The 57,671-nt window shown below is 72.9% G+C and carries 45 protein-coding genes, 1 tRNA gene, 2 rRNA genes and 1 pseudogene (2 of these 49 running past the window's edge); 12 read left to right on the top strand and 37 right to left on the bottom strand.

What is annotated here, in order from left to right; translation table 11 throughout:
• The 3 genes from OG556_RS25370 to OG556_RS25360 all read right to left on the bottom strand — a co-directional run.
• Positions 1-94 carry the start of an N-6 DNA methylase gene (locus OG556_RS25370; RefSeq protein WP_371519636.1) on the bottom strand. The gene continues 3,158 nt to the left of window position 1, outside the view, so the window shows 94 of its 3,252 coding nt (coding positions 1-94); it begins with the start codon at positions 92-94; its stop codon lies off the left edge, out of view.
• Positions 95-351: 257 nt separating this feature from the next.
• Positions 352-735 carry a hypothetical protein gene (locus OG556_RS25365; RefSeq protein ID WP_371519633.1) on the bottom strand — a complete coding sequence of 128 codons (384 nt, stop codon included), beginning with the start codon at positions 733-735 and terminating at the stop codon, positions 352-354.
• A gap of 195 nt (positions 736-930) precedes the next feature.
• Positions 931-1,341, bottom strand: coding sequence for a hypothetical protein (locus tag OG556_RS25360; RefSeq protein WP_371519631.1), 411 nt, complete (start codon positions 1,339-1,341; stop codon positions 931-933).
• A 155-nt stretch (positions 1,342-1,496) separates the two neighbouring features.
• Between OG556_RS25360 and OG556_RS25355 the strand changes: the two genes are divergently transcribed.
• Positions 1,497-2,633 carry a hypothetical protein gene (locus OG556_RS25355; protein ID WP_371519628.1) on the top strand — a complete coding sequence of 379 codons (1,137 nt, stop codon included), beginning with the start codon at positions 1,497-1,499 and terminating at the stop codon, positions 2,631-2,633.
• 678 nt (positions 2,634-3,311) lie between these two features.
• Positions 3,312-4,691, top strand: coding sequence for a tyrosine recombinase XerC (gene xerC / locus OG556_RS25350; RefSeq protein ID WP_371522885.1), 1,380 nt, complete (start codon positions 3,312-3,314; stop codon positions 4,689-4,691).
• Between the two features lie 26 nt (positions 4,692-4,717).
• Here xerC and OG556_RS25345 read toward each other — a convergent pair.
• The 6 genes from OG556_RS25345 to OG556_RS25320 form a co-directional block, all read right to left on the bottom strand.
• A tRNA-Pro gene (locus OG556_RS25345) sits at positions 4,718-4,794 on the bottom strand.
• Between the two features lie 156 nt (positions 4,795-4,950).
• On the bottom strand, positions 4,951-6,348 hold the full coding sequence (locus OG556_RS25340) for an MFS transporter (protein WP_371519626.1): 1,398 nt from the start codon (positions 6,346-6,348) through the stop codon (positions 4,951-4,953).
• 62 nt (positions 6,349-6,410) lie between these two features.
• Positions 6,411-7,202: a DUF1684 domain-containing protein gene (locus tag OG556_RS25335; RefSeq protein WP_371519623.1), complete on the bottom strand. Its 792-nt coding sequence runs from the start codon at positions 7,200-7,202 to the stop codon at positions 6,411-6,413.
• 181 nt (positions 7,203-7,383) lie between these two features.
• Positions 7,384-8,250, bottom strand: a complete 867-nt coding sequence (locus OG556_RS25330; RefSeq protein ID WP_371519620.1) for an acyl-CoA thioesterase — start codon at positions 8,248-8,250, stop codon at positions 7,384-7,386.
• Positions 8,251-8,471: 221 nt separating this feature from the next.
• Positions 8,472-9,116, bottom strand: a complete 645-nt coding sequence (locus OG556_RS25325; protein ID WP_371522883.1) for an alpha-ketoglutarate-dependent dioxygenase AlkB — start codon at positions 9,114-9,116, stop codon at positions 8,472-8,474.
• Positions 9,117-9,240: 124 nt separating this feature from the next.
• Complete coding sequence (locus tag OG556_RS25320) at positions 9,241-9,657, bottom strand: transglycosylase family protein (protein WP_371519617.1); 417 nt, start codon at positions 9,655-9,657, stop codon at positions 9,241-9,243.
• A 101-nt stretch (positions 9,658-9,758) separates the two neighbouring features.
• Here OG556_RS25320 and OG556_RS25315 point away from each other — a divergent pair, with 101 nt between their 5' ends.
• Positions 9,759-10,643 carry an IS982 family transposase gene (locus tag OG556_RS25315; protein WP_331744010.1) on the top strand — a complete coding sequence of 295 codons (885 nt, stop codon included), beginning with the start codon at positions 9,759-9,761 and terminating at the stop codon, positions 10,641-10,643.
• Positions 10,644-10,955: 312 nt separating this feature from the next.
• On the opposite strand, the gene OG556_RS25310 is transcribed toward OG556_RS25315, so the two are convergent.
• A complete protein-coding gene (locus OG556_RS25310; protein ID WP_371519614.1) occupies positions 10,956-11,777 on the bottom strand; it encodes a transglycosylase family protein in 822 nt (273 codons plus the stop codon).
• 597 nt (positions 11,778-12,374) lie between these two features.
• Here OG556_RS25310 and OG556_RS25305 point away from each other — a divergent pair.
• Both OG556_RS25305 and OG556_RS25300 read left to right on the top strand, forming a co-directional pair.
• Entirely contained in the window at positions 12,375-13,229 is an 855-nt protein-coding gene (locus tag OG556_RS25305) for a hypothetical protein (protein ID WP_371519611.1), read from the top strand.
• Between the two features lie 259 nt (positions 13,230-13,488).
• Positions 13,489-14,232 (top strand): hypothetical protein, encoded by a 744-nt coding sequence (locus tag OG556_RS25300; protein ID WP_371519608.1) that lies wholly within the window; start codon positions 13,489-13,491, stop codon positions 14,230-14,232.
• Between the two features lie 160 nt (positions 14,233-14,392).
• Here OG556_RS25300 and der read toward each other — a convergent pair whose 3' ends face one another.
• From der to OG556_RS25280, 4 genes are all read right to left on the bottom strand, one after another.
• Positions 14,393-15,847, bottom strand: coding sequence for a ribosome biogenesis GTPase Der (gene der / locus OG556_RS25295; protein ID WP_371519606.1), 1,455 nt, complete (start codon positions 15,845-15,847; stop codon positions 14,393-14,395).
• 186 nt (positions 15,848-16,033) lie between these two features.
• Entirely contained in the window at positions 16,034-16,747 is a 714-nt protein-coding gene (gene cmk / locus OG556_RS25290; RefSeq protein WP_371519603.1) for a (d)CMP kinase, read from the bottom strand.
• Between the two features lie 166 nt (positions 16,748-16,913).
• On the bottom strand, positions 16,914-18,032 hold the full coding sequence (locus tag OG556_RS25285; RefSeq protein ID WP_371519601.1) for a DUF4419 domain-containing protein: 1,119 nt from the start codon (positions 18,030-18,032) through the stop codon (positions 16,914-16,916).
• An 89-nt stretch (positions 18,033-18,121) separates the two neighbouring features.
• Positions 18,122-19,207, bottom strand: a complete 1,086-nt coding sequence (locus tag OG556_RS25280) for a prephenate dehydrogenase (protein ID WP_371519598.1) — start codon at positions 19,205-19,207, stop codon at positions 18,122-18,124.
• A 381-nt stretch (positions 19,208-19,588) separates the two neighbouring features.
• Here OG556_RS25280 and OG556_RS25275 point away from each other — a divergent pair, with 381 nt between their 5' ends.
• The 3 genes from OG556_RS25275 to OG556_RS25265 all read left to right on the top strand — a co-directional run bounded on the left by OG556_RS25275 (position 19,589) and on the right by OG556_RS25265 (position 23,999).
• The gene (locus OG556_RS25275) at positions 19,589-22,006 is read left to right on the top strand and encodes a DUF4139 domain-containing protein (RefSeq protein WP_371519595.1); all 2,418 of its coding nucleotides are present in this window, start codon (positions 19,589-19,591) and stop codon (positions 22,004-22,006) included.
• A 3-nt stretch (positions 22,007-22,009) separates the two neighbouring features.
• The gene (locus OG556_RS25270) at positions 22,010-23,557 is read left to right on the top strand and encodes a mucoidy inhibitor MuiA family protein (RefSeq protein WP_371519592.1); all 1,548 of its coding nucleotides are present in this window, start codon (positions 22,010-22,012) and stop codon (positions 23,555-23,557) included.
• A 79-nt stretch (positions 23,558-23,636) separates the two neighbouring features.
• A complete protein-coding gene (locus OG556_RS25265; protein WP_371519589.1) occupies positions 23,637-23,999 on the top strand; it encodes a DUF952 domain-containing protein in 363 nt (120 codons plus the stop codon).
• 46 nt (positions 24,000-24,045) lie between these two features.
• On the opposite strand, the gene OG556_RS25260 is transcribed toward OG556_RS25265, so the two are convergent.
• From OG556_RS25260 to OG556_RS25215, 10 genes are all read right to left on the bottom strand, one after another.
• A complete protein-coding gene (locus OG556_RS25260) occupies positions 24,046-25,029 on the bottom strand; it encodes a helix-turn-helix domain-containing protein (RefSeq protein WP_159398525.1) in 984 nt (327 codons plus the stop codon).
• 315 nt (positions 25,030-25,344) lie between these two features.
• Positions 25,345-26,736, bottom strand: coding sequence for a pseudouridine synthase (locus OG556_RS25255; RefSeq protein WP_371519586.1), 1,392 nt, complete (start codon positions 26,734-26,736; stop codon positions 25,345-25,347).
• A gap of 18 nt (positions 26,737-26,754) precedes the next feature.
• Complete coding sequence (locus tag OG556_RS25250) at positions 26,755-27,393, bottom strand: SMC-Scp complex subunit ScpB (protein WP_371522881.1); 639 nt, start codon at positions 27,391-27,393, stop codon at positions 26,755-26,757.
• 365 nt (positions 27,394-27,758) lie between these two features.
• Positions 27,759-28,625, bottom strand: coding sequence for a ScpA family protein (locus OG556_RS25245; protein ID WP_371519583.1), 867 nt, complete (start codon positions 28,623-28,625; stop codon positions 27,759-27,761).
• Positions 28,626-28,796: 171 nt separating this feature from the next.
• The gene (locus OG556_RS25240; protein ID WP_371519580.1) at positions 28,797-29,384 is read right to left on the bottom strand and encodes a hypothetical protein; all 588 of its coding nucleotides are present in this window, start codon (positions 29,382-29,384) and stop codon (positions 28,797-28,799) included.
• A complete protein-coding gene (locus tag OG556_RS25235) occupies positions 29,381-30,448 on the bottom strand; it encodes a ParA family protein (RefSeq protein ID WP_030245868.1) in 1,068 nt (355 codons plus the stop codon). The genes OG556_RS25240 and OG556_RS25235 overlap by 4 nt, the downstream gene beginning before the upstream one ends.
• Positions 30,449-30,953: 505 nt before the next feature.
• The gene (ald, locus tag OG556_RS25230; RefSeq protein ID WP_350883703.1) at positions 30,954-32,069 is read right to left on the bottom strand and encodes an alanine dehydrogenase; all 1,116 of its coding nucleotides are present in this window, start codon (positions 32,067-32,069) and stop codon (positions 30,954-30,956) included.
• 261 nt (positions 32,070-32,330) lie between these two features.
• Positions 32,331-34,529, bottom strand: coding sequence for an AAA family ATPase (locus tag OG556_RS25225; RefSeq protein ID WP_371519576.1), 2,199 nt, complete (start codon positions 34,527-34,529; stop codon positions 32,331-32,333).
• A 175-nt stretch (positions 34,530-34,704) separates the two neighbouring features.
• Entirely contained in the window at positions 34,705-35,352 is a 648-nt protein-coding gene (locus tag OG556_RS25220; RefSeq protein ID WP_371519574.1) for an NUDIX domain-containing protein, read from the bottom strand.
• A 93-nt stretch (positions 35,353-35,445) separates the two neighbouring features.
• The gene (locus tag OG556_RS25215; RefSeq protein WP_371519571.1) at positions 35,446-37,125 is read right to left on the bottom strand and encodes a CTP synthase; all 1,680 of its coding nucleotides are present in this window, start codon (positions 37,123-37,125) and stop codon (positions 35,446-35,448) included.
• Between the two features lie 720 nt (positions 37,126-37,845).
• Between OG556_RS25215 and OG556_RS25210 the strand changes: the two genes are divergently transcribed.
• Positions 37,846-39,852, top strand: a complete 2,007-nt coding sequence (locus OG556_RS25210) for a glycoside hydrolase family 15 protein (protein WP_371519568.1) — start codon at positions 37,846-37,848, stop codon at positions 39,850-39,852.
• Positions 39,853-39,872: 20 nt separating this feature from the next.
• On the opposite strand, the gene OG556_RS25205 is transcribed toward OG556_RS25210, so the two are convergent.
• The 3 genes from OG556_RS25205 to OG556_RS25195 all read right to left on the bottom strand — a co-directional run bounded on the left by OG556_RS25205 (position 39,873) and on the right by OG556_RS25195 (position 43,804).
• A complete protein-coding gene (locus tag OG556_RS25205; RefSeq protein ID WP_371519565.1) occupies positions 39,873-41,051 on the bottom strand; it encodes a glycosyltransferase family 4 protein in 1,179 nt (392 codons plus the stop codon).
• A gap of 235 nt (positions 41,052-41,286) precedes the next feature.
• Positions 41,287-43,020, bottom strand: a complete 1,734-nt coding sequence (gene recN / locus OG556_RS25200; RefSeq protein ID WP_371522879.1) for a DNA repair protein RecN — start codon at positions 43,018-43,020, stop codon at positions 41,287-41,289.
• Positions 43,021-43,108: 88 nt separating this feature from the next.
• Positions 43,109-43,804 (bottom strand): YitT family protein, encoded by a 696-nt coding sequence (locus tag OG556_RS25195; protein WP_371519562.1) that lies wholly within the window; start codon positions 43,802-43,804, stop codon positions 43,109-43,111.
• A 132-nt stretch (positions 43,805-43,936) separates the two neighbouring features.
• Between OG556_RS25195 and OG556_RS25190 the strand changes: the two genes are divergently transcribed.
• Entirely contained in the window at positions 43,937-45,436 is a 1,500-nt protein-coding gene (locus tag OG556_RS25190; RefSeq protein ID WP_371519559.1) for a PLP-dependent aminotransferase family protein, read from the top strand.
• A 19-nt stretch (positions 45,437-45,455) separates the two neighbouring features.
• On the opposite strand, the gene OG556_RS25185 is transcribed toward OG556_RS25190, so the two are convergent.
• The 4 genes from OG556_RS25185 to OG556_RS25170 all read right to left on the bottom strand — a co-directional run bounded on the left by OG556_RS25185 (position 45,456) and on the right by OG556_RS25170 (position 48,377).
• Positions 45,456-46,364: an NAD kinase gene (locus OG556_RS25185; RefSeq protein WP_063349647.1), complete on the bottom strand. Its 909-nt coding sequence runs from the start codon at positions 46,362-46,364 to the stop codon at positions 45,456-45,458.
• A gap of 93 nt (positions 46,365-46,457) precedes the next feature.
• Positions 46,458-47,315, bottom strand: coding sequence for a TlyA family RNA methyltransferase (locus tag OG556_RS25180; protein WP_371519555.1), 858 nt, complete (start codon positions 47,313-47,315; stop codon positions 46,458-46,460).
• The gene (locus OG556_RS25175; protein WP_363589367.1) at positions 47,312-47,500 is read right to left on the bottom strand and encodes a hypothetical protein; all 189 of its coding nucleotides are present in this window, start codon (positions 47,498-47,500) and stop codon (positions 47,312-47,314) included. The genes OG556_RS25180 and OG556_RS25175 overlap by 4 nt, the downstream gene beginning before the upstream one ends.
• Positions 47,484-48,377: a histone H1-like repetitive region-containing protein gene (locus tag OG556_RS25170; RefSeq protein ID WP_371519551.1), complete on the bottom strand. Its 894-nt coding sequence runs from the start codon at positions 48,375-48,377 to the stop codon at positions 47,484-47,486. The genes OG556_RS25175 and OG556_RS25170 overlap by 17 nt, the downstream gene beginning before the upstream one ends.
• Before the next feature lie 177 nt (positions 48,378-48,554).
• On the opposite strand from OG556_RS25170, the gene OG556_RS25165 reads away from it, so the two are divergent.
• Positions 48,555-48,902, top strand: coding sequence for an alkyl sulfatase C-terminal domain-containing protein (locus tag OG556_RS25165; protein WP_371519548.1), 348 nt, complete (start codon positions 48,555-48,557; stop codon positions 48,900-48,902).
• A 75-nt stretch (positions 48,903-48,977) separates the two neighbouring features.
• Here the strand turns inward: OG556_RS25165 and OG556_RS25160 are convergent, their stop codons facing one another.
• Entirely contained in the window at positions 48,978-50,015 is a 1,038-nt protein-coding gene (locus OG556_RS25160) for an HAD-IIA family hydrolase (protein ID WP_371519545.1), read from the bottom strand.
• 86 nt (positions 50,016-50,101) lie between these two features.
• Positions 50,102-50,701 (bottom strand): tetratricopeptide repeat protein, encoded by a 600-nt coding sequence (locus OG556_RS25155; RefSeq protein ID WP_371519543.1) that lies wholly within the window; start codon positions 50,699-50,701, stop codon positions 50,102-50,104.
• Positions 50,702-50,793: 92 nt separating this feature from the next.
• On the opposite strand from OG556_RS25155, the gene OG556_RS25150 reads away from it, so the two are divergent.
• Positions 50,794-52,164 (top strand): DUF1015 family protein, encoded by a 1,371-nt coding sequence (locus OG556_RS25150; protein WP_371519540.1) that lies wholly within the window; start codon positions 50,794-50,796, stop codon positions 52,162-52,164.
• A 91-nt stretch (positions 52,165-52,255) separates the two neighbouring features.
• On the opposite strand, the gene OG556_RS25145 is transcribed toward OG556_RS25150, so the two are convergent.
• The 4 genes and pseudogenes from OG556_RS25145 to OG556_RS25130 all read right to left on the bottom strand — a co-directional run.
• Positions 52,256-53,134 (bottom strand): tetratricopeptide repeat protein, encoded by an 879-nt coding sequence (locus OG556_RS25145; RefSeq protein ID WP_371522877.1) that lies wholly within the window; start codon positions 53,132-53,134, stop codon positions 52,256-52,258.
• Positions 53,135-53,314: 180 nt separating this feature from the next.
• Positions 53,315-54,181, bottom strand: a pseudogene (locus OG556_RS25140) (tetratricopeptide repeat protein); the annotation flags it as partial.
• 717 nt (positions 54,182-54,898) lie between these two features.
• Positions 54,899-55,015 (bottom strand): 5S ribosomal RNA (gene rrf, locus OG556_RS25135).
• 109 nt (positions 55,016-55,124) lie between these two features.
• Positions 55,125-57,671, bottom strand: a 23S ribosomal RNA gene (locus OG556_RS25130) (it continues 573 nt past the right edge of the window).

The following is a 57,671-nucleotide window of genomic DNA, read 5'->3' as shown; positions in this document are numbered from 1 at the left end:
TCACCCGCCCGTACTCGGAAGGCTTGAAGTCGCCACGCAGTAGGTCGGCCACCGACCAGACGTGCTTGGACAGATGTCCGGTGCCGTCACTCATGCTGTCCCCCGCAGGCCGGTGCCTTTCATGGGACTGATCATCCCACGGCGTGCGGCCGGGCCCACGAGGAGTACGGGGCGCCGACATACTGGTGGCAGCACGCGGAGACCCGGGTGCTGCCACCGTCGTCGGCCGTCCCCGCCCGATCCCCGCGCTTGGCTGCCAGGAGACAGCCTGACTCAGATCACCCACGGCGACCAGGTCAGATGGCCGCCAGAAACTCGACTCTTTCGGATGTTCCAACCGGGGGTGAGGAGTTACAAGAAGACGATGTACAGCTCGTCCGCGGCTGCGGCCCGAGTGGAACGCAGCAGGCGCAGATGATCCGCGGTGAGCGGCTGGCGTCCGTGGACCGGGGTGTCGTCGAAGATCCCGGGCCGAATCGGGCTCGCCGAAGGTACGGGCACGGTGGGGGCTGGCCTGTCCTGGTGGGCTTGGCAGTCGAGGCCGTGGGAGCGGGACAGGAGCCGGTCGGCGATGAGCCGTGACACGCGCAGGGTGAGGGTGCGGCCCACCCAGTCGGCGTGGGCGAGGTGGGTGATCAGCACGCCGGTCGTCCAGTCGTCGAGGTCACGGAGGAAGCCGTGCTCGCGCCAGGGCGGCGCGGTGTCCTCCTTGACCTCGGGCAGGCGTACGGTCACCTGCTGCAGAGCGGTGCACTCCTCGGATGCGGCCGCTTCCCGGGCCTGGTTCTCCCAGGTGGCGACGACTTCGTCGACCGCGGCGCGGGTTGCGGCGGGGTAAAGCCCACCTCCAGCCGCACCCGCTCCCGACGCTGTTGCTCCTGGGCAGTGAACCCGCCCTCTGCAACCAGCGGCTTGGCCGGCCGGTCCGGCTCAGAAGTCCCTGAACACCCCGTCCTGGTCGACGGCACGGGCGAAATCGTCGAAGTCCATGTTCGCGATCGACAGGTTGTTCTCGATCCCCCAAAGCTCCGCGGCGACAACCCGGATGAAGCGCCCCGGCTCACCCCACAGGTCCACGACGACGACCGGCAGCTCGGCCGAGCCGAGCGCCACCGTGTCCGCCAGGACGAGCAGCGGGTGCCGATAGTCGCTCGGCAGCAGGTTTCTTACCTCGGCGCAGGTCGCACCCGCGAAGCGGGGATCGTCCACGAGCTCGACGTCGGGAAGGAACCCGTATTCGTTCGGGGTGGCCAGGACCTTGCGCAGACGCTCCCACGAAGCGGGGCCGGAGAAGTCGGTACGCACCACCAACGTGGCCGAACTGCTGGGAAGTTGAGTCACGGGACGACCGTACCGCGAAGGAACCGGACCACTCCCGATCGATTCCGCCCGCTGCCGGGCCGAAGGCCTGCGCCCGCGCCTCCGACTCCCGCCGGTCGGTCACAATGGGCCCGCACGGCGACCGAGCACCGCGGCAGTCCTGGAGGTAGGGATTCGTGACCCGCTACAGCGTCGACCCCGAGCGGCACGAGCTGCTCGCCACCTGGGGAACCGGTGAAGGCGACCTCGCCACTCGGGTGGCCTCCTTCCCGGCCGGGGCCGAGGCCTCCGTTCTCCTGCGCCTGGCCCGCGCGCTCAGCCACCTGTCCGACGCCGCCTGGCGCACCTACACCCACCCCGCCAGCGCCGCCGCCTCCCAGGAGTCCGGCTCCGAAGGCTGGCGCCGTGAGGAGGAGCGCAAGTCCTTCGACGAGGTCCCGGGCGCCATCGCCCGGCCCAACCTTCCCCAGGAGGGCATGCTCGACGTCTCCTACAGCCCGCTGGTCGAATCCGCCCACCGCGCCGGCCGCGCCCTGCACGGCCTGGACGACCGGAAGCTCACCGACGCCGTCCTCGCCGAGGCCGCCATCGAGCTCGCCGCCGTGGAGAACGCCGAGCTCGGCGACCTCACCGGCCGTGCCCGCCAGGCCGTCCTCCTCAGCCGCGAAGGCGCCTCCCCCGTGCAGGTCGCCGCCGCCGACCACCTCCTCGAACAGGACCCCTTCGGCCCCGCCGCACTGTTTTCCGAGATCGACCCCACCGCCGCGGCCGTCGCCGCCGCACACTGGCTCGCGGCCGCCGCCGAGGTCACCGGCCACTCCCCCATCACCGTGTTGCTCGAAGCCGACGACATCGAAGCCCTGCCCCACGAAACCCCAACCCTCGTCCTCGGCCTCATCGAAGCCGGCGTCTCGCCCTACGACGCCGTCACCGGCCTCGTACGCCACGCCCTCCACGTCGCCGACGGCCTCCTCCCCGACCCCGCAGGCCTGCGCGAACACCTCGAAGACCTCGACGACGACCTCGCCGACCACACCGGCCCGGACACCGACCCCGAGGACACCGGCCTGCGCCTGACCCCTCTCGACCCCAAACGCCCCGCCGTCGACCTCCTCGAAGACCTCCTCGCCGGCATCCACGGCTGCTGGCTCCTCCACGAGGAGTACGACGAACTGGACGACGAGGACACCAATGCCGACGAGGCGGAGGACGGGGACGACGAACCGGCCGAGCGGCACCAGGACCACAGCCGCGAACGCTTCGCCCACCTCGTCCGCGAAGCCGCAGCCGTCCACCGCGACCGGCTCACCTGACCGGCCGCCGAGACCGCCTGCCCGGACACACGACGCATCCCTCGACAATCACCCAGGGTGACAGCGGAGGGCTCTGGCCACCGCGCCTGTCGGCAGCTCCGCGTGACAGCCGTCGACCTGTCGGCAACGGCACGTCCGCCCCAGGCCGTCGACACCCGCCCTCGAACCCCGGCCGATATTACTCAGCGTGACCATCATGGCATGCATGCCTGACGTACAATCAGGTCCGGGAATTCCGCATCCCCGAAAAGCGGCCGCAATTCTGCCTCCTCCGAAACGGCCCGAGCGGCCCCGCGGGCGGGGAATGAGAGATCCATTCCCTGCCGATATCCGGAGGAATTCGATAAAATCAGAGCACCTCAGAATCACTCGCAGCCGGCCTCCGGCCGCACCGCAGTCGGCGTCGCACCCCGGACCCTCCCACACCCGAGAGCATCCGTCCGGTCGCCATCAGCGACGACACGTCCGGACGCCAGAGTTCCGGACATGATCCACAAGGCTGCGAGCCACCGAAGGGAGCCGTAGGCAATCTGAGCGCAGGTCAAGGGATCACACCAGGCCAGAGGCCCTGAAAGCCTCTGGTGGTCGCACGGTGGTCCCATCGGCAGCCGCAGTGCGCCCGCACGGGACGAAACTGGAAAGGCCAACCCGACCACGACCCTGCGTGAAGTGATCATCATGCGCTCCTCCGCCAAGCGCGGCCGCGTCTACCGCCGCTGCGGCTGCCGCGACCAGCACCGCAAACAGCTCGGCGCCCGCTGCCCCCTCCTCGCCGCCGACCCCCACCACGGCACCTGGACCTTCGCCGTCGACAGCCACACCGCCATCGACGGCAAGCGCCACACCATCCGCCGCGGCGGCTACCTCAAGAAGAAGGCCGCGAAAAAAGCCCTGCACCGCTACCTCGAAGGCGAACGCACCGGCATCCCCCGCGACCCCGACCAGAGCGTCGCCGACTACCTCGACGACTGGTTCCACGCCAAACAGGCCGAACTGAAGCCCACCACCGCCTCCCACTACCGCAGGTACGTGTACGACGACCTCATCCCCGCCTTCCGCACCATCCGCCTCGACGACTTCCGCCGGCCCCACATCCGCACCTTCGCCGACCACCAGCTCGCCCACGGCCGCGGAAGGGTCACCGTCCACCGCATGCTGTGCACGCTCTCCAGCGCGCTCGGGGACGCGGTCCGGGCCGGCCGCCTGCGCCGCAACGTCGGTCGGCCCCTGGTCCTCCGCCGGCCGCGCCGCGCCGACCGCATCGAGTGGACCGTCGACCACGCGGCCACGTTCCTGCGCTACGCCCACGGCGCCGACCCCCTGATCGCCGACCTCGCCGAACTGCTCATCGGCTCCGGCATCCGCAAGGGCGAGGCCCTGGCCCTCCACGAGGACGACGCCTACCTCGACAAGCGCTTCATGTACATCCGCTGGACTCTCTCGGCCATCGACAACACCGAACTCGTCTTCACCGAACCCAAGACCCGTTCCAGCCGCAACTGGGTCGCCCTGTCGGACCGCGCCACCGCAGCGATCGCCCACCGCCTCGCCCCCGACACCTTCCGCGGCCCCAACCCCGCTCCCGGACACGGCCTGGTCTTCCACCGCCACGGCCGCCCGCTCCACCCCTCCTACGTCCTGCGCCGATTCCACCGCCTCTGCCGCGAAGCCGGCGTCCCCGTCATCGGCGTCCACGACCTGCGCCACCTCGCCTGCGCCCTGGCCATGGACGAACACGTGCCGCTGCCCATCGTCTCCAAGACGCTGCGGCACTCCACCTTCTCCACCACCGTGGACGTCTACCACTACCTGACCATCCAGGCCGTCCGCGAAGCCGTCGACGCCATCAACCACTCCCTCGACCAGGCCGACCACAACGCCCTGCACGGCAACCACGCAGCCCGAATCCCCCGCAGCCCCCGCGCACCACGTCTGACCACCCAGCAGACACGGAAAACGACACAACGTCGCCAACCGGCGCCCCGGCCAACCCCCCGGGACCACACTGCGACCACCAGCCGACGAAACATCAAAAAGGCCGCTTCCACCTTTCGGTGAAAGCGGCCTACGACCTGCGAAAACGCTGGTCGGGACGACAGGATTTGAACCTGCGACCCCTTGACCCCCAGTCAAGTGCGCTACCAAGCTGCGCCACGTCCCGTGGTCTCGGTGCCCGGTAGCGGGGCCTGGGGGGCTCTGCTGTGGGCTTCTCGACCTTGTCTCCGGTTGTCCCGGCGACGTGGAAAACAATACAGCACGTGGAGGGGTGCTCGCTGCCGGGTTGGGCGTGGGTGGGTCAGGGGCGGGTCGGGGTGGGTCAGGGGGTGGGGTGGCGGGCGTCGTAGGTGAGGAAGGCGGGGCGGCGGGCGGCGAGGAGGAGGACGGCGGCGACGCAGGCAAGGCCGCCGGTGATCACGGAGGTGGCGGGGTTGGTGAGGGCGGCGACGGCGCCGGACTCGAAGTCGCCGAGGCGGGGCCCGCCGGCGACGACGACGATGAAGATGCCCTGGAGGCGGCCGCGCATCTCGTCGGGGGCGGCGACCTGCATCATCGTGTTGCGGAAGATCATGCTGACGGTGTCGGCGCAGCCGGCGACCGCGAGCAGGAGGAGGCCTAGCCAGAGGTTGTGGAGGGCGCCGAAGGCGGCGATGGCGAGGCCCCAGGCGGCGACGGCGACGAGGACGGCGGCGCCCTGGCGGTGGATGCGGCCGACCCAGCCGGAGAAGAGGGCGCCGGTGAGGGCGCCGACGGCGGGGGCGGCGACCAGGAGGCCGACGGTGCGGGCGTCGCCGCCGTAGAAGGTGACCGCGATGGCGGGGAAGAGGGCGCGCGGCATGCCGAAGATCATCGCGGCCAGGTCGGCGAGGAAGCTGGTGCGCAGGTTGGGCTGCTCGCGCAGGAAGCGGAGGCCGTCGAGGACGGAGGCGCGGCCCTTGCGGTCGCCGAGCGGGCGCATGGCGGGCAGGCGCCACATCGCGTAGAGGGTGCCGGCGAAGGCGACGGTGTCGACCAGGTAGGCGGCCTGGGTGCCGTAGGCGCCGATGAGGACGCCGCCGAGCATGGGTCCGACGGTGAGGCCGAGGTTCATGCTGACGGTGTTCAGCGCGTTCGCCGCGGGGAGCTGGTGGCTGGGGACCAGCCTGGGGATCATCGCGGAGCGGGCGGGCGAGCTGAGGGCGAAGAAGCCGGCCTGGGCGGCGACGGCGGCGTAGAGGACGGCGACCTGGCCGAGGCCGGCCAGTGCCTGTACGGCGAGGACGGCGGAGACGGCGGCGAGCCCGGCCGAACCGATCAGGCCGAGCTTGCGCCGGTCGACGGTGTCGGCGATCGCGCCGCCGTAGAGGCCGAAGGCGACGAGCGGGAAGAAGGAGAAGAGGCCGACCAGGCCGGTCGCGAAGGCGGAGCCGGTCTCGTCGTAGACCTGGACGGAGACGGCGACGGCCGTCATCTGCTGGCCTATGGAGGAGACCGCCTGCCCGAACCAGACCCGGCGGTAGTCGGGGTGGTCGCGCAGCGGGCTGAGGTCGGCGAAGGCCCGCCGGTACCAGGGAAGGGCCGTGGTACCGGCCGGCGGAGCGGAGGCGTCGGAGGGAGGCTCCTCCGCCGGAGCAGCGGCAGCGGCAGCGGCCTCGGCGGCATCGGGCGCCGGGGCAGGGGCAGGCGTCGGGGCGGGGTCGGACGCCGGGGCTGGATTGGCAGGATGATTGGTCGACACAACCCTCCATGCTCCGCCCCGGCCTCCCCGCTCCCCGCACCGGGGCCGGGCAGCGGCCCGTCCTACCTGGTCAGGACCTGCTTCTCCCCCGCCTCCACCGCGAAGTCGAGCCGGTTGCCCGGCGGCGGGAACGGGCAGATGAAGTGGTCCGCGAAGGCGCACGGCGGCAGGTAGGCCCGGTTGAGGTCGAGGACGGTGCGGCCGTCCGCGTCCGGGGCGGGGAGGGTGATGAAACGGAACCGGTAGGTGTCGGTGCCGCTGGTCGCGTCCGCGATGACGCCGGTGAGGCGGTCGCCGGAGCGGGTGACGGTCAGCGTGCGGTGCTCGCCGGCGACGGTGAAGGCGATCTGCCCGGTGACGGCGAGCGGGCGCTCCTTGCCGTCCGCGTTGGGGACGAGCACGGACTGGGCGCCGTCCTCCTCGAACGGGGTGAAGACGGCGGGGACGGCCCACTCCGGCGAGTACGGGTAGGCGGAGATGCCCGCGAAGGCCGTCCGGCGCGGCGCGGCCGGGTCGAAGACCCGCAGGGCGAGCTCGCCCTCGCGCTCGATCGGGACGAGCAGGACGTCGCCGAGGGTGGCGGTGTCGGCGGCCGGATCGGTGTCGGGGCGGAGCAGCGCCTCGCCGTCGACCGGGCCGTCGGCGCCGCCGACGGTGATGCCGTCCGCGGCCACCGCCCGGACCCGGACGCCCTCGGCGTCGGCCCACCAGCGCCCGGGCAGGCCGACGATCTCGGCGGGTTCGGGCTCCAACCAGTGCGTGCCGGTGAGTGCGAGCTGGCCGTGTGGCGCGCTCACCGACGCCGCCCGGCCGTCACTCCAGTGCTTCCAGTCCTCCGCGGCCGTCGCCGTCATCGGTACACCCTCCCACTGCGGTCCTCGGACGGCCCGCTGTTCGGGCCGTCCCACTCGGTCACCCACCACAACGCCGCACGCCCGGACGGATCATTCCCGCCTGTCGGAACCGCCACAGAGCGGCCACAGGACGGCAACACGGCGTCACGACGGCAACACCACGGACACGACGCCCGCACCGTCAGCTGCCGGCGCCCAGCGGCCGGAACAGCCCCTCCTGCATCACGGACACCACCAGCCGCCCGCTCCGGTCGAAGATCTGCCCGCGCGCGAGGCCGCGCCCGCCGTGGGCGATCGGGGACTCCTGCTGATACAGCAGCCAGTCGTCCGTACGGAACGGGCGGTGGAACCACATCGCGTGGTCCAGCGAGGCCATGTCGAAGTGCCGGGTGCCCCAGAGCGGCTCGACGGGGGCGCGGACGGCGTCGAGCAGCGTCATGTCGCTGGCGTAGGTGAGGGCACAGACGTGGATCAGCGGGTCGTCCGGCAGCGGGCCGTCCGTCCGCAGCCAGACGCCGCTGCGCGCCTCGACCCCGGCCAGCTCCTCCTTCGTCCAGCGCAGCCGGTCGACGTAGCGGATGTCGAAGGGCTGGCGGCGGCTGATGAACGGGGGGAGTTCGCCGAGCCGGGAACCGACCTCCTCCAGCGCGCTGGGCAGGTCCTCGGGCGCGGGGACGTCCGGTATGGGGTGCTGGTGCTCGATGCCGCCCTCTTCGGGGCGGTGGAAGTCGGCGGTGAGGGCGAAGATCGGCCGACCGCCCTGGATGGCGAGCACCCGGCGCGTGGTGAAGGAGCGACCGTCGCGGATCCGGTCGACCTGGTAGACGATCGGCACGCCGGGCACCCCGGGGCGCAGGAAGTAGGCGTGCAGCGAGTGGACCGGGCGGTCGCCGTCCACCGTGCGCCCGGCCGCGACCAGCGCCTGCCCGGCGACCTGGCCGCCGAACGTCCGCTGCAGCGCCTCCTCGGGACTGCGCCCGCGGAAGATGTTCAGTTCGATCTGCTCCAGGTCGAGCAGGTCGACAAGGTCGTCGACGGGGGTACCCATGCGTGCGCTTCCTCTCCAGGCCCACGGCCCCGGCGGAGGTCTTCCGCCCGGCTCCGGCGCCCGTCCTGATCGAATTCTCCAACCCACTCGAATTCTCCGGCGACCGGGGTCATTCCCACTTGCCGGGCCGAAGGAGCCGATTCACTCGAACGAGTAAGCGATCGGCGATCGAGCAGTAACGGAGAGGAGCGGTCACCAGGCGGACGAACGCCCGCCCGGGCTCAGGCCTCCCCCGCCGCCAGCCCCGACTGCCGCACGGTGATGTTGAGCCGGCCGACCAGACCCAGCGCCGGATCCGCGGTGCCGGGCAGCGTGCGCACCACGCCGTGGTACGCGAACCGGGCCGGGCCGCCGAACACCAGCAGGTCTCCGCTGCGCAGCTCCAGGTCGGTCCACGGGCGGGTCCGGGTCTCGGTGTTCCCGAGCCGGAACACGCAGGCGTCGCCGAGCGAGAGCGAGACCACGGGCGCGTCGGTCCGCTCGTCGCGGTCCTGGTGGAGGCCCATCTTCGCGCCGTGCGGGTAGTGGTTGACGAGCGCGATGTCGGGTTCGTACGACGCGGCACCGGCGATCTGCCGGGCGTCCGTCCCGTAGGCGTCGGCGACGGCCCGGCGGGCGAGGAGGTCGAGTTCGGGCGGGAACGGCTTGACGGGCGTGCCGTCCTCCGCGTCCCTCCGATAACCGTACGGATACCAGTGCCATCCGAGACTGACCATCCGTACGGACATCATCCCGCCGGTGGGCATCCGCACGGCGTGCAGGCCGGCCGGTGGGCGGGCCCACTCCCGGCAGGCGGCGACCAGGCGCAGCTGGGCATCGGCGTCCAGCCAGCCGGGGAGGAGGACGGCACCGGGGGCGGGCTCCACGCGCCCGCGCGCGGCAGCGGACCCCGACCGCCCGCCCGGGGCGGCACCGGGCAGGTCACCGAACAGTTCGCCCTGGATCACCCCACCATCCTCCCGCACCGCCACGGCCGAAGCCCGGCCGGCCTCAGGAACCCGGACCGCCACCAGGGCTCGGGCTGCCGCCGGAGGTCGGACTGCCGCCGGGGGCCGGCGATCCGCCGATCAGCCCCAGCTCCCGCGCGCAGTCCGGCCACGCCTCCCAGCCCTGCCGTCGGAGGATCTCCTCGCCGACCGTCGTCTGCTCCCGGCGGCTCGCGTGGTCCGGCCGGTCGGCGAAGCGCAAGCCGCCCGCGAGCTCCCAGGTGGGCGGCCAGATCTGCAGGCCGCCGTAGTAGCCGTTGCCGGTGTCGGCCTGCCAGTCGCCGCCGCTCTCGCACTCGGCGAGGCCGTCCCACACGACGTCCGCGACCCGGACCGCCGCACCGGCCCGCTCCCAGGGGATCGCCGCCGACCCCGCCAGCAGCACCACGGCGACGCCCAGCCGAAGTACGACCCGGCACATACGCTCATCACACGGAGGCGGCACAGCAGCCGACCCTAGATGAATGAGTCCGATTGTTGGGCTGGCCGCGACCATGACGAAGGGTGCCCGTTGGTTGGTTTGTGAAGACGAACCTGGACACCCTTCTGACGGCACTGTACGTGTTCATCGACGATCACATGGCCCCTCGTCACCGGATCGGGCGACCTCCGAGGCTCTCGGATGCGGAACTGCTGTGCCTGGCCGTGGCGCAGGTACTGCTCGGCTTCCCGTCGGCGAGGCACTGGCACCGCTTCGCGAGTGGCCGGCTGCGGCACCTGTTCCCGTACCTGCCGGGGCAGTCCGGCTACAACAAGCGTCTGAACGCGGCCGGCCCGCTCATCCCGCAGGTCGTCGGCGCACTGGCCCGGCAGGTGCCGACCTGGCACGACGACCTGCGGCTGATCGACTCCACGCCGCTGCCCTGCGCGGCCTCCCGTGAGACGGTCAAGCGCTCGGCCCTGGCCGGCACCGCCGGGTACGGCTACTGCGCCAGTCACTCCCGCTTCTTCTGGGGTCTGCGGCTCTACCTGTTGACCACGGCCGAGGGCATGCCGGTCAGCTGGTGCCTGGCCAACCCGAAACTCGGCGAGCGCGAGGTCATGGAGGCCATGCTCGGCCGTGACCGACACCTCGTGCGCCGGGGCCAGGTGATCCTCGGCGACAAAGGCTTCGCCGGAGCCGCGTTCGAGGCCTTCGTCACCGACGAGCTCGGCGCGCACCTGGTCCGGCCCGACCGCAAGGGCGAGCCTGCCCGATTCGGCAGGCTCGCCCGCGTCCGCCAGTGGATCGAGGCGGTCATCGACACCCTCAAGGGCCAGCTCAGTCTCGAACAGCACGGCGCACGAACCGAGGCCGGCGTCTTCGCCCGCACCGGTCAACGCCTGCTCGCCCTCGCCGCCGCGATCTGGCACAACTGGAACACCGGCGCCGCGCTCAAGCGCTCACTCATCGCCTATGACCACTGAGGACATCGGACTCATTCATCTAGGCCGGCCGCCGCATGACCCTCCCCAACGACACTCCGAACGCGCCGAACGGGCCAGAAACACCGGAAACGCCAGAAGCACCGGAAACGCCAACGGCCGCTCCCCCGCACAGCGGAGAAGCGGCCGTGGTACCAGCACAGCGCCGGGGCCGGGAGGCCCGCTGAACCGACCTCAGGCCGGGGACGTCGGACAGTCGACATCAGGCGGCAGACCCCGGAGAGCCGGTGTCAAACCCTCAGCTGCCCGAACACTCAGCGACTCAAAGGCTCAGCTGATCAGAGGCTCAACTGATCAGACGCTCAGGGTCTGGCCCGGGAGGATCAGGTCGGGGTTGCCACCGATGACCTTGGCGTTGTTCTTGTACAGGTCGTGCCAGTCCAGGCCCTGCGCGGCGGCGATCGAGCTCAGGGTGTCACCGGACTTGACGGTGTAGCTGTCGCCCTTGGCCGGCTTGGCGTCGTTCGAGCCGGTCCAGCCCTTGGCGCCCTTGGCGGCGTCGTTCTTCGGCGCGGCCTTCGGCGCGACGTCAGCCTTCGGCGCAGCGGCGGCCTTCGGGGCGGCGGCCTTCGGCGCGACATCGGCCTTCGGCGCAGCGGCGGCCTTCGGGACCTGGGTCTGCGCCGGCTTGGCGGCCGGGGCAGCCGGCTTGGCGGCGGTCGAACCGGCAGCCGAACCAGCGGTCGAACCGGCCGAGGTGTCGACGGCCGCCGGGGCGCCGCCCTTGGTCAGGCCGGCCTTGACGGAGCACACGGGCCAGGCGCCCGGGCCCTGCGAGGCGAGGACCTTCTCGGCGACGGCGATCTGCTGCGCCTTGGTGGCCTGGTTGGCCTGCGAGGCGTAGGCGGTGCCGCCGAAGGCGGCCCAGGTGCTGGAGGTGAACTGCAGTCCGCCGTAGAAACCGTTGCCGGTGTTGATGGCCCAGTTGCCGCCGCTCTCGCACTGGGCGACGGAGTCCCAGGTGGAGACGGAGGCGGCGGAGGCCGAGGTGGCCGTGACGAGGCCGGCCACCGGCAGGGCCGCGACAGCGGCGCCCGCCACGACGGCCATCCGGACGCGGTTGCGCTTGGTGGCCGTGGAGGTGGTGGCAGCGGCGGTCTCGTGACGGAAGGTCATGGGGTTCCTCTCGAAAGCCCCGGGCGGGCATGCGGAACCAGGCCCTGGGGAGGGCCGCGTTCACTTGCCGCGTCCGTCGGGCGACCGTGCACGTGTCGGACGTGCCGCTTGCCGCCCCGGCCACCCAGCCGCTCACCGGCGACCTGTTCGAGCGATCGCGTCGGCGGGCACCTGCCGCATCCGGCGGGAAGCCGGAGGGGCGGTGCGTCGGGGGTGAACCCGGGTGGCGCTCGTTGCGCCGCCAATGAAGCTACGAGCCGGTCGGCGGGGAAACCAAAACTCCACCGGTCTGCCCAGCTCAGCCAAGGGTTACCGGCGGTAATGACCACACAATCCCGCCCGAAATGCCCGTTTTAGCCATCGATTCGTAGATCAAACATCACGGCGGCGTGACTCACCTCACCGTTTCATTCCGGCAGGCCTGCCACCGACATCGACACATTGCGACCACGAGAACACGCGGCGCGGTCGGATCAGAGGCAATTCCCGTCAGCCTCGTCGACCACCCGTGACGCCTGACACAAGGGCCCGTTGGTCATGGCGACCTCCCCGTATCCGCCCCCCGACCGCCAACCGCACCCACCAAGAGGAGAACCCGTGCCGCGCATGCTCGACGTCAGCGACGAGGTCCGGTCCGAGATCGGCGACGACGAGGCGGACCGCCTCCTCGGCGGCGACCGCGCACCCGACAGCTACGAATGCACCTCCTGCCGCACCTCCGGCGACACCCACGCGGAGCCCACCAGCACCGTCCTGTTCGTCGGCGAGGAGACCGCCGTACTCGCCTTCGCCCACGCCCGCTGCATCCCGTCCCAGGTGGTACCGGTGGCCGAGGAGCAGCTGGTCGGCGCCGTCCGCAGCATCAGCCAGGCCCAGACCAGCGCCCCGGCCGGCGCCCCGGCCGCGCCCGCGCACCCGCTGGTGCCCATTCCCGCGCCGACCCCGGCGACCGCCCCCACCGCCCAGCCCAGCGCGCCGGGCCAGGCCGCCATCCTCGGCATCACCTGCGGGCTGGTGCTGCACGGCAAGGTCGGGCACGCCTCGCTGGTCGTCGAGCCGACCGGCCCGGTCGGGCGCCCCGGCAGCACCTCGGGCGAGGACGAGTTCCTCGACCTGCTCCAGGACGCCGGCTTCCAGGCCGTCACCGACCTCGACGAGACCCCGGACCAACTGGGCGGCTGGTCGGTCCTGGTGGCGATGGGCAAGCTGCACGCGATCCTGCAGCCCGCCGCCGCCGGCGGCAGCACCGGCTGGTGGCAGGCGCACCAGCCGCTCCAGGTCACCGACGCCTGGCGGATGGCCGCGAGCCAGCTCTCCGAGGTCACCATGTACGCCGTCCCGGCCGGGATGGTGGGCCGTCAGCCGCGCGAGGACCTGCTCCGCCAGGCGCTGGAGCGGGCGGTGGCACTGGGCCAGGTGGTCGCCGCCTCCCTCCCCCTCGCCGGCACCTGATCCCCTCCGTACCCAGCCCCAGCCCCAGCGGCGCGCGCCCGACCCAGCCGCGCCCCCGCCCCGCCCCCGCAGCACCCAGCCTCAGCCCCGCCCCAACCCAGCGGCACCCAGCCCCAGCCGCGCCCCGACCCGCCGGCCCCCGGGCTCCACGCCCGGGCTCCGCACCCGCCGGAAGGCGGCCTCCCCCTCGGCACAAGCCGCCTTCCGGCCGGGCCCCGGCACCCCGCATCCCCCTGCCCCCTCACTCGTTGGCCCCTGTGTGTACAGCTACGACGTCTCCGCGTCCCCCGGCCGGTCCACCACCGCCCCCCGCTCGATCCCCGGCATGCGCCCGTCGTACGACGCGGAGCACCCGCACTCGACGACGCCGATCTACGACGAGCTGTACTCCGAGTACCGGCGGCTGTTCCGCGCGCTCCCGGGCGACCGCTCGGGCGAGGAGGACCTGAAGTTCACCGGCTTCGCGGTCCGCGACGGCTACCCGGTGCTCGGCGAACCGCGTCCGTACCCACCCCAGCACCAGGCCTTCCACAGCTACGGCGGGCAGGCGCCCGGCCTGCCGCAGTACATGCCGAACCAGCAGCACGGCCACTCCGCAGGGCACACCGCCAACCACGGCACCACCGGCCACACCCACCACAACGCCGTCGGCCACACCCATCACGGCGCGATCGGCCACACCGGCCACAACGCCCCTCAGCCTCAGCCGCACCCCCACTCCCACGCCGAGCCCGCCGCCCCGACCAGCGACGGCTTCGGCCAGGCCACCTCAGCGGCCACCACCCCTCAGCACACCCCGCCCCCGCCGCCCCAGTTCACCAACGGCCAGGGCTGGGTGGCCGCCGGCTACCTCGGCCCGCTCCCGCACACGATGCCCGCGCCGCCCCCGGCCCCCGCCCCGGCCATGGGCACCGCCACCGGCGTCGCCACCGCCGCGCCCACCGGCGGTCGCCACCGCCAGATGCTCTCCCTCCCCCCGGGCCGCAACGGCGACCACCACTGAACCGCCCGGCCGCGCACCACCCGCGCTCCACCCGCACGGCGCCCGCACGGCGCCCGCACGACCCCGTACACACGACGAGGGCCCCGCCACCACCGTGACGGGGCCCTCGCCCACACCTGCTGCCGGCACCCACCGACTACTGCCGGTGGATCACGACGTCCTACTTCCGCTTGCGCTTCTCCCGGACCCGCACCGAGATCGAGATCGGCGTCCCGACGAAGCCGAACTCCTCACGCAGCCGGCGCTCGATGAAGCGCCGGTAGCCGGCCTCCAGGAAGCCCGAGGCGAACAGCACGAACCGCGGCGGACGGATGCCCGCCTGGGTGCCGAACAGGACGCGCGGCTGCTTGCCACCGCGGATCGGGTGCGGGTGGGCGGCCACCAGCTCGCCGAGGAAGGCGTTCAGCCGCGCGGTCGGGATGCGGGTCTCCCAGCCCTCCAGCGCGGTCTCGATCGCCGGGACGAGCTTCTCCATGTGCCGACCGGTCTTGGCCGAGACGTTGACCCGGGGGGCCCACTGCACCTGGACGAGGTCGCGCTCGATCTCGCGCTCCAGGTAGAAGCGGCGCTCCTCGTCCATCTGGTCCCACTTGTTGTAGGCGATGACGACGGCGCGCCCGGCCTCGACGGCCATCGAGATGATCCGGGTGTCCTGCTCGGCGAGGGTCTCGCTGGCGTCGACCAGGACGACCGCGACCTCGGCCTTCTCCAGCGCGGCGGAGGTGCGCAGCGAGGCGTAGAAGTCGGCGCCGGCGGTCAGGTGGACGCGACGGCGGATGCCGGCGGTGTCGACGAACTTCCAGGTCTTGCCGGCGAGTTCGATCATCTCGTCGACCGGGTCACGGGTGGTGCCGGCCAGCTCGTTGACGACCACCCGCTCCTCGCCGGCGACCTTGTTCAGCAGGCTGGACTTGCCGACGTTCGGGCGGCCGATCAGCGCGATGCGGCGCGGGCCGCCGGGGGCGGCGTCGCCGAAGGTCTGCGGCGGGGCCTCGGGCAGCGCGTCCATGACGGCGTCGAGCAGGTCGCCCGAGCCACGGCCGTGCAGCGCGGAGACGGGGAACGGCTCGCCCAGGCCCAGCGACCACAGGTAGGCGGCCTCGGCCTCGGTGGACGGGCCGTCGACCTTGTTGGCGCACAGCACGGTCGGCTTGCCGGCCCGGCGGATGAGCTTGATCAGGGCTTCGTCGGTGTCGGTGGCGCCGACGGTGGCGTCGACCACGAACAGCACCGCGTCGGCCTGCTCGATGCCGAGCTCGGCCTGCGCGGCCACCATCGCGTCGATGCCGAGGACGTCGATCTCCCAGCCGCCGGTGTCGACGACCTTGAAGCGGCGGCCGTTCCAGCTGGCCTCGTAGGTGACGCGGTCGCGGGTGACGCCCGGCTTGTCCTCGACGACGGCCTCACGGCGGCCGATGATGCGGTTCACCAGGGTCGACTTGCCGACGTTCGGGCGGCCGACGACGGCCAGCACCGGCAGCGGTACGTGCTCGGCGCCGTCGAAGCCGTCCACGCCGTCGACGTCGAAGCCTTCCTCGGCGGCGATGGCCATGAACTCGGCGTAGTCGGCGGCGTCCAGTTCACCGTGGCCGGTGTCGGAGTGCTCTGCGGTCATGTTCGTCTGTTCCGTTTCCCGGCGCGGCCCTTCCCAGGGGCGCGCCGTGCGTACCTGCCCCGCTCGGGGCAGCGCGATGGTTTTCTCCGCGGCACCTCGGCGGCACCGCAGCTCATTCGGCCGTTCCGGCCGTTCCGGCCATTGTGGCCGTCCGGACCGGTCCGTCCTTCAGACCGGTCAGTCCTTTCAGACCGACGACATCCCGGCCCGCTCCTCCACCAGCGCGGCGATCCGGTCGATCACCTGCTCCAGGGTGAGCTCGCTGGTGTCCACCAGGACGGCGTCCGCGGCCTGGGCCAGCGGGGCCGTCTTCCGGGAGGAGTCGGCGGCGTCCCGGCGGGCGAGGTCGGCGGCCATCGTGGTGATGGTCGCCTCGTCGACGCCCTTGGCGCGCAGCTCGGCCGCCCGGCGCTCGGCCCGGGCCCACTCGGAGGCGGTCAGGAACACCTTGACGGTGGCGTTCGGGAACACCACCGTCCCCATGTCCCGGCCCTCGGCGACGATGCCGCGCTCGGCGACCTCGGCGCAGCCGCGCTGCAGCTCCACCAGCCGGGAGCGCACCGCCGGCACCGCGGAGACGGCGCTGACCTGCGCCGTCACCTCGGGGCCGCGGATCGGTCCGGAGACGTCCCGGCCGTCCACCGTGATGGTGGGACCGTCCGCGTCCGTGCCCGACACGATCACCGGCTTGCCGCACGCGACGGCCACCGCCTCCGGGTCGGCCACGTCGACGTCGTTGGCCAGCATCCACCAGGTCATCGCCCGGTACATGGCGCCGGTGTCCAGGAAGCTCAGGCCCAGCCGGGCCGCCACCGCCCGTGAGACGGTCGACTTGCCCGAACCGGAGGGTCCGTCGATCGCGACGACGACCGGGGCGTGCGCTCGGTCGGCAGTGTCCACGGGGCCGAACCTCTCTCTGGGCGTGAAAGCCGGGGCCTGGGGAGGCAGACGGCAGGGGGTTGTCTCCCTCAAGGTTAATGGACCGCCGCCCTACCGACTCCGCCACCCGATCAGCCCAGCACCAGCCCCCTGCCGACCCCCCTCGGCTTCGGTTGCGGCTCCGGTATCAACGCTGGTCGAAGCCCTGGTCGAGGCCCTGGTCGGGGCCCAGGATCCGCAGGACGGCGTTGCCCAGCCGGGGCCGCAGGTACTCCCCGTCCCACTCGATGCCGAGGATGCCGGCGGTGAAGGCCATCGGGATCTCACGGCCGAGGTGGTCCCAGACGAACGGCACCTTGGAGACGTGCGAGGGGAAGTCGTTCACCGCGAAGGAGTCCCGGTGGTACGGGTTGGCGTCCGCCTCCCGCCAGCCGAAGGACTGGCGCAGCCGGGGCCCGTCGGGGGTCTGGGTGTGCGCGAGGAAGGCGGTGAGCCAGCCGGTCACCCGTGGGCCGCCGGACATCGACCGCCACTTGAAGAGCGAGCGCCAGAACTCGTCGTCGACCGCCCCGCCCGCCGCGGTCGCCGCGATCTCGTCGAGCACCGGGCGCAGTTCGGCGAACCACGGCGCCAGCCAGTCGAAGCGCTCCGCCAGCCCGGCGACCCGCGCCGCCAGCAGCGCCCAGTCCTCGGCCGTGCCCTCCAGCCGGATCCGCGGGATGCCGCAGCGGGTCTCCCAGCGGAAGGCGTAGTAGGGGCTGACCACGTCCATCAGCGCCACCAGCGCGGAGGAGGCGTCGTCGGGCGTCGTCGTCGAGAACGCCGGCCGGAACAGTTCCACCAGCTCGGCCCCGACCGCCGCCGCCAGCGGCTCCCGCACCAGCCGGATCGACCGCGACCAGTCCGGGCCGGGCTCCGTCAGGGCGTCGTCGCGGACCACGATCACTTCCCGGCGCCCCTCGGCACCGCCGAACAGCGCCCGGTACCTCGGCGCGTACATCCGCGCGTGCACGGCCACCTCGTGCACCACCGCGTACCAGAGCACGTCCGGCGACAGGCTGAGCGGCAGGTGCTCCGCGAAGGCGGCGTGGACCGCCCGCACCAGCAGGCTGCAGGTCGGTTCCGGCTCGGCGGACTCCGGGTCCGGCGGCGTCGGCCGGGGCAGTTCGACCAGCGCTTCGACGCTGCGGTGGTGGATCCGGAAGTCCCCGCCCACCACCGCCCGCAGGAACCGTTCGTTCCCCAGGTCCACCGGCCGGCCGTAGGACCCGTGCCGGGTCTCGCCCAGCGGCAACTCGATGATCATCCCTGCTCCCCCTCAACCGAACCGCTCGACCGAACCGCCCAACCGAAGTCCCGGAAGCCGACCGGCCCCGGAAGCCGCCCCCGGCCCGATCAGTCCCGGACGCTCCACCCGCTCGCCCGCAGCGCCACCGTGAGCGGCTTGACCGCCCCGGGCGCCACCGACAGCTGGACGAAGCCCACCTGCTGGCCGGTCGAGTGCTCGATGACGACGTCCTCGATGTTGACGCCGGCCGCGCCGACCTCGCCGAACAGCCGGCCCAGCTCGCCGGGCTGGTCACCGAGCACCACGGCCACCGTCTCGTACCGGGTGGGCGGCGCGCCGTGCTTGCCGGGGATGCGGGCCTGGCCGGTGTTGCCGCGCCGCATGACCGCCTCGATCCCGGCCGCGCCCGCCCGGCGCTCGCCCTCCTCGGAGGCGTCCAGGGCGCGCAGGGCGCTGACGGTCTCCCCGAGGTCGGAGGCGACCTCCTCCAGGATGTCGGCGACCGCGCCGGCGTTGGCGGAGAGGATGTCGACCCACATGCCGGGGTTGGAGGCGGCGATCCTGGTGACGTCCCGGACACCCTGCCCGGAGAGCCTTATGGCGGTCTCGTCGGCGTGCTCCAGCCGGGCGGCGACCAGCGAGGACACCAGCTGCGGGGCGTGCGAGACCAGGGCGACGGCCCGGTCGTGGGCGGCCGCGTCCATCACGATCGGCATCGCACCGCAGAGCGCGACCAGTTCCAGGGCGGCGTTGAGCGTCTCGGTGTCGGTGTCGTCGGTGGGGGTGAGCACCCAGGGGCGGCCCTCGAACAGGTCGGCGCGGGCGGCCAGCGGGCCGGAGCGCTCGCGGCCGGCCATCGGGTGGCTGCCGATGTAGTGGACGGTGTCGCAGCCGAGCGCGGCGACCTCGACGCGCGGGCCGTCCTTGACGCTGGCGACGTCGGTGTACCAGCGGGCCAGGTTGCGGCGCTGGCAGTCGGCGAGCACCTTGCCGACCAGGGCGGGCGGCACGGCGATGATCGCCAGGTCGACCGGGCCGTCGGCCGGCTCGGTGGTGCCGGCGCCGAGCGAGGCGGCGGTCCGGGCGGCGTCCGGGTCGGCGTCCTCCAGATGGACGGTCAGCCCGCGGTCGGCCAGGGCGAGCGCGGCGGAGGTGCCGATCAGTCCGGTACCGACGACGACGGCAGTGCGCATGGCGGGTCGCGCTCCTTCTCGAATTCTCGGGCTTCGCGTTCCGGGCTGCCCGGCCTCGCCGGTTCTCGGTCCGGTCGGCGCCCCGGCACGGGTCGGGAGCACCCGCGCCCCATCCTCTCGCATCCGTCCCACCCACGCCCCCACCGCCCACCCGCTGGGCAACCGCGGCGGCCCCGCCCCCGTCCCACACCATGTGGACGCGCGCCGGGCACGGCGGGCACCACCGGACCGCGAACGCGCCAGGCCACCAGGCCCGCCAACGGGCACACACGCCGCACCCCGCGAAATCCGGCGACGCCCGCACCGAAGCGGGGCAGACTGGCCGCCCGGGCACGGCGCGGGCGACACGCGGAACACGGCACGCGAACGAAGGGGTTGCGCATGGACGATCAGCACAGCGGCGACGATCAGCAGAACGGCGAGGCCCGACACGTCGGCGAGGCCGGGCCCCCGGAACCCCCCGCCGTGCCCGCCCACCCGTCCGTCCTGGACTCCGTCGTGGTCTACGCCGAGGGCGCGGTGTGCCGCCGCCGGGCCAGCGTCCCGCTCCCGGCCGACGGCCGGCTCCGGCTGACCGGCCTGCCCTCCTCCCTGGACGGCCGCTCGCTGCGCGCCCGGGTGCTCGACGGCCCGAGCGGGACGGCGGTCACCGAGGCCAGGCTGGAGCTGCTCGCCGAGTTCCACGAGCCGACCGAACTCCCCCGGCTCCGACGCGAGTTGGACGATGCCATGGAGCGCCAGGGCGCACTCACCGAGCGCCGCCGACTGGTCCTGACCGCGATCGCCGAGACCTCCGCCCTGCGCGCCGTACCGCCGCAGCGGCGGCCCGAGGAACCGCTGCGGCGGACGCCCGCCGACGCCTGGCTGGAGCTGGCCGACTTCGTCGACGAGCGCCTGACCCGGCTCCAGCAGCGCGCCGAGGAGCTCACCAAGGAAGTCGAACTGGCTGACCACGAGCGCGAGTTGGCCGCAGACCGGCTGGACCGCGCATCCACCGCCGGACCCGCCCACCCGGTCGGGACCGCCGCCACCGTCCTGCTCACCCTCACCACCGCACCGGCCTCCGTACTCACCGCACGGCCCGCCCCGGAACCCGCCGCAGGACCCACCGCGGAATCCGCCCGGGAGGCCGTCGTCCCAGCCCCCGGGCAGCCCCCCGCCCGGCTCGACATCGAGCTGGAGTACGGCGTCCCCGCCGCCCGCTGGGTGCCCGCCTACCGCCTCTCCTACCGCCACGGCGCCGACACCGGCCGACTCGTCCTGCGCGCCTCCGTCGCCCAGCAGACCGGCGAGGACTGGACCGGCGTCCGGCTCGCCCTCTCCACCGCCGACCTCGACCGCCGCACCGACCTGCCCCGGCTCCGCTCGCTGCGGATCGGCCGCAGCCAGCCCGCCCCGCCGCCGTCCGGCTGGCGCGAGCCCCCGGCCGGCCTGGCCGACCTCTTCACCGGCTACGACGACGCCGGAGCCGGAGCCCGCCCGGCCCCGTGCCACAAGGCCCCACTCGCCGTCTCGGCCCCCGGCCCGTACGGATCCGCCGCCCGGCTCAACCGCCTCGGTGGCGCCCGGCCCGCCGGTGCGCGGCCCGCAGACGCCGACCTGGTGGCCGACGCCGCCCGGCTGGCCGCCCCCGCCGGGCGCGGCGGCACCCTGGACATCGACGAGCCCGTTCCGTCGCCCCCGCCCGCCCCAAGCGGCTTCGCCGGATACGGCGGTGCGCCCGCCGCCGCCCCGATGCCCCAAGCCCCCCTGCCGCAAGCCTCGATGTACCAGGCCGCGCCGCCCCAGGCCTCGATGCCCCAGACTCCCGCGCCGCCGCCCGCCCCCGTGGCACCGGGCGGCCCGCCCCCGCCGGACCTGTACCCGCTCGCCCGCCGCTCCCGCCGAAGCGGCGGCGGCACCGAGGCCCCCGCCACCGGCTTCGCCCCGGACGCCTCCCTGCTCGACTACCCCGGCCTCGTCCTGGCCGGCCCCGACGCACCCGCCGCCCACCGCGGCACCCTGCGCCCCCAAGCCGAGCAAGCCGAGCAGACCGACCGGGCCGCCCGGGCCGCCCGGGCCGACCACTACGGACCGGCGGCGGCGCCCGAGGGCGACACCGGCGGCGAGCGGGTCCGCCAGCTGGCACTCCCCCGGCACGCCGTCCCGCCCCGCGAGTCGGCGGGCTCCTTCGACCACCGCTTCGACTCCGCCGCCCCCGCCGACATCCCGTCCGACGGCACCTGGCACACCGTCACGATCGACGAGATCCCGGTGTCCGTCCGCCCGGAGTACGTCACCGTCCCCGCCGTCGAAGAGAAGGTGTACGCCACCCTGGTGCTCGCCAACCGGACCGACCGCGCCGTGCTGGCCGGCCCGGTCGAGGTCACCGTCGACGACGAGTTCCTGCTCACCGCCGCCCTGCCCACCCTCGCCCCGGGCGGTCTGCGGAGCCTGGGCATCGGGGTCACCGAGAGCATCGAGGTGGCGCGCCGCACCGAGCTGCACGAGTCCACCGCGGGCATGCTGAGCAGCAGCACCGTGCTCGACCACCGGGTGCACGTCCAGCTCGCGAACCGGCTCGGCCGCACCGTCACCGTGGAGGTCCGCGAGCGCGTGCCGGTCACCTCCGACGCCGAGATCCGGATCGAGGAGCGGGCCGACTGGCAGGCCCCGGCGGTCTCCACACCGGACTGCCCGCCCAGCACCCGGCTCTGGCGGGTCGAGCTGCCGCCCGGCGGCCGCACCGAGCTGGACGGCGGCTACCAGATCAAGATCCCGGCCGGAAAGGCCATCGTCGGTGGAAACCGGAGGAACTGAACGATGACCGGAACGACCATCCCCCTCCCCGTCACCGCCGTCACCTGCCTGGAGGACCGCAGCCAGGTCGAACGCACCACCACCGTCGACCTCGCCGCGGGCGTCCAGCGGCTGCGCCTGGGCCCGCTCACCGCGCTCGCCGTCGACCGCACCCTGCGCGCCGAGACCACCGCCCCCGGCACCCGCGTGCTGGACGCCCGGATCGTCCGCGACTGGATCCCGCGCGCCCCGCTGCCGCCCGGCCCGGAGGACTCCCGGCTGCGCCACCGGCTGCACGAGCTGGAGACGGCGAGCCGCCTCGCCGACCAGACCCGCGCCCGTCTGGAGGCCCGACTGGCACTGCTCGCCCAGCTCTCCGCCGACCTGCTGCGCGAGATCGGCGAGGGCGCCGGGGTCGGCGAGCTCGAACGCACCCGCTGGGCCCGCGAACTGGACCGGGTGGACGCCGAACGCGAGCGCCACGGCGAGGAGCTGCGGACGGCCCACTCCCGGCTGCGCCGCCTGGACCAGGAGCGCTCGCAGGCCCTGATCGCCCTCGACCAGGCCGAGGAGGAACCGGCCGAACTGGTCGCCCACCTGGAGCTCACCGTCGAGGCGGCCCAGGCCGGCCCGAACGGGCTGGCCGTCACCCACCTGGTGCCGTGCGCCCTCTGGCGCCCCTCGTACCGGGCCACCCTGGACGGCGGGAGCCTGCGGCTGGAGTCGGAGGCGGTGGTCTGGCAGCGCACCGGCGAGGACTGGACCGGCGTCCGGCTCACCTTCTCCACCGCCCGCTCGGCCCTCGCCACCGACCCGCCCGCCGTCGCCGAGGACGTCCTGATGCTGCGCGAGCGCACCGCGGAGGAGCGCCGCACGGTCGAGGTGGAGCTGCGCGAGGAGGCGATCAGCGCACTCGGCCCGGCCGCCGGGGTCCCGGGGGTGGACGACGGCGGGGAGGTCCGGGTGCTGCCCGCGCCCGCCCCGGCCACCGTGCCCTCCGACGGCCGGGCGCACCGGGTGCCGCTCGGCGCCTTCACCGGGCAGGCGAGCAGCGAGTACGCGTGCGCGCCGGAGCTGTCCCCGCTGGTGACCCAGGTGGTCCGGTTCCGCAACGCGGCCGGGCACCCGCTGCTGGCGGGTCCGGTCGAACTGGTCCGCGGCAGCGGCTTCACCGGCCGGGGCGAGCTGGGCTTCACCGCCGCCGGGGCCGACGCCGAGCTGGCGTTCGGCAGTTCGGACGGCTACCGGGTGGTCCGCGAGGCCGAGGAACGCCAGGCCACCGCCGGGCTCACCGGCCGCCAGACGACCACCCGGACGGTGCGGCTGCACCTCTCCCGCTTCTCCGGCCCGGAGGAGCGGGACGAGCAGGTCGTCGCGGTCCGCGAGCGGGTGCCGGTCTCCGAGGTGTCGGCGGTGGAGGTGCGGCTGCGCAAGGAGGAGTGCTCCCCGTCGCCGGACGACTTCGACGCCGAGGGCATCCTCCGCTGGGACGTCCCGCTCGGGCCCGGCGCCCGTCGGACGGTCACGCTGGTCTACGAGGTGTCCGCCACCGCCAAGGTCGCCGGGCTCTGAGCAGCCCGGCCTCCGCCGCCGTCCGGACACCGGTCCCCTCGTGACGACCGCTCAGGACCAAACCGGGTAGAACAGGAACATGATCCTCCACCTCGCACCCCTGGACGACTGGCTGTCCGACCCCGGTCGGCCGTACACCACCGCGTCGCTGCTCACCGACGGGTTCATCCACTGCTCGGCGGACGAACAGACGGCACTCGCGGTGGCCAACGCCTTCTTCGCCGACACTCCCGACCCGCTGATGGCACTGCTGATCGAGGAGTCACAGGTGGAACCGATGGTCAAGTGGGAGGCCCCGCACGGCGCACCGCCGCCCGGGGCCACCCCCGGCCTGCTGTTCCCGCACGTCTACGGACGGCTCAACCGCTCCGCCGTCAAGGGCCTGCTGAAGCTCGAACGCGGCCCGGACGGCCGCTGGGCCGCCCTCACCCCCTGGAGCTGACGCCCGCCCCCGACGGCCGCCCTGCCCGCTGCACAGCCGGCTCCTGTCACAACCAGCCCCGCTCCCGGGCCGCCATACCGGCTTGGAAGCGGGTGGTGGCGCCCAGCGAGCGCATCAGGCTCTGCAGCCGGCGCTGGGTGGTGCGGGCGCTCCAGCCGAGCGACCGGGCGATCGACTCGTCGGTGAGGCCGGCCGCCAGCAGGCCCAGCAGCTTGCGGTGGTCGGCCTCCGGCTCCAGCGTCGCGTCCCCGGTGCCGATCGCGGCCTGCAACTGGACGGCGCGCTCCCACTCCGCCTCGAACAGCGTGTCCAGCGCCTGGAGCAGCGCGGAGGGGTGGATGACGTACGCGGCGTCGAGGACGCTGTCGCCCACGCTGATCGGGATGATCGCCATCCGGTCGTCCGAAATGATCATCTTCATCGGCAGCGACGGCCGGACCCGGGCCTCCTCGCCGTCCGCGACCCCGGCCAGGATGTTCCGCTCCAGCCGGCCCGGCCAGGCCACCGCGTCCCGGTCGTAGACGGTCCGCAGCCGCAGGCCCTCCCGCAACCGCCGCCGCTGCAACGGGATCGGGGTCACCGGATCCTGGATGTACGGCGGGCGGTCGAAGCCGCGGACCTGGTACTGGCTGGTCTCGGTGATGTGCTCCAGCCGCTGCGCGATCGCCTCGCCACCGGTCAGCACCTCCACCGAGTGCGCCGGATCGGTGTACCGCGAGGCCTCCCGGAAGGCGTCCATCAGGCGGTGCATCTCGGCCCGGGCGTGCCGCAGTTCGGACTCGCGGTGGCCGATCAGGGTGCCGATCGCGACGTCGGGGGCGACCGGCAGGTAGCGCTGCCGGTCCACCGGCGCCCGGGTCGCCATGCCCTGCTGCGCCAGGCGGTCCAGGGCGCGCACGCTCTGCTGGAGCGTCAGGCCGCAGCCCTCGGCCAGTTCCTCCGCGGTGGACTGCGGATTGGCCACCAGCGCCGCGTAGACCTGTCCGTCCGGCTCGGCCAGTCCCAGTGCGCTGAGTGGTGCATCCGACACGACGCCGTCTCCCCCGTTCGCCCCCCACCGGCGCCGGCCCTGGCGCAGTCCCGCCACTGGGCGGGTGGTGGTCCGGTGGCAATCCTCTGCCACGGATCACGGCGCTGACAAGGCCGTGACCAGGGGTTGCGGCCCGCCTCGCACCCCGACCGCCCCCACCGAACGACCGAGGGCCTCCCCGCCTTTCGACGGGGAGGCCCTCAACAGAAGCCCGAATATACCGACCGGTCTACCGACTCCGGCAGAAATATATCGACCGGTCTACATAGCCCGACCGGAATATACCGACCGGTCTATAGAAATATACCGACCGGTCTACAGACCGACCTCGCGCATCAGCTGACCGACCTCGGGGTTGGTCAGACGGCGCAGCCAGCCCGACTTCTGGTCGCCCAGCGCGATCGGACCGAAGTGCGTGCGCACCAGCTTCTCGACCGGGAAGCCGGCCTCGGCCAGCATCCGGCGGACGATGTGCTTGCGACCCTCGTGCAGGGTCACCTCGACCAGGTAGTTCTTGCCGACGTTGGAGATCACCTTGAAGCTGTCGGCGCGCGCGAAGCCGTCCTCCAGCTCGATGCCCTGCGCCAGCTGCTTGCCCAGGTCACGCGGGATCGGGCCCTGGATCGCGGCCAGGTAGGTCTTGGTCACGCCGTACCGGGGGTGGGTGAGACGGTGGGCCAGCTCGCCGTGGTTGGTGAGCAGGATGATGCCCTCGGTCTCGGTGTCCAGACGGCCGACGTGGAACAGCCGGGTCTCCCGGTTGGTCACGTAGTCGCCGAGGCACTGGCGCCCGTCCGGGTCCTCCATGGTGGAGACCACGCCGGCCGGCTTGTTGAGCGCGAAGAACAGGTACGACTGGGTGGCGACGGTCAGGCCGTCCACCTTGATCTCGTCGTTCTGCGGGTCGACCCGCTTGCCCTGCTCGGTCACGAGCTTGCCGTTGACCTCGACCCGGCCCTGCTCGATCAGCTCCTCGCAGGCGCGGCGGCTGCCGATGCCCGCCCGGGCCAGCACCTTCTGCAGGCGCTCGCCCTCGGGCTCGCCGAAGGTCTTGGGCAGCTTGACGGCCGGCTTGTCGTGCCGGGCGAGGACGGCGTCCTCGATCTTGGCCTGCAGCTCGCGCGAGCGCTGCGGCTGGCGGCGCGGGTCGCCCGGGGCGCCCTGGCCCTCACGGCGCGGGCGCGGGGCCGGGCTGGGGCGCCGACCGGAGTAGCCGCCGCGGGCCGGGGTGGCGTTGGGGCCGCCGCCGTACTCGGGGCGGTCGTAGCGCCGCTCCTCGGGCCGCAGCGGGCGGTCCGGGTACCGGTTGTCGTCGCGCCGGTCGTCCCGGCGGCTGTCCCGCCCGTACGAGCCGGAGCCGCCGCGCGAACCGGCACCGCTGCCGCCGCCGTACGAGCCACCACGCGAGCCCGAACCGGACCCGCCACCGTACGAACCCCCGCGCGAGCCGGAGCCCGAGCCGGATCCACCGCCGTACGAGCCGCCGCGCGAACCGGCACCGCTGCCGCCGCCGTACGAGCCGCCGCGCGAGCCCGAACCGGACCCACCGCCGTACGAACCCCCGCGCGAGCCGGAGCCCGAGCCCGAGCCGCTGCGGCCGCTGCCGCTGCCGCTGCCGCCGTAGGAGCCGCCGCCCCGGCCCCCGCCCTGTCCGCTGCGACCGCTGCCGCCGCCGCTGCCGTTCCTGCCGTTGCCACTGCTACGCATCAAAGTGTCCGTACGTCGTTACCGTCTGGGATGTGCGGTCGTTTCGGCCGACCTCACCGCCCCCTGCCGATCAGGCGCAGCCCGACCGGCCTCGCCACTGCCGTCCGCGGCCTCCACGGCAGCGGCGGCGACCGCCTCCGCGATCATCGTGCCCTCCAGGGACTCCGCTTCCACGTCGTCGACCTCGGGCAGGAAGGGAGCGAGCTCCGGCAGCTCGTCCAGGCCGCGGAGCCCCATCCGTTCCAGGAAGTAGTTCGTCGTCCGATACAGGATCGCACCTGTTTCGGGCTCGGATCCGGCCTCTTCCACCAGTCCTCGCTGTACCAGGGTACGCATCACGCCGTCACAGTTCACACCGCGGACGGCGGAAACCCTCGATCTGGACACCGGCTGCCGGTAGGCGACGACCGCCAGGGTCTCCAATGCGGCCTGTGTGAGCCGGGCCTGCTGGCCGTCCAGCAGGAAGCGGTCGACGGCCGGAGCACAGGTGTCCCGGCTGTAGAACCGCCACCCGCCGGCGACCAGCCGCAGGTCGAATCCGCGGCCGTGGGCGGTGTATTCGGCGGCCAGTTCGCGCAGCGCCGCGGCCACCTGCGCCCGGGGCCGCTCCAGCACGCCGGCCAGCCGTTCCTCCCCGGCAGGCTCGTCGACGACCATCAGGATCGCCTCCAGCTCGGCCTTCAACCCGGCCCCGGCCGCTTCCTCGCCCCCGGCCGGATCAGCGACGCCGACCACATCGGTGACACCGGAAGTCGACGGGGCCGACTTCTGGTGCACGACCCGGGCCTCGCCCTCCGCCGACACACCCACGGCCGCCGCCACCGGCCCCGCCGCCGGCCCGGCCGGCCCCGCCGACACCACCGACCCGGCCGCCACCGGGTCCATCACGGGCCCCGCCACCGGCTCCGGCAGCAGCTCGAAGGCCGGCTCCAGCCACTCCCCGGCCCGCGGCCGCCCCGGCAGCCCGAGCGGGCGCCGCACCGGCCGCCCGCCGACCCCGCTCCCGCTCCCGCTCCCACCACTCATCGACTCTCCTCCCGCTCCCGCTCACCCACCGGCCGGTCGAACTCGTCCGTCACCTCGACCGCGCCCCGGTCCGCCTCCGCCACCCAGCGCACCAGCAGTTCGCCCAGCGCCTCCGGCTGCTCGAAGGCCAGCACCCGCTCCCGGTACAGCTCCAGCAGCGCCAGGAAGCGGGCGACGACCACCAGCTCGTCCGGCGCGTCCTCGACCAGCCGCTGGAACGACGCCTCGCCGAGCTCGGTGAGCAGCCCGACCACCAGCCCGGCCTGCTCGCGCACACTGACCGGCGGGCTGTGGATGTGGTCGACGTACACGACGGGCTTCGGCTTGGGTTCCATGGCCCTGGCCGCCAGCTGCGCGAGTCGCTCCGGGCCGACGGTGATGACCACCTCGGGCAGCAGCCCGGCGTGCCGGGGCTCCAGCCCGACGGTGCGCGGGCGTCGGGTCAGCTCGGCGGCCCAGCGCTCGCCGAAGAGGGCCGCCGCCCGCTTGTACGCCCGGTACTGCAGCAACCGGGCGAACAGCAGGTCGCGGGCCTCCAGCAGCGCCAGGTCCTCCTCGTCCTCGACGTCGGCGACGGGCAGCAGCCGGGCGGCCTTGAGGTCGAGCAGGGTCGCGGCGACGACCAGGAACTCGGTCGCCGCGTCCAGGTCCCAGTCCGGGCCCATCGCCCGGATGTGTGCCATGAACTCGTCGGTGACGGTGGCCAGCGCCACTTCGGTGACGTCGAGCTTGTGCTTGGCGATCAGGCCGAGCAGCAGGTCGAAGGGGCCTTCGAAGTTGTCCAGCCGCACCCGGAAGCCGCCCCGCGGCTGTTCCTCGGTCGCGTTCACGGCGGTGGTGGGTGGTTCGGCGGTGCTCGGCATGACGGTCCATCTTCACCCGGCCCGGCCGCCCGCCCCGCCCCCGGGGCCGTCGACACGCCGTCGACACCGCACTGCGCCGACACGCCGCACCAGGGATGCCACCCCGGGACCGTCGCACCGGAGGCACCGCACCAGCGGCACCAGAGGCACCACCGACGTCCAGGAAGGGGCCTAGCGGCCGCGCAACCGCCGGACCAGGATGGAGGCCTCGCCGCGCTGCTCCAGGTCCGCCAGGACGACCGCGATGGCCTCCCGGACGATCCGCCCGCGGTCCACGGCCAGGCCGTGCTCACCGCGCAGCACCAGCCGGGCGTGCTCCAGGTCCATGAGCTCCTCGGCGGACACGTACACGGTGATCTTCTCGTCGTGCCGCTCGCGCCCGCTGGGGCGGCGCGGCGCGCGGCCTCGCGGCCGGGCTCGCCCGGTGCCGCCGGCCTGCTCCTCGGCGGCGCCGGGGTGCTGGCGGCCGGCCGGCACGGTGCCCTGGGGCCCGGCGGACGAGGCGGAGCGCTGGGCGGGCGGCTGGGTGCCCGCCGGTGCGCCGGCGGCCGGCTGCTGGTCCTGGGACGGCTGCCGCCCGGCCTCGCCGCTGCGCTGGGTGTCCTGAGCGTCCTCGGCGCCTTCGGCGCCGTCCGTGCCGTGGACGGTCCGCGCGGTCTCCGCTCTGGCTGCCTCGGCGGCCGGACGCGGCGCGAGGGACGGCGACAGCGCCATCCCGCCGGTGGTCCGGAACAGCTCGTCGGCCCCCGGGAGACTCACTCGGCGGGGCGGCACCGGTCGAGCACCTCCCTGGCGAGCTGGCGGTAGGCGGCGGCACCGACCGAGTTGGTCGCGTACGTGGTGATGGGCTCGCCGGCGACGGTGGTCTCCGGGAAGCGCACGGTCCGCCCGATGACGGTGTGGAAGACGTGCTCGCCGAACGCCTCGACGACGCGCGCCAGCACCTCGCGGCTGTGCACGGTGCGCGAGTCGTACATGGTCGCGAGGATGCCGTCCAGGCGCAGCTCGGGGTTGAGCCGCTCGCACACCTTCTCGATGGTCTCGGTCAGCAGCGCGACGCCGCGCAGCGCGAAGAACTCGCACTCCAGCGGGACGATGACGCTGTGAGCGGCGGTCAGCGCATTGACCGTCAGCAGGCCCAGCGAGGGCTGGCAGTCGATGATGACGTAGTCGTAGTCGGGCAGCAGCGGCTTCAGCGCGCGGGCCAGCGCGGACTCCCGGGCCACCTCGCTGACCAGCTGCACCTCGGCGGCGGAGAGGTCGATGTTGGACGGCAGCAGGTCCATGCCCGGCACGGCCGTCTTGAGCAGCACTTCATCGGCCGTCAGGCCCCGCTCCATGAGCAGGTTGTAGACGGTGACGTCGAGCTCCATCGGGTTGACGCCGAGGCCGACCGAGAGCGCGCCCTGCGGGTCGAAGTCGACGAGCAGCACCCGGCGGCCGTACTCGGCCAGCGCGGCGCCCAGGTTGATGGTCGACGTGGTCTTGCCGACGCCGCCCTTCTGGTTGCACATGGCGATGATCTGCGCGGGGCCGTGCTCGGCGACCGGGGCGGGGATCGGGAAGTACGGCAGCGGGCGGCCGGTCGGGCCGACCCGCTCGCGGCGCTGGCGCGCGGCGTCGGGGGCCAGCGTGGCGGCGTACTCCGGGTCCGGCTCGTACTCGGCGTCCGGGTCGTCGTAGGCGCCGTAGGCGAACTCGCCGTAGGCCAGGCCGTAGGCCGCCAAGTCGGCGTCGTGATCGGTCACCGTGGTCACCTGCGCTGTGTTCTGGCGTGCTTCGAAGGTACGGAGTGCGACCGAGCCGACCTCGGCCGAGCCCACGGAGGGCTGCCGGGCCCCGGGCTCCTCACTCGGCTGGCCGGCGGTGCGCTCCGCCAGTCCTGGCTGACCACCCCCGGGAGCAAATGTCGACTCATTCACAAGTCGTCTTACCTCCTTGGGCATCCAGGACTCTATGTCGATTCGTCAGCGTGGCAGCATGCCGACGGTTTGCGACTCTAGGCCGTTCAAGGCGTTCGCAGCAACACAATCCACGGTAGTGGGCCGGATGTGTCGACTATCGGGCGGGCCGATGTCAAGGGATGAGTAGGCCGTTGACCCTAACGTTTCTGCGGTGGGGTGACACGACCGACAGAAATTGACGACAGAGCGACCCGCCCGCTCCACCATCCGTTCACGGGCATGGCGAAGCCCCCGGCCCGAGGGGATCGGGTCGGGGGCGAACGACCGCCGGGCGGTCCACCGGATCACCGGATCGAAAGATCAATGGATCACCGGATCGCAGGATCACCAGCTCGCTGGATCACCGAATCGCAGGATCACCGGATCAGGCGAGCACGCTCTCCAGCGAGACCGACTCCAGGCCGAAGGCCTCGGCCACGGCCGGGAAGGTGATCTGGCCCTCGTGCACGTTCAGGCCCTTGGCGAGCGCCGGGTCACGGCGCAGCGCCTCCTTCCAACCGCGGTTGGCCAGCTCGACGACGTACGGCATCGTCGCGTTGGTCAGCGCGTAGGTGGAGGTGTTCGGGACGGCGCCCGGCATGTTGGCCACGCAGTAGAAGACCGAGTTGTGGACCTGGAAGGTCGGCTCGGCGTGCGTGGTGGCGTGCGAGTCCTCGAAGCAGCCGCCCTGGTCGATGGCGATGTCGACGAGCACGGAGCCCGGCTTCATGCGGGAGACCAGCTCGTTGGTGACGAGCTTCGGGGCCTTGGCGCCCGGGATCAGCACCGCGCCGATGACCAGGTCGGCCTCGATGACGGCCTTCTCCAGCTCGAAGGTGTTGGAGACGATGGCCTTGATCTTCGTGCCGAAGATGCGGTCGGCCTCGCGCAGCTTGTTGATGTCGCGGTCGAGCAGGGTCACGTCGTAGCCCATGCCGATGGCGATGGTGGCCGCGTGCCAGCCGGAGACGCCACCGCCGATGACGACGGCCTTGGCCGGGTGGGTGCCGGGCACGCCGCCGGGCAGCACGCCGCGGCCGCCGGCCGGGCGCATCAGGTGGTACGAGCCGACCTGCGGGGCGAGACGGCCCGCGACCTCGGACATCGGGGCGAGCAGCGGCAGCGCGCCGTTGCCGAGCTGCACGGTCTCGTACGCGATGGCGGTGGTGCCCGAGGCGATCAGCGCGTCGGTGCCGGCGCGGTCGGCCGCCAGGTGCAGGTACGTGAAGACGGTCTGGCCCTTGCGCAGCCGGTGGTACTCGGAGGCGATGGGCTCCTTGACCTTCAGCAGCAGGTCAGCGGTGGCCCACACCTCGTCGGCGGTGGGGAGGATGGTGGCGCCGGCGGCCACGTACTCCTCGTTGGGGATCGAGGAGCCGACACCGGCGTTGTCCTCGATGTAGACCTCGTGTCCGTTGCGGACCAGCTCATGCACGCCGGCGGGCGTGATGGCCACGCGGTACTCGTGGTTCTTGACCTCGCGGGGGATGCCGACCTTCACGGCTAAACACGTCCTCTTGCCATGGGGGTCCCTACCGGAGAAGACCGGCGGGCGACGCGCACGTGGGGAAGCCTCCGGGACAGCCCGGGGCGGGGATCGCTGCGCGACTGAGTTCGAGTGTAATGAAGCCCAGTCGGCGTGTCAGCCTTCCAAAGTGAATAAATCTGCCGAACACATTGGCAGGTTCGTAGGCTTCCCTTGCGATCTTCCCACCAAAGATGTGTTAACCGGGCATCTTCGACAATACCTCCGAAATACCCCTCACCACCCGGCGTCGACGCGTTCCCGCAGGTCCGCGAGGGCGGCCCCGACGGCCTCCCGGCCACGCTCGTCGCCGAGCCTGCGCAGCACCGCCAGCGCGGCCCGGTACTCGCGGTCCGCCTCGTCGAAACGGCGCTGCGCGGTGTGCGCCTCGGCCACCCGGGCGAGCAGCCGGGCCTCGGCGGCGGGCTCCCCCATCGACTGCCGCAGGCCGAGCGCCCGCCCGTACCAGTCGGCGGCACGCACCGCGTCGCCGAGCGCCCGGTGGCAGCCTGCCGCACCCTCCAGGGCCCGGGCGCAGAGCGGTTCGTCCCCGGCCGTGCGGGCGTGCTCCAGGGCGGCCCGGTAGTGCGCGACGGCCTGCTCCCAGCGGCCTGCGGCGGCCTGCAGGTCGCCCAGGTTGAGCAGCGCGGCCGAGGCCCGACGGGGTCTGCCGTGCCGCTCGGCGACGGTCAGCACCAGTTCGTGCAGCCGGTAGAGGTCGGCGGGGGCGGCGGCGCCGGTCAGCGGCAGCGCCCGCAGCAGCGCGGTGACCAGCCGGCCCGCCGAGCCGTCCAGGTCGCCCTGGCCGATCGCGTCGGCCACCGCCCCGAGCAGCAGGTCCCGCTCGCCGAGCAGCCACTCCCGGGCGTGCTCCGCCGAGCCCAGCCGCAGGGCGGCGGGCAGCGGGTCCGGCCCGGGGCCGCCGCCCGCCGGGTCCAGCAGGGCGCGGGCCGACTCGGTGAGCCGGACCAGCCGCTCCAGCAGCCGGGCCCGGGCGAGCTCGGTCTCGGCGGGCCGGTCCTCCTGCTCGCGCAGCCGGACCAGCCTCGGGTAGAGGCGCCCAGGCACCCGGTAGCGCGGGCTGCCGTCGGCGGCCGGCGCCTCCTGGCCGAGCAGCTCCCGTTCGGCCAGTGCGGCGAGCGTCACAGCGGCCTCCGGTGCCGGGCAGCCGACCAGGGCGGAGGCGGTGCGCGGGTCGGCGGTCTGCGCCGGGGCCAGGGTGAGGGTGCGCAGCATCCGCGCCTGGGCGGCCGGCAGGGTGCCGTACAGCAGGGTGAACGCGCCGATCAGCGGGTCGCTGTCGGGGACGGGCACCGGTTCGGCGGGCTCCGGTCCGGGCTTCACCCAGGCCGCCTGCTCCCCGGCCGTCTCTCCGGCGGCGGGCTCCGGCGCCGGGCCCTCGGCCGGCTTCTCCCCCGGCGGTGGGGGCGTCGGGGCCTTCCCGGGCGTCGACACCTGGGCCGCCTTCGGCCCCGGTCCGGGCTTCGCGGTCTTCCCCGGGGCCGCCCCCTGTACCGGCTTCGCGGCCTTCCCCGGGGCCGCCCCCTGTACCGGCTTCGCGGCCTTCCCGGGCGTCGGCGCCTGGGCGGTCTTCGGCCCCTGGACGGGCTTCTCCGCCTTCTCCCCCTCCCCCTTCGGCGCCGCCGACCGCGTCGACTCCTCGCCCACCACCCGGGTGAGCTCGCGCGCCGCCTCGGTGACGGCCGCCTTCGGGTCGCCGCGCAGCCACCCGGCCATCAGCCGCAGGGCGGCCGGCCGGGCCGCGCAGGCCTCCGCCAGGTCGGCACCGCCGACCGGGTCGCAGGAGATCCGGGTGCCGCCGACCAGGTCGGCGAGCAGTTCGCCGGAGGCCTGCCGGTCGAGCCCGCCGAGGATCACCGGGTCGATGTCCTCGATGCCGGTGAGCGGCCCTGCGGTGGTGGCGAGCACCAGGCAGCCGGGTTCGTCGGCGAGCAGCGGCCACAGCTGCCCGGCGTCCCGGACGTCGTCCAGCACCAGCAGGACCCGGCGACCCACGAGCGCCTCGCGCAGCGCGACGCAGGCGGGCTCGTCCCGCCCGTCCCCGGTGGCGCCGGGCAGCGGCACGGGGGCCTCGGGGTCGAGCTGCTCCAGCAGCAGGCGGGCGGCCCGGGCGGGCGTCACCCGGCCGCCGTCGGGGGCGGACAGGCGCGCGAAGAGCACACCGTCGGGGTGGTCCGCGGCGGCGGTGCGGGCGAAGCGGACCGCCAGCGTGGTGCGGCCGGAGCCGGGGCGACCGGCCAGGACCAGCACCGGGCTGCGGCCGGTGGCCGGGCGCGCGGCGGCCGCCCGCAGCGCGGCCAGTTCGGTGCGCCGCCCGACGAACAGCGCGGGCCCGGCCGGCAGCCGGTCGAGGCCCGGAACGGCCCCGACGGGCACGTCGGGGCCGGGGTCCATCGTCGCCGTCTTCCTCGCCACCCGTGCCACTCCCGACGTCATCCGGCCTCAGCGGAGGCGGCCCGGGACGGGCGCCCTGTCTGCGAAGCGTAGTTCGACCGTCCGGCTCAGCCGAGGTGACATCCGGTCGTACGAACCGGTAAATCACCCTCGCGGATCAACAGCAGGGTGTTCAGGAGGCGTACGGGCCGTTCGCTCACCCCTCGAAGGGCCGGGCCGGCCAGGGCGAGTCCGCCGGGCGCAGCCCGTCCAGCCCGTCCGGTCCGGTGAGCGCGGCGTGCACGGCGAGCGTGCCGGTGACCAGGGTCGGGTTGTGCAGCCGCCCGGCGTGGATCAGCCGGATCAGGTCGGACACCGGCACCCAGGCGACCTCGATCTCCTGTTCCTCGCCCTCCGCCGCGTAGCGCTCGCCCTCGGCCTCCGCGAGGTCGGTGGCGAGGAACATCCGCAGCGCCTCGTCGGTGCCGCCCGGGGAGGTGTAGTAGTCGGCGAGGATGCGCCAGGTGTCGGCCTTGCAGTGCGCCTCCTCGTACAGCTCGCGCTGCGCGGCGTGCCACGGGTTCTCGCCGGGCACGTCGAGCAGGCCGGCCGGCAGCTCCCACAGGCGCTGGCGGACGGGGTGGCGGTACTGCCGCAGGACCAGCACCCGCTGCTTGTCGTCCAGGGCGAGCACGGAGACCGAGCCGGGGTGGGTCTGGTAGTCACGGCGGGCCCAGCTGCCGTCGGGCATCCGGACCTCCTCGCTGCGCACGCCGGTGACCTTGCCCTGGAACGGCGTCCGGCTCTCCCGGACCTCCCACTCCTCGGCCACGTCGGCGATCCCCTGGTCGCGCTGCTCGTCCATCGCTCTCCCCTTTTCGTCAGTACGACACAATCTAACGCCGAACGGCGGCCCCGCGGGAATCGCGGGGCCGCCGTCCGGTGAACGACCGACGACTTACTCGGCCGCGGTGGTCTTGATCTCGATGGCGGCCTTGACCAGGCCCGCGAACAGCGGGTGCGGGCGGGTCGGGCGGGACTTCAGCTCCGGGTGGGCCTGGGTGGCCACCAGGTACGGGTGCACCTCGCGCGGGTACTCGACGTACTCGACCAGGTCGCCCTTGGGGGAGAGGCCGGAGAACTGCAGGCCGGTCTTCTCCAGGTCCGCGCGGTAGGCGTTGTTGACCTCGTAGCGGTGGCGGTGGCGCTCCTCGACGTACTGCTCGCCGCCGTAGACCTCACGGACGATCGAGCCCTCGGCGAGCTTGGCCGGGTACAGGCCCAGACGCATGGTGCCGCCCAGGTCGCCCTTGCCGTCGACGATGGCCAGCTGCTCGGCCATCGTGGAGACGACCGGGTGCTTGGCGGCGGCGTCGAACTCGGTGGAGTTGGCCTCGGGCAGGCCGGCCAGGTTGCGGGCCGCCTCGATGACCACGCACTGCAGACCCAGGCACAGGCCGAGCAGCGGGACGCGGTTCTCGCGGGCGAAGGTGATGGCGCCGACCTTGCCGTTGACGCCGCGGTCGCCGAAGCCGCCGGGGATGCAGATCGCGTCCACGTCGCCGAGCTGCGCCTGGGCGCCCTCGGGGGTCTCGCAGTCGTCCGAGGTCACCCACTTGATCTCGACCCGGGCGTTGTTGGCGAAGCCGCCGGCGCGCAGCGCCTCGGTCACCGACAGGTAGGCGTCCGGCAGGTCGATGTACTTGCCGACCAGGGCGACCTTGACGATGTGCTGCGGCTCGTGGACGCGGCGCAGCAGGTCGTCCCAGGTCGTCCAGTCCACGTCGCGGAACGGCAGGTCGAGCCGGCGCACCACGTAGGCGTCCAGGCCCTCGCCGTGCAGGACCTTGGGGATGTCGTAGATCGACTTGGCGTCGATGGCCGCGACCACGGCCTCCTCGTCCACGTCGCACATCAGCGAGATCTTGCGCTTGATGGCCTGCGGGACCTCGCGGTCGGCGCGCAGCACGATCGCGTCGGGCTGGATGCCGATGTTGCGCAGCGCGGCGACGGAGTGCTGGGTGGGCTTGGTCTTCAGCTCGCCCGAGGGGCCGATGTACGGCAGCAGGGAGACGTGCACGAAGAACACGTTGTCCCGGCCGACCTCGTGGCGGACCTGGCGGACGGCCTCCAGGAACGGCAGCGACTCGATGTCGCCGACGGTCCCGCCGACCTCGGTGATCACCACGTCGACGTCCTCGGTCGCCATCCGGCGGATCCGGGACTTGATCTCGTTGGTGATGTGGGGGATGACCTGGACGGTGTCGCCCAGGTACTCGCCGCGTCGCTCCTTGGCGATGACGGTGGAGTAGACCTGGCCGGTGGTGACGTTCGCCGAACCGTGCAGGTTGGTGTCCAGGAACCGCTCGTAGTGGCCGATGTCCAGGTCGGTCTCGGCGCCGTCGTCCGTGACGAAGACCTCACCGTGCTGGAACGGGTTCATGGTGCCCGGGTCCACGTTGAGGTACGGGTCGAGCTTCTGCATGGTGACGCGCAGGCCGCGGGCCTTGAGGAGCGCGCCGAGGCTGGAGGCGGTGAGGCCCTTGCCGAGCGAAGAGGCGACACCCCCGGTGACGAAGAGGTGCTTGGTCGTCACGGCGCGGCCGTTCGCTGCCTTGCCGGAATGGGGCTGTGCCAAGAGGGGGCTCCCGTGGGTCGCGTGTCGAAGGTGACGTGGGCGGGATGCTCTCGACTCGCCGAACGACGGGAGGCGGTGCGGTGCACGGCACTCGGGGGGTCGTCGATTCGGCTGGTCCGGGGCGTTTGATCCCACCGGTCCACGGGATACCAGGGTATCAGTGACGCGACCCGGACGCCTTCCGGCCCGCTCGCGGCACCCCGGGGGCGTGCGCGGGGCGCACCACCGGCGCATCATCCGGCGCAGCAGTCACACCGGTCGCACCACGGCCGGACCGGGCCACTTCGGAGCACTCCGTTCGGGCCATGACAGCCCCTCCACTGGGACCAGCCGGAACTGATCCGTCCGGACCATCCTGCCCGGCGTCCTCGCGATGCACGGCATTTCCGCCGAATTGTGGCGCCACACGAGGCTGCGCCCGCGTGCTTCGCCCCTTTCGTCCGTCGTAAGCTGCACGGACGCATCGCCGACAGCACGAGCACGCGGAGGGCGTGGGAGGTCAGGACACTCCCGGTCCCCGATGCGCGACCGGACCTCCCCGTATTCCAGCTCCTCCCCTCCCACCCCAGGGGCTCGACCGAGCCCCGCGCGGACACTCCAGCAAGGCCCGCCACCACCCCTCGGCGGGCCGGACGTCCCGGGGTGGGCTCCGGCCCCGCAGACCGCTCGCTCCCCCAGATCGCCGATGCGTCGTGACCACATTGCGAACTGGAGATCCACGTGGCCGGCCGTATCGAGGACTACGCACTCATCGGGGACATGCAGACCGCTGCCCTGGTCAGCAGGGACGGGGCGGTGGACTGGCTCTGCCTGCCCCGCTTCGACTCTCCGGCCGTGTTCGCCGGCCTGCTCGGCACCGATGAACACGGCTTCTGGCGGATCGGTCCGGCCGAAGCCGTCGCGACCGAAGTCCCCACCCCCGCGGCACCCCCCACCCCGGCCGCCCCCGCACTCGGCCTCCCCCGCTTCACCGACACCGCCGAGCTGAGGGTCCCGCCGCCCACCGCGGCCGCCCCCGCGGTGCCCGCCGACCGCCGCCGCTACCGGGGCGACTCGCTGGTCCTGGAACAGGAGTGGGACACCCAGGGCGGCACCGTCCGGGTGATCGACTTCATGCCGCCTCGCCCGCTGGCCGGCCGCGACGCCGTCCCCCAGGTGATCCGGATCGTCGAGGGCGTGGCCGGCACCGTCCGGATGCGCTCGGCGGTGCGGATGCGCTTCTCGTACGGGCGCATCGTGCCCTGGGTGCACCGGGTCGAGCAGGCCGGCGGCGGCCACCGCACCGTCGCCGTGGCCGGGCCCGACTCGGTGTGGCTGGACGGCGAGTCCGAGACCTACGGCCGCGACCTGACCACCTACGCCGACTTCACCGTCACCGCCGGCGAGCGGATCGCCTTCGCGCTGACCTGGCAGGCCTCCCACCTGGACGCGCCCAAGGCCCCGGACGCCGAGGAGATGCTCGACGCCACCACCGACTTCTGGCACGAGTGGGCCGCCCAGTGCACCTACCAGGGCCCCTACCGCGAGGCCGTGATCCGCTCCCTGATCACCCTCAAGGGCCTCACCTACGCCCCCACCGGCGGCATCGTCGCCGCCCCCACCACCTCGTTGCCCGAGGACATCGGCGGTGAGCGCAACTGGGACTACCGCTACACCTGGCTGCGCGACGCCGCGATCACCCTCTCCTCGCTGCTGCGCACCGGCTACCGCGACGAGGCCAAGGCCTGGCGCGAGTGGCTGCTGCGCGCCGTCGCCGGCGACCCGGAGAACCTCCAGATCATGTACGGCATCGCGGGCGAGCGCGAGCTCACCGAGTCCTCGCTGGACTGGCTGCCCGGCTACGAGGGCTCGCAGCCCGTCCGGGTCGGCAACGGCGCGGCCGGCCAGCTCCAGCTCGACGTCTACGGCGAGGTCGTCGAGGCCCTGCACCTGGCCCACATGACCGGCCTGGTCCGCAACGACCACGCCCACCACCTCCAGCTGCGCCTGATCGAGTACCTGGAGGACCACTGGCAGGAGCCGGACGAGGGCATCTGGGAGGTCCGCGGCCCGCGCCGGCACTTCGTCCACTCCAAGGTGATGGCCTGGGTCGCCGTCGACCGGACGATCAAGCTGCTGGAGCAGACCCCCGAGGACGCCCCCTCCGACGGCCACCTGGAGCGCTGGCGCGAGCTGCGCGAGACCATCCACCGGGACGTCTGCGAGAAGGGCTACGACCCGGAGCGCAACACCTTCACCCAGTACTACGGCGGCAAGGAGCTGGACGCCTCGCTGCTGCTCATCCCCCAGGTCGGCTTCCTGCCGCCGGACGACAAGCGCGTCATCGGCACCATCGAGGCGATCCAGCGCGAGCTGTCCACCGAGGACGGCTTCGTGCTGCGCTACCCGACCCACGACGAGAGCGGCAACAACGTCGACGGCCTCTCCGGCCACGAGGGCGCCTTCCTGGCCTGCTCGTTCTGGCTGGCCGACGACCTCGCCATGATCGGCCGGGTGCAGGAGGCGCGCGAGCTGTTCGACCGGCTGCTCGCGCTGCGCAACGACCTCGGCCTGCTCGCCGAGGAGTGGGACCCGCGGCTCAAGCGCCAGGTCGGCAACTTCCCGCAGGCCTTCAGCCACGTCCCGCTGATCGACACCGCACTGCGGCTGACCGCCTGCGGCGGCGCCTACCTGTCCGCCCAGCCGGACGGCCTGGCGGCCGAGCGGGTCGAGCAGGCGACGGTCTAGCGGCCCGGCGGTCCGGCGGTCTAGGGCCGCTGGACCAGCTCGTCGTAGGTGCTGAGCACCTGGGCGACGGTGGCGGCCTCGTCCGGCCAGGTCTCGGCCTGCTGCCGGCCGGCCGCCACCAGCCGCTCGCGGCCCGCCGGGTCGACCAGCAGCCCGCGCACCGCCCGGCCGATCGCGATCGGGTCGCCGGCCGGAACCAGCACGGCCGCGTCGCCGACCAGCTCGGGGATCCCGCCGACGGCGGTGGCGACCACCGGCACGCCGGCCCGCATCGACTCCTGCACCACCAGCGAGCGGGCCTCCCAGCGACTGGCGACCACCACCACGTCGGCGGCCGCCAGCAGGTCGGGCACGTCGGTGCGGAAGCCGAGCAGCCGCACCGGCAGCTTCTCGGCGGCGACCCGCTCGCGCAGCCCGGCCGCCTCCGGGCCGTCCCCGGCGACCAGCAGCAGCGGCTCCGGGTCCAGCACGGACAGCTCGCGGGTGGCGTCCAGCAGCAGCCCGAAGGCCTTCTGCGGGACGAGCCGGCCGACCGCCAGCACCAGCGGCCGGTCCGGGCCGTCGCCGAGCAGCGCGGCGCGCGCCGCGGCCCGGTCGAGCCGGCCCTCGGGCATCGGCGGGGCGGCCACCGGGCCGAGCCGGGCGTCGGTGGCGCCCAGCTCGCGGGCCCGGGCGACCAGGTCGGAGGAGGCGCCGAGGACGAGGTCGGCGGCGCGCGCGACCCGGCGCTCCATCAGCCGCTGCAGGCGGCGTTCCAGGCCGGTGGCCAGCAGCGCGTGGTGGGAGGTGACCACCAGCGGGGTCTCCGGGCGCAGGCCCGGGAAGCGGCCGGCGGTGCGCAGGGCGAGGTCGGCGAGCAGTCCGGCGCGCAGCCCGTGCGCGTGCACGACGTCGGCGCCGGTGAAGGCCCGGCGCAGCTCACCGATCGCGGTGGCGTCACTGCGGGCGCCGGCGGTGGGGGTGATGTCGACGGTGTGGAACCTGGCGCCGGTGCGGGAGAAGCCGAACAGCGCGTCCGTGCCGGCCGGGGCGCACACCGTGACGATCACGCCGTGCGCGACGAGGCCCTGCGCCAGGGAGCGCACGTGGGCACCGATGCCGCCGGTGCTGGCGGCCAGGACGAGTACCACGTGCAGCTGCCCCGGTTCTGGGGTGGCAGCGGCGGCCCGGGCGGCGGAATGGTCCACGTTCTCTCGCATCCGACTCGATCAGGTTCGCGCGCCGCTTCGCGAGGGTTGCCCGTCGGCGGCGCTCGGGACTGGAAAGCCAGTGTCCAGCCGCCACCATGCCAGGTCGGCGGCCCTCTTGGACAGTCGGCGCCACCAGGGGCGCGTCGCCTTCCGTCCGCAAGGGCCACCCGACCCTGTCAGTGGGTCGGACGCCCCGGCCAGGGCGTGTCGCAGCAGGTCCGGCCGGGCGTTCGACGGACCCGCGTCAGCGGTGGCGCGGGGCCCGGGCGGCGGCCAGCAGTTCCTCGGCGTGGGCCCGGCCGAGCTCGGAGTCCTCCAGTCCGGCCAGCATCCTGGAGAGTTCGCGCACCCGCTCCTCGTCGTTCAGCACCTTGACGCCGCTGCGGGTCACGGTGCCGTCGTTGGTCTTCTCCACCACCAGGTGCCGGTCCGCGAAGGCGGCGACCTGCGGCAGGTGGGTGACCACCACGACCTGGGCGGATTCGGCCAGTTTGGCCAGCCGGCGGCCGATCTCGACCGCGGCCTTGCCGCCGACGCCCGCGTCCACCTCGTCGAACAGGTAGGTGGGGACGGGGTCGGCGCCCGCGAAGACCACCTCGACGGCGAGCATCACCCGGGACAGCTCACCGCCCGAGGCGCCCTTGGCGATCGGGCGGGGCTGGGCGCCGGGGTGCGGGGCGAGCAGCACCTCGACCTCGTCCACACCGTGCGGGCCGTAGGCGACGGTGCGGCCGTCGACCTCGATCCCCGACAGGTCGTCGACCTGGGCGATCGAGAAGGTCACCCGGGCGTGCGGCATCGCCAGTTCGGCGAGTTCGGCGGAGACGGCCTCGGCGAAACGCCCGGCCGCGGCCTGCCGGGCGCCCGAGACCTCGGCCGCCAGCTCGGCCAACTCGGCCCGCAGCGCGGTCTCCTGGGCGCCGAGCTGGTCGATCCGGTCGTCGTCGCCGTCGAGTTCGGCGAGCCGGGCGGAGGCGGCCTCGGCCCAGGCGAGCACCTCGGCGAGGGAGTTCTCCGGGCCGCCGTACTTGCGCAGCAGCTGGGCCAGGACGGCCCGGCGGTCCTCGACGGCGGCGAGCCGGACGGGGTCGGCGTCCAGGTCGTCCGCGTAGCCGGCCAGGTCGCCGGCCACGTCGGCGAGCAGGTAGCCGACCTCGTTGAGGCGGTCGGCGAGACCGGCGAGGCGCTCGTCGTGGTGGCGCACGGCGTCCAGCGCGCGGCGGGACTGCGCGAGCAGGGTGCCCGCGTCCAGTGCCTCCGGGTCGGCCGGGTCGCCGGCCAGGGCGGCGTGGGCAAGGGTCGCGGCGGAGGACAGCGCGTCGGCGTGGCCCAGCCGCTCGGCCTCGGCGGCCAGCTCCGTGTCCTCGTCGGCCACCGGCTCGGCGGCGGCGATCTCGTCCAGGCCGAAGCGCAGCAGATCGGCCTCCTGGGCGCGCTCGCGGGCCCGGGTGGTCAGCTCCTCCAGGGTGGCCGAGACCTCGCGCAGGCTCCGGTAGGTCTCCCGGTAGCGGGCCAGCGGCTCGGCCACCGCCTCGCCCGCGTACCGGTCCAGCGCGCCGCGCTGGCGGGCCGGGCGCAGCAGCCGCTGCTGGTCGGTCTGGCCGTGCACGGCGATCAGTTCCTCGCCGAGTTCGGTGAGCAGCCCGACCGGGACGGCCCGGCCGCCGACGTACGCCCGGGAGCGGCCCTCGGCGGAGACGGTCCGGCTGATCAGCAGGGCGCCCTCGTCCAGTTCGGCCCCGGCCTCGGCCGCGCGGATCGCCGCCGGGGAGCCCGCGGGCAGCTCCAGCCGGCCCTCGACGACGGCGCGTCCGGTCCCGTTGCGCACCAGGCCCGGGTCGGCGCGGCCGCCGAGCAGCAGGCCGAGGCTGGTCACGACCATGGTCTTTCCGGCGCCGGTCTCACCGGTCACGGCGGTGAAGCCGGGGGCGAGTTCGACCACCGCGTCGTCGATGACCCCAAGATCCCGTATCCGCATCTCGTCCAACACGGAGACGACCTTACGAGGTTCCACCCCCGGCGCGCGACGAGCGGCAACGCCGCGCGGCAACTCCGTGCCCGGAAGTTCACCCCTTCCGGGGCGTTTGCCCAGGTCCCGGCACCGTGCACCACGGCAGGAAGATCTGCACCAGCGGGCCGATCGCCAGTGCGTACGCAACCGTGCCGACCCCGGCGGTGCCGCCCAGCAGGACGCCGGCGACCAGCACCGTCACCTCGATGCCGGTGCGGATCAGCCGCAGCGAACGCCCGGTGCGCCGGTGCAGGCCGGTCATCAGGCCGTCGCGCGGGCCGGGGCCCAGGCGGGCACCGATGTAGAGGCCGGTGGCCAGGCCGTTGAGCAGGATCGCGGCGACCATCAGCGCGATCCGGGCGGGCAGCCCGTGCGGGCCGTCGACCAGACGCAGCGTGAAGTCCATCGAGGCGCCCAGCACCAGCACGTTGGCGACGGTGCCGACGCCCGGGCGCTGGCGGATCGGGATCCACAGCAGCAGGACCAGGGCGCCGCAGATGGTCACCCAGGTGCCCACCGAGAGGCCGGCGACGCGTTGCAGGCCCTGGTGGAAGACGTCCCACGGGTCGAGGCCGAGGCCGGAGCGCAGCATCAGCGCCATGCTCGCGCCGTACAGGTAGAGGCCGACGGCGAGCTGCGGGATCCGGCGGCCCAGGGCGTGGGTGTCACCGAGCACCCGGGCGGCGAGCGGGGGCCGGGCGGCCTCCGGGGCGGGTCCGGACGTGGTCGTGGGCGTGGTCGTGGTGGCCATCGGGCGCTCCTGCGGGTGGTGCTGCACCCCGGGCGGCCCCGGCGGTGGCGGACTCGACGACCGCACTGCCATGATGGTCAGGCCAATAGAGCCCGCTCCAGGGCCAATTTCGAGCAAGTGGACTGATCAGCCTTGGCCGACTGGCACACCACCGTCACCCCGCCCGCGCTCGCCCGGCTGCTCGCCGCCGCCCGGCTGCCCGAACCGGCCACCGCCCGCCGCCCCGCCTACCGGACCCTCGCCGGGCAGATCCGGCTGCTGGTCACCGAGGGCCGCCTGCCGGTCGGCGCCCGGCTGCCCGCCGAACGCGAACTCGCCGGCGCCCTGGAGCTGAGCCGCACCACCGTCGCCACCGCCTACGAGACCCTGCGCGCCGACGGCTACCTGCTCAGCCGCCGCGGCGCCGGCAGCTGGACCGCCCTGCCCGAGGGCGCCCCGCCGCCCAGCGACGCGCTGCACCCCGTCCCCCCGGACGAGCAGGGCCGCACCCTGGACCTCGGCGTCGCCGCCCTGCCGGCCCCGCAGCCCTTCCTCGGCGAGGCCACCGTCCGGGCCGTCGAGCAGCTGCCCTGCTACGCCTCCGGGCACGGCCACTACCCCACCGGCGTCCCGGTGCTGCGCGAGGCCCTCGCCCGCCGCTACACCCAGCGCGGCCTGCCCACCACCCCCGACCAGATCCTCGTCACCACCGGCGCGATGGGCGGGCTGCACCTCGTCCAGCGGGCGCTGATCGGCCGCGGCGACCGGGTCGCCGTCGAGGCGCCCAGCTACGCCCACACCCTTCAGGCGCTCCGGATCACCGGCGCCCGCCTGGTGCCGGTGCCGTACGGCTACCGCCCCCAGCCCGAGTGGGACCTCGCCGAGTGGCGCGGGGTGCTGCGCGGGGCCGCGCCCAAGGTCGCCTACGTGATCCCCGACTTCCACAACCCGACCGGCGCGCTGATCGGCGAGGAGCAGCGCCGCGAGCTGCTGGCCGCCGCCCGGGCCGCCGGCAGCGTCGTCCTGGCCGACGAGACCACCGCCGAACTCGGCTGGGGCGTACCGGAGTCCGCCCCGCTGCCGCGCCCGATGGCAGCGCTGGACCGGTCCGCCCAGGTGGTCACCGTCGGCTCGGCCAGCAAGCTGCTCTGGGGCGGCCTGCGGATCGGCTGGGTCCGGGCCGCGCCCGCGCTGGTGCGCCGGCTGGCCGCCGACCGGGTCTACAGCGACGTCGGCACGCCGGTCCTGGAGCAGCTGATCGCCGCCGAACTGCTGGGCGAGCCGCTGCCCGCCGTCCGGGCGCACCAGCTGGACCGGCTGCGGGCCACGGCGCACGCCTTCGCCGCCGCACTGCCCGAGCACCTGCCGGGCTGGTCGTTCACGCCGCCGCCCGGCGGGCTCTCGCTCTGGGTGTCCACCGGCGGGCTGTCCGGCGCGGCGCTGGCCCGGGCCGGGGAACGCGCCGGGGTGCGGATCGCCTCGGGCAACCGGTTCGGCTCGGACGGCGCGTTCGAGCACCACATCCGGATCCCGCTCACCGTGCCGGCCCCGGCCGTCCCCGCCGCCGTACAGCGGCTCGCCGAGACCGCCGCCCGGGCGACGGCGGGCGGCCGCTACGGGCCGCCCGGCGACACCCCGCCGCTGGCGATCTGACCGGCGAACCGACGGGCGGTCAGCAGTGGGTGTTCGCCCGCCCGCGCCAACCCGTCACCGGCAGCGCGAACTTGGCCACCAGCCGGTCGGTGAACGGCGCCCGGTGCAGTCTGGCCAGGCGCACCGGGGTCTGCCCCCGGCGGACCTCCACCCGTGCGCCGGCGGGCAGTTCGACCGTGCGCCGCCCGTCGCACCAGAGCACGCCGTGCGGGGTCTTGGGCTGCACCTCGACGGCCAGCACCGAGTCCGGCGAGGTCACCAGCGGGCGGGCGAACAGCGCGTGCGCGGAGATCGGCACCATCAGCAGCGCCTCCACCTCCGGCCACACCACCGGCCCGCCGCCGGAGAACGCGTACGCGGTGGAACCGGTCGGCGTCGCGCACACCACGCCGTCGCAGCCGAAGTTGGAGACCGGGCGGCCGTCCACCTCGGTCACCACCTCCAGCATCCGCTCCCGCGACGCCTTCTCTATCGACGCCTCGTTCAACGCCCAGTCCTGGTGCACCACATCGCCGTTGGTGCGGACGATGACGTCGATCGTCATCCGCTCCTCGACCTCGTAGTCGGCGTCGACCACCCGCTCGACCACCACGGCCAGATCGTCCCGCTCGGCCTCGGCGAGGAACCCGACCCGGCCCAGGTTGATCCCGAGCATCGGCAGCCCGTGCTCACGGGCCAGCTCCGCGCCGCGCAGCAGCGTCCCGTCCCCGCCGGCGACCAGGATCAGCTCGCAGCCGTCCGCCGCGCCCGGGCCCCCGGCCACCTTCTCGACCCCGTCCGGCAGGTCCAGGTCCAGCGCCTCGGAGGCGAGCAGTCTGATCCGGATGCCCGCCTTCAGCAGCCCGTGCACCAGGGCCTCGACGCTGCGCAGCGCCGCCGCCCGGCCGGTGTGCGCGATCAGGAAGACCGTACGTTCTTCATCGCTCATGCCGCTGCCCTCTCCCTCACGCCTGCCGGGTCGCCTTCGGCCCCGGTACGGCCGCGTCACACAGCATGACGGACCGGACGCCCCCACAGCACCCTATCGGGGCCCCTCCGCGACGGCCCGGTCCGCCTCGGCGGGATCCAGCTGCGGGGCGTCCCGGCGCAGCCACAGGAAGTACTCCACGTTCCCGGACGGGCCCGGCAGGGGGCTCGCGGTGACGGCGCGCACGCCCAGCCCGAGCTCCCACGCCTGCCCGGCGACCTGGCGCACCATCTCGGCACGCAGCTGGGGGCTGCGCACCACCCCGCCGCTGCCCAGGCGCTCCTTGCCGATCTCGAACTGCGGCTTGACCATCAGCACCAGGTCCGCGTCCCCGGCCGCGCAGGCGGCCAGCGCGGGCAGCACCAGGCCCAGCGAGATGAACGACAGGTCGCCGACCACCAGGTCGACCGGGGTGCCGCCGATCAGCTCCAGGGTCAGCTCCCGGACGTTGGTGCGGTCCATCACCGTCACCCGCTCGTCGCTCTGCAGCGACCAGGCGAGCTGCCCGTAGCCGACGTCCACCGCCAGCACGCCGGCCGCGCCGGCCCGCAGCAGGACGTCGGTGAAGCCGCCGGTGGAGGCGCCCGCGTCCAGCGCCCGGCGGCCCTCGACCACCAGGCCCTGCGGGACGAAGGCGGCGAACGCCCCGGCCAGCTTGTGCCCGCCGCGCGAGACGTAGTCGGGGTCGTTGTCGTCCTTGGCCACCACGACCGCCGCCGAGGTCTCCACCTGGGTGGCCGGCTTGGTCGCGGTGGTGCCTCCGACGGTCACCCGGCCGGCCGCGATCAGCTCGGACGCGTGCTCACGCGACCGGGCCAGCTTGCGGCGGACCAGCTCCGCGTCGAGTCGGCGTCGTGCCACTGCCACTGGTGTTTCAGCTCCTACGGGTCCTGCGGGTCGTTCCAGGGTCATTCCTGGTCGAGCGCGGCCAGCGTGTCGGCCAGCCGCTGGTGAACATCTTCGTACACCTCGACGTGTGCCTCGGCCGGGACCCCGTCCAGGGCCTCCAGCCGGGCCAGCCCGGCGTCCACGACGGGGTGGCCGGTCGGGGTCGGTTCCACGCCGAGCGGTTCGACGGCTTCAGCTGGTCCGGTCATCGGGCTTCTTCGTGCTGGTGGCCTTGCGGACGGTGGTCTTCTTCGTCGCCGTGCGCTTCGCGGGCGCCTTGGGCTGCGCGGGCGGCTCGGCGGCCGCCTGCTGCCCGGTGGCGGTCTTCTTGACGGCCGTCTTGCGCACGGTCGTCTTCTTGGCGGCCGTCTTCTTGGCCACCGGCTTCTCGGCCGCCGCCTTCTTCGCCGGGGACTTCTTCGCCCCGGTCCGGCCCGCCGCCGGGGCCTTCTCCGTCTGAGCCTTCTCCGCCGGGGCCGGCTCCGTCGCCGTGGGCTTCTTCGCCGGGGTCCGCTTCGCGGCGGCCTTCCCCGGTACCGACGGGCGCACCGGCGGGACGGGCGGGTCGACCTCGACCGGCTCGTCCACCTCCACCCGTTCGGCCACTATCGGCTCCCCCGCCGCCGGGGCCGCCGACTGCTCGTCCGCCCGCTCCCAGCCGCGCCCGAACAGGTCGTCCGCCCGGGGCGCCGGTGCCGGCTCCGCCGCCTCGTCGGCCCCGGCCGACCGCGCCGCAGGCTCGGCCTCCTCCTCGACCTCGCGCAGCTTGCTCTCCAGGTAGGCGAGCACCACGCCGACCTTCATCACCTGGTCGCCGACCTTCTCGAAGGCCTTCTCCACCTCGCCGCGCGCCACCCCGACGGCCAGGTCCACCCCGGCCCGCCCCGCGGTGACCGCCTCCTCCGCCAGCGTCTGCAGCGTCTTCGCCGACGGCGGGAACTGCCCGCCGAGCCGGCGCTCGACCTCGGTGACGTCGACCCCGGTCCGCTCCAGGATCACGGCCGCCGTCCCGACGACCCGCTTGCCGACCTCCTCCGCCAGCCCGGCGGCGACCTCCACCACTCCCCGCACCGTCCTCGGCAGCATCCGGGTGCCTCCTTAGCGCCTGCGCGCATCGCTCCGTCGCCGTCGGTGCCCGGGCCGATCCGGGCACCCCACCGACGACGCTACCGCCAAAACCCGCCTGCGGTACCGTGGCCCGGCAGGGACCATCGCCGTCACCTGCCGCAACCACCAGGCAACCCAGGGAGGGGAACCGCCGCCATGGCCAACGCCGAGGAGTGCCGCGAGGCACTGGAACAGCTCAGCCGGAACATGGCGAAGTCCACCGGTGACGTCCGCAAGGCGGCCGCTCTCGACCGCTCGCTCAGCTGCCGGATCACCGACCTCGACCTGACCTTCACCGGCCGACTGCGCGACGGCCGGATCCACGACGTCGCCTCGGCCCCCGGCGCCCCGGCCGAGAAGGCCGCGATCCGGCTCACCATGAGCAGCGACGACCTGGTCGCCGTGGTCTTCGGCGGGCTCAACTTCGCGTCCGCCTGGGCGGGCGGCCGGATCCGGCTGGAGGCGAGCTTCCGCGACCTGCTGCGGCTGCGCACCCTGCTCTGAACCCGGCCACCCGGACCTGAGCGCCCCGGACCCAAGTGCTCCGGACCGCCCTCGCCCTGGGCCCCGTGCGGCGGCTCAGAACCCCAGTTCGGCCAGGGCCTTGCGCCCGTCGGCCGGTGCGCCGTCCGCGTCCAGCGCCGTCCACGCCGCCGCGCACAGCGCCCGCAGACCGTCCCAGCGGTCCCCGCCGCCGTCCAGCCGCAGCACGCCACCGGCCGCCGACGCGACCCAGCCGCCGCAACCGAAGCCGTCCGCCCCGGTCGTGACCGCCGGGTGCGGCTCCAGCAGCCCGCGCAGGTCCGCCGACAGGTAGGTCGGCCGGTGCTCGGCCGGGGCCGTCAGCAGCTGTGCCGGGGTGGTCACCCCGGTGAAGACCAGCAGGCTGTCCACCCCGCCGTTGAACGCGCCCTCGATGTCGGTGTCCAGCCGGTCGCCGACGACCAGGGGCTGCCGCGCGCCGGTCCGCAGCACGGTCTCCCGGTGCATCGGCGGCTGCGGCTTGCCCGCCACCACCGGGTCCACCCCGGCGGCCGCCCGCACCGCCGCCACCAGCGTCCCGTTGCCGGGCGCGATGCCGCGCGCGGTCGGGATGGTCAGGTCGGTGTTGGAGGCCACCCACGGCAGCCCCTGCTGCACCGCGTACGCGGCCTCCGCCAGCTGCGCCCAGCCGACCGACGGGTCGTAGCCCTGGACCACCGCGAGCGGCTCCTCGGCCAGCGAGCGGACGGCGACCAGCCCGCGCTCGGCCAGTGCCTCCTCCAGCCCCGGGCCGCCCACGACCAGCACCTTCGCCCCGGCCGGCACCTGCTCGGCGACCACCCGGGCGGCCGCCTGTGCCGAGTTGATCACGTCGGCCGGCTCGGCCGGCACGCCCAGCCCGGTCAGGTGCTCGGCCACCACCCGCGGCGGGCGGGAGGCGTTGTTGGTCACGTACGCGAGCCGCATCCCGGCCGTCCGGGCGGCGGCCAGCGCGTCCACGGCGTGCTCGATCGCGTGCGGGCCCGCGTAGACCACGCCGTCCAGGTCCAGCAGCGCCGTGTCGTACGCCTCGGTCAGCGGCTGCTCGCTGCCGCCGGGGGCGGTCCGTCGCACGGTGGTGGCCGTCTCGGTCATGGCTGCGCTACCTCATTCACTGCGTCGTTCGCTTCCTCGGGTGCCCCCGAGCCGGTGGGCCCTGGAGCGGGTGGGCCCCGAGCCGGTCAGACCTCGTCGTCCGCACCGGCGTCGCCCGTCGGCGCCCCGTCCGGGTCCGGCGGGGGCGCCAGGTACCCGGGTGCCCCGGGCAGCAGCGGGCCGAACGCCCCGGCGCGGGCCGCCAGGGTCGCCCTGGTCTGCCGCAGCGCCGCCTGGTAGTGCTCGGTGCCCGGCCGCATGGCCACGGCCAGCGCCAGGTGCTCGGCGGACGTCTCGAAGTCGCCCAGCCGGGCCGCCGCGACGCCCCACCCGAACTGAGCGTAGTCGTCCGACGGATCGGCCAGCGCGACGGCCCGGAAGTTCTCCAGCGCCGCCGCGTACGAACCGGTGTCGAACTGGGCCCGCGCCAGCGTCTCGCGGATGCTGCGCGACTGCGGCTCGGCCGCCGCCGCCCGGACCAGCAGCTGCTCGGCGGCGGCCGGATTGCCCTGGGCCAGCAGCCTGCCGCCGCGCCGGAACCAGTCGTACACGTCCCCGGTCGGCTCGCCGGAACGCCCCTGCGCCGGCACGCCGCCGTGCGCCGGAGCACCCCCGCCGCCGGCGCCGTCCGGCCCGCCCTGCTCGGCCGGGCCGCTGCCGTCCAGCCGTTCCTGCCTGTCGTCCATGCGGTACCTCGCCCTCGGTCGCACACCCGTCCCACAGGTCAGCACGGGTATTCCGATCTCTCAACAACGCGTACCCGGTTACGATGCCCAGAATGAGCACACCCAGTGCAGAAGACGGAGTCGAGACTCCCGAGGGCGGCCCCGGCGATCCCGGGCACGTCGCCACCGCAGGCCTGTCCCTGTCACCCTTCCGAGGCCTGCGCTACGTCCCCGATCGGGTCGGCGCCCTGGCCGCGGTCATGTCACCGCCGTACGACGTCGTCGACCCCGGCCGTCGGCTCGACCTGGAGACCGCCGACCCGCACAACGTGGTCCGGCTGATCCTGCCCAGGCCCGAGCCCGAGGACGCCGGCGACCGGCCCGACCGCGACACCAAGTACCGGCACGCCGCCCGGCTCCTGGCCGCCTGGCAGCGCGAGGGGATCCTCGCCGCCGACCCGGCGCCCGCGCTCTACGTCTACGAGCAGCGCGTGCCCGCCACCGGCGACTCCCCCGAACTGCTCCAACGCGGGCTGATCGGCGCCCTCGCGGTGAGCGGTCGCGAGGCCGGCGTGGTCCTCCCCCACGAGGACGTGATGCCGCGGCCGGTCGCCGACCGGGTCGGCCTGATGCGCACCACCCGGGCCAACCTCGAACCGCTGCTGCTCACCTACCGCGGCAACGGCGGCGCCTCCGGCGTCATCGAGCGGACCGTCCAGGGCGAGCCGCTGCTCTCCACGGCCACCAGCGACGGCACCCACCACCGCCTCTGGGCCGTCGCCGACCCCGCCGAGATCGCCGAGATCAGCCGCGACCTCGCCACCTGCCGGGCCCTGATCGCCGACGGCCACCACCGCTGGGAGATGTACCTCCGCCTCCAGCGCGAGCACCGCCACCTGCCGCGCAGCCCGTGGGACCGCGGCCTGGTGCTCCTGGTGGACACCGCCCGCTACCCACTGCGGGTCCGGGCCATCCACCGGGTGCTGTACCGGCTGCCGGTGGCCGAGGCGCTGGAGAGGCTCGGCGACCAGTGGAAGGTCAAGGAGGTCCCCGGCCCGCTGACCGCCGCCCTCCAGGCGCTCGCCGAACAGAAACGGCACGGCGGCAACGGCTTCATACTGACCGGCGGGGACGGCGTGTACTGGCTGCTCGGCGAGCCCGAGGAGGCACTGCTCGACGCCACCGTGCCGCACGACCGGCCCGAGGAGTGGCGCCACCTGGACGCCACCGTCCTGCACGCCACCCTGCTCGACCGCACCTGGCACGTCCCCGACGGCCCGGACGACATCGGCTACCTGCACACCGCCGCGGCCGCCGAGCAGGAGGCCGCGCGCACCGGCGGCACCGCCGTCCTGCTGCACCCGGTCCGGGAGAGCGTGGTCCGCAGACTCGCCGAACAGGGCGTCACCATGCCGCGCAAGTCCACCTCCTTCGGGCCGAAGCCGGCCACCGGACTGGTGCTGCGCAACCTCGAACTGGGCTAGGTTCCCCCGCCGAAACGCGAAGAGGCCCTGCCCGCTTCCCCCTGGAATTCCAGGGGAAGCGGGCAGGGCCTCACTCGTCGGTCGAAACCGCTCAGCTGCGGGCGTCGCCCTTGGCCTCGGCGTCAGCCTTCGCCTCGTCCTTGGCCTCGTCCTTGGCCTCGGTGGCGCGCGCGGGCACCACGCCGTCGAACTCCTCGTCGATCTCGAGGTCGTCCTCGTCGTAGTACTCCTCGACGTTCTCCTCGTCCTCGAAGATCACGCGGTCGTCGGAGGCCTCGCCGCCGCGCTTCTTCGCCGGGGCGTCGGCCTGCTCGAACTCCTCCTCGGCCATCTCCGGGTCGAGCGCGTCCACGAACTCCACGCCGTCGATCTCGGCCAGGCGCTCAGCAGCGTTGGTCGTGCCGTCGGTGTCGGCCTCGGCCGCCTTCGCGAACCAGTCACGGGCCTCGTCGCCACGGCCGGCCGCGATCAGCGCCTCGCCGTAGGCGTACCGGAGACGCGCGGTCCACGGGTGCACGGCGCTGGAGGCCAGCTCCGGGCTCTGCAGGGTCACCACGGCCGCGTCGAACTGCTCCATGTCGGAGCGGGCGCCGGCGGAGACCAGGCGCATCTCGACCTGGCCGGCCTTGTCCAGCTGCTTCACCTCGGGCTCACCGGCCATCGCCAGTGCCCGCTCCGGACGGCCCAGACCGCGCTCGCAGTCGGCCATCACGGGCCACAGGTCCGCGCGGCCGGTCATCCGACGGGCGGCACGGAACTCGGTCAGCGCCTCGGAGTACCGCTGCGTCATGTACGAGGCGAAACCGGCCGCCTCACGGACGGCGGCCACGCGGGAGGCCAGACGGAGCGCGACGCGGGAGAACTGGTAGGCCTCCTCCGGCTCGGTGTCGAGCAGGCGGGCCACCATCACCAGGTTGCGGGCGACGTCGTCCGCGAGCGTCTTGGGAAGGCTCTTGAGCTCCTGGCGCACGTCCCCGTCCAGCTCGAAGCCGGTGACGTCCTCCGGGATCGGCAGGCGCTTGACGGGCTCGTAGTTGCCACGACGGTCGTCGTAGCCACCCCGGTCGTCACGGCGGTCGTCGCGGTTGCCGCGGTAGCCGCCGCGGTCGTCCCGACGGTCGCCACGGTCGCGGTTGAAGCCGCCACCGGAGGGGCGGTCGTCGCGACGGAAGCCGCCACGGTCGCCACCGCGGTCGTCGCGGTTGAAACCACCCGAGGGACGGTCGCCACGGTCACGGTTGAAACCACCGCCCGAGGGGCGGTCGTCACGGCGGAAGCCGCCACGGTCGTCGCGGTTGAAACCACCGGACGGACGGTCGTCACGACGCGGACGGTCGTCACGGTCACGGTTGAAACCGCTCGGACGGTCATCGCGACGGAAACCGCCACCACCGGACGGACGGTCGCCACGGTCACGGTTGAAACCACCACCGGACGGACGGTCGTCACGGCGGAAACCACCGCGGTCGCCACCGCGGTCATCGCGGTTGAAACCACCCGAGGGACGGTCGCCACGGTCACGGTTGAAACCACCGCCCGAGGGGCGGTCGTCACGGCGGAAACCACCGCGGTCGCCACCGCGGTCATCGCGGTTGAAACCACCCGAGGGACGGTCACCACGGTCACGGTTGAAGCCGCCACCGGAGGGGCGGTCGTCACGGCGGAAGCCGCCACGGTCGCCACCCCGGTCATCGCGGTTGAAACCACCGGACGGACGGTCGTCACGACGCGGACGGTCGTCACGGTCACGGTTGAAACCGCTCGGACGGTCATCGCGACGGAAACCGCCACCACCGGACGGACGGTCGCCACGGTCACGGTTGAAACCACCACCGGACGGACGGTCGTCGCGACGGAAGCCGCCACGGTCGCCACCACGGTCATCGCGGTTGAAACCACCCGAGGGACGGTCACCACGGTCACGGTTGAAGCCGCCACCGGAGGGGCGGTCGTCACGGCGGAAGCCGCCACGGTCGCCACCACGGTCATCGCGGTTGAAACCACCGGACGGACGGTCGTCACGACGCGGACGGTCGTCACGGTCACGGTTGAAACCGCTCGGACGGTCATCGCGACGGAAACCGCCACCACCGGACGGACGGTCGCCACGGTCACGGTTGAAACCACCACCGGACGGACGGTCGTCGCGACGGAAGCCGCCACGGTCGCCACCACGGTCATCGCGGTTGAAACCACCCGAGGGACGGTCACCACGGTCACGGTTGAAACCACCGCCCGAGGGGCGGTCGTCACGGCGGAAACCACCGCGGTCGCCACCCCGGTCATCGCGGTTGAAACCACCGGACGGACGGTCGTCACGACGCGGACGGTCGTCACGGTTGAAGCCGCCACCGGAGGGGCGGTCGTCGCGGCGGAAGCCACCGCCGCCCTGACGGTCGTCCCGACGGGCGCCGCCACGGTCGTTCGACCAGCCCCCACGGGACCGGGGCTCGTAGCCTCGGCCGTCGTCCGATCGACGCTCGGGACGGTCCTGGGGCTGGTTCGACATCGTGGTGACTCCTTCTGCTGCTTCAGCTCCACCGCGGACTGAGCAACTCCGCTGCCGTCACGCGGTTTCGGCGCCGGCCTCCTGGCCGCGCACCATCTCCATTGTCCGACATCCCGGAACACTCCGCCTGGGCGAAGGTCCCGGCCTGCCGGGGTACTACTCGTTCGCAAAACACAAAAAGGCCGCGGCCCCAGCGAATCGCTGGGGCCGCGGCCTTGAATAATTGTTCGGCGGCGTCCTACTCTCCCACAGGGTCCCCCCTGCAGTACCATCGGCGCTGTGAGGCTTAGCTTCCGGGTTCGGAATGTAACCGGGCGTTTCCCTCACGCTATGACCACCGAAACCCTATCGGGTATTCAGCGAAACACACTTTTTAATTGATAAGTGTTTTTCTTGTTCGCCGGCGATAGCTGTTCGCTACCCGGGAACCACACAGTGAACGCGAGCGTCTGAGGACAAGCCCTCGGCCTATTAGTACCGGTCAACTCCACCCCTCACAGGGCTTCCATATCCGGCCTATCAACCCAGTCGTCTACTGGGAGCCTTACCCTCTCAAGGAGGTGGGAGTGCTCATCTCGAAGCAGGCTTCCCGCTTAGATGCTTTCAGCGGTTATCCCTCCCGAACGTAGCCAACCAGCCATGCCCTTGGCAGGACAACTGGCACACCAGAGGTTCGTCCGTCCCGGTCCTCTCGTACTAGGGACAGCCCTTCTCAACACTCCTACGCGCACAGCGGATAGGGACCGAACTGTCTCACGACGTTCTAAACCCAGCTCGCGTACCGCTTTAATGGGCGAACAGCCCAACCCTTGGGACCTACTCCAGCCCCAGGATGCGACGAGCCGACATCGAGGTGCCAAACCATCCCGTCGATATGGACTCTTGGGGAAGATCAGCCTGTTATCCCCGGGGTACCTTTTATCCGTTGAGCGACGGCGCTTCCACAAGCCACCGCCGGATCACTAGTCCCTACTTTCGTACCTGCTCGACCCGTCAGTCTCACAGTCAAGCTCCCTTGTGCACTTACACTCAACACCTGATTGCCAACCAGGCTGAGGGAACCTTTGGGCGCCTCCGTTACTCTTTAGGAGGCAACCGCCCCAGTTAAACTACCCACCAGACACTGTCCCTGATCCGGATCACGGACCCAGGTTAGACATCCAGCACGACCAGAGTGGTATTTCAACGACGACTCCACAACAACTGGCGTTGCTGCTTCAAAGTCTCCCACCTATCCTACACAAGCCGAACCGAACACCAATATCAAGCTATAGTAAAGGTCCCGGGGTCTTTCCGTCCTGCTGCGCGAAACGAGCATCTTTACTCGTAATGCAATTTCACCGGGCCTATGGTTGAGACAGTCGAGAAGTCGTTACGCCATTCGTGCAGGTCGGAACTTACCCGACAAGGAATTTCGCTACCTTAGGATGGTTATAGTTACCACCGCCGTTTACTGGCGCTTAAGTTCTCAGCTTCGCCTGGACGAATCCAAGCTAACCGGTCCCCTTAACGTTCCAGCACCGGGCAGGCGTCAGTCCGTATACATCGCCTTACGGCTTCGCACGGACCTGTGTTTTTAGTAAACAGTCGCTTCTCGCTGGTCTCTGCGGCCACCCCCAGCTCTGGCAGCAAATGCCGTCACCAGGAATGGCCCCCCTTTTCCCGAAGTTACGGGGGCATTTTGCCGAGTTCCTTAACCATAGTTCACCCGAACGCCTCGGTATTCTCTACCTGACCACCTGAGTCGGTTTGGGGTACGGGCCGCCATGAAACTCGCTAGAGGCTTTTCTCGACAGCATAGGATCATCCACTTCACCACAATCGGCTCGGCATCAGGTCTCAGACTATGTGAACGGCGGATTTGCCTACCGTTCGTCCTACACCCTTACCCCGGGACAACCACCGCCCGGGCTGGACTACCTTCCTGCGTCACCCCATCGCTCACCTACTACAGACTTGGTTCAGCGGCTCCACCACGTCCCTTTGTCCGAAGACTCCGGGCCGGCTTCACGGGCTTAGCATCAAGAGGTTCAGCGTTGGCGCTTCAAAGCGGGTACGGGAATATCAACCCGTTGTCCATCGACTACGCCTGTCGGCCTCGCCTTAGGTCCCGACTTACCCTGGGCAGATCAGCTTGACCCAGGAACCCTTGGTCAATCGGCGCAAGAGTTTCCCACTCTTGTATCGCTACTCATGCCTGCATTCTCACTCGTATACCGTCCACGACTGGTTTCCACCGCCGCTTCACCCGGCACACGACGCTCCCCTACCCATCACAGCAGGCGTTGGCCCTATTGCTGCAATGACACGACTTCGGTGATGTGCTTGAGCCCCGCTACATTGTCGGCGCGGAATCACTTGACCAGTGAGCTATTACGCACTCTTTCAAGGGTGGCTGCTTCTAAGCCAACCTCCTGGTTGTCTCTGCGACTCCACATCCTTTCCCACTTAGCACACGCTTAGGGACCTTAGTCGGTGTTCTGGGCTGTTTCCCTCTCGACCATGGAGCTTATCCCCCACAGTCTCACTGCCACGCTCTCACTTACCGGCATTCGGAGTTTGGCTAAGGTCAGTAACCCGGTAAGGCCCATCGCCTATCCAGTGCTCTACCTCCGGCAAGAAACACGTGACGCTGCACCTAAATGCATTTCGGGGAGAACCAGCTATAACGGAGTTTGATTGGCCTTTCACCCCTAACCACAGGTCATCCCCCAGGTTTTCAACCCTGGTGGGTTCGGTCCTCCACACGGTCTTACCCGCGCTTCAACCTGCCCATGGCTAGATCACTCCGCTTCGGGTCTTGGGCATGCAACTCAACCGCCCTATTCGGACTCGCTTTCGCTACGGCTACCCCACACGGGTTAACCTCGCTACACACCGCAAACTCGCAGGCTCATTCTTCAAAAGGCACGCAGTCACGGCCCACCAGCAAGCTGATGAACGACGCTCCCACGGCTTGTAGGCACACGGTTTCAGGTACTATTTCACTCCGCTCCCG

Origin of the sequence: Kitasatospora sp. NBC_01300 (assembly GCF_041435235.1) — a bacterium.
GTDB lineage: Bacteria > Actinomycetota > Actinomycetes > Streptomycetales > Streptomycetaceae > Kitasatospora.
Note: the sequence above shows the minus strand (reverse complement) of the source record. Positions and strands in the feature narration are given on the sequence as shown.

Bases quoted from the DNA above. Each gene is read 5' to 3' on its own strand.
- xerC (WP_371522885.1), top strand. From the start codon at position 3,312: ATGCGCTCCTCCGCCAAGCGCGGCCGCGTCTACCGCCGCTGCGGCTGC.
- OG556_RS25335 (WP_371519623.1), bottom strand. From the start codon at position 7,202: ATGACGGCGACGGCCGCGGAGGACTGGAAGCACTGGAGTGACGGCCGG.
- OG556_RS25330 (WP_371519620.1), bottom strand. From the start codon at position 8,250: ATGGGTACCCCCGTCGACGACCTTGTCGACCTGCTCGACCTGGAGCAG.
- OG556_RS25320 (WP_371519617.1), bottom strand. From the start codon at position 9,657: ATGTGCCGGGTCGTACTTCGGCTGGGCGTCGCCGTGGTGCTGCTGGCG.
- OG556_RS25310 (WP_371519614.1), bottom strand. From the start codon at position 11,777: ATGACCTTCCGTCACGAGACCGCCGCTGCCACCACCTCCACGGCCACC.
- der (WP_371519606.1), bottom strand. From the start codon at position 15,847: ATGACCGCAGAGCACTCCGACACCGGCCACGGTGAACTGGACGCCGCC.
- OG556_RS25285 (WP_371519601.1), bottom strand. From the start codon at position 18,032: ATGATCATCGAGTTGCCGCTGGGCGAGACCCGGCACGGGTCCTACGGC.
- OG556_RS25280 (WP_371519598.1), bottom strand. From the start codon at position 19,207: ATGCGCACTGCCGTCGTCGTCGGTACCGGACTGATCGGCACCTCCGCC.
- OG556_RS25275 (WP_371519595.1), top strand. From the start codon at position 19,589: ATGGACGATCAGCACAGCGGCGACGATCAGCAGAACGGCGAGGCCCGA.
- OG556_RS25270 (WP_371519592.1), top strand. From the start codon at position 22,010: ATGACCGGAACGACCATCCCCCTCCCCGTCACCGCCGTCACCTGCCTG.
- OG556_RS25265 (WP_371519589.1), top strand. From the start codon at position 23,637: ATGATCCTCCACCTCGCACCCCTGGACGACTGGCTGTCCGACCCCGGT.
- OG556_RS25255 (WP_371519586.1), bottom strand. From the start codon at position 26,736: ATGCGTAGCAGTGGCAACGGCAGGAACGGCAGCGGCGGCGGCAGCGGT.
- OG556_RS25250 (WP_371522881.1), bottom strand. From the start codon at position 27,393: ATGGTCGTCGACGAGCCTGCCGGGGAGGAACGGCTGGCCGGCGTGCTG.
- OG556_RS25245 (WP_371519583.1), bottom strand. From the start codon at position 28,625: ATGCCGAGCACCGCCGAACCACCCACCACCGCCGTGAACGCGACCGAG.
- OG556_RS25220 (WP_371519574.1), bottom strand. From the start codon at position 35,352: ATGGACGAGCAGCGCGACCAGGGGATCGCCGACGTGGCCGAGGAGTGG.
- OG556_RS25205 (WP_371519565.1), bottom strand. From the start codon at position 41,051: ATGCGAGAGAACGTGGACCATTCCGCCGCCCGGGCCGCCGCTGCCACC.
- recN (WP_371522879.1), bottom strand. From the start codon at position 43,020: ATGCGGATACGGGATCTTGGGGTCATCGACGACGCGGTGGTCGAACTC.
- OG556_RS25195 (WP_371519562.1), bottom strand. From the start codon at position 43,804: ATGGCCACCACGACCACGCCCACGACCACGTCCGGACCCGCCCCGGAG.
- OG556_RS25185 (WP_063349647.1), bottom strand. From the start codon at position 46,364: ATGAGCGATGAAGAACGTACGGTCTTCCTGATCGCGCACACCGGCCGG.
- OG556_RS25180 (WP_371519555.1), bottom strand. From the start codon at position 47,315: ATGACCCTGGAACGACCCGCAGGACCCGTAGGAGCTGAAACACCAGTG.
- OG556_RS25175 (WP_363589367.1), bottom strand. From the start codon at position 47,500: ATGACCGGACCAGCTGAAGCCGTCGAACCGCTCGGCGTGGAACCGACC.
- OG556_RS25170 (WP_371519551.1), bottom strand. From the start codon at position 48,377: ATGCTGCCGAGGACGGTGCGGGGAGTGGTGGAGGTCGCCGCCGGGCTG.
- OG556_RS25165 (WP_371519548.1), top strand. From the start codon at position 48,555: ATGGCCAACGCCGAGGAGTGCCGCGAGGCACTGGAACAGCTCAGCCGG.
- OG556_RS25160 (WP_371519545.1), bottom strand. From the start codon at position 50,015: ATGACCGAGACGGCCACCACCGTGCGACGGACCGCCCCCGGCGGCAGC.
- OG556_RS25155 (WP_371519543.1), bottom strand. From the start codon at position 50,701: ATGGACGACAGGCAGGAACGGCTGGACGGCAGCGGCCCGGCCGAGCAG.
- OG556_RS25150 (WP_371519540.1), top strand. From the start codon at position 50,794: ATGAGCACACCCAGTGCAGAAGACGGAGTCGAGACTCCCGAGGGCGGC.